The organism is Mucilaginibacter sp. RCC_168, from assembly GCF_041355315.1.
In the GTDB taxonomy this organism is placed as follows: domain Bacteria; phylum Bacteroidota; class Bacteroidia; order Sphingobacteriales; family Sphingobacteriaceae; genus Mucilaginibacter.
Genome location: NZ_JBFUPN010000014.1, coordinates 57672 through 115342, shown reverse-complemented (window position 1 = coordinate 115342; position 57671 = coordinate 57672). Strand labels below are relative to the sequence as shown.

Below are 57671 nucleotides of genomic sequence, written 5' to 3'. Positions count from 1 at the left end.
TCCCTGTAGCTGGATATCTTGCAATAAGGGGTCTTTGACACCGTTCAGGATCATGATGGGTAACACATCGTTATGACTTGCGTTTACCTTTTCAAGAGTCAGCTTATCTACATCATCAAAAATAAAGGGCGTGCGAAAGTCCTTGCCTGCATAAGTGATACTAATATTTTTCATTTTTATACCAGCAGCATGCCTTACGTAAAATCCGGAGGCAGGTAATTCGCCAAACATGGAGAACTCAGGATAGTTAGCTATTTTTTCAGGGACTTTGGTTAAAGAATCTGTGTTAAAATAAGCAACCTGTTTTTTGGCGATACCATGATAATTGATAGCGATATTTTCAAGCGTAATGTTATTGGGTGCAAAACCCGGTATACCTGTAATAGATGATGGGAAAACATTATGAGCAAACTGCTCGGGCGGGCCTTCCATATGGTAACCCGCATCTGGTTTGCCAGCCGGTACCTCACATTTAACATTACCGATGTAAACGTTATTAATTGATCCCGGCGAGCTCTTTTTATTTCGTTTCCCTAAGTGGATAAAGATGGCATTTCCGGTGTTTTTTGCAACAATATCCCTAATATCAATGTCGCTTATTACGGCGCCATCTACCGATTCAATGGCGATAGCTGAACGATAAGTATCGTACACATAAATATTACGAACTGTTATTTTTTTAAACCCGCCATGGGAAGCCGTCCCCATTTTAAAGGCACTGGCGCTTGAACGCACCCGGCAGTTAGCGATATATATATTTTCGCAGGCCCCTTGTGGATCAGATGATTTCAGACAGATACCGTCATCGGCCACGTTAAAAAAACTATTGGTCAGCTTCACATTTTTACAATCAACCAGGTCAATCCCATCATTGTTTAAAAATGTATTACTGGTCACTTTGATGCTGTCAATAACCATATTGGTACAGCTTCTGTAATCCTGTATCCAGCATAACCCATTTTTAATGGTGATATTTTTAAGCTTAACCTGATCGCATTTTTCAAAAACAATAAGCTTAGGCCTGTTATCTTCTTCGGGGCGTAATTGATGCCAGTCGTTATAGGTTTTCCATTCCGTATCTTTTAGCGTCCCATCTTTTAGCATCCGGTAAATATCTTTTAACAAAGCTTCACCCCGCCCGTTGATAGTCCCTTTTCCCGTGATGGAAATATTTTGCTGTCCTTCCGCCCTGATCAACGGGGATGCTTTTCCAGAACCATAGGTAATACGCTTTACAGATGCACATAACTCAGAGCCTGCAGCAAGGTGTAATTCCACATTTGATCGTAAATGAATTACGCTGGTCACAAATTTACCAGCGGGAAACCAAACTGTCCCCCCTCCTGCTTCAAAGGCCTGGTCAATGGCCTTTTGGATAATGAGGGTATTATCGGTTTTGCCATCAGCTATCGCTCCAAGAGTTTTGATATTATATACCTTTCGCTGCGCAAATGCCGTATTGAGGAAGACTAATGAAAATATGAATAATAGGGTTGATCTCATACTATTTTAAATGATTTAAAACCATTATTTGGTTTTAATCTATCTGCTTATGATCAAAATTATAACAATCGGTTTTATTGAAGAAAGATAGAAATAAATCCCCGGTCATAAATGGCCGGGGATTTAAATAAGAACTATCAATAACCCGGATTTTGGGTTAGTTTAGGGTTTAACTGCATTTCTGGTCTTGGAATAGGGAAAATACGTTTATTGGGATTAGCATCAGTTTTTATGCCCCATGGTTTTTCAAATTGCCCAAACCTGATCATGTCGTTTCTTCTCCAGCATTCCATGGCCAACTCTCTTCCCCGTTCGTCCAATATATCCTGCAATGCTACAGAAGCAAGGCCGGTAGCTTTGGCGCGTGTACGCACCTGGTTAACCAATGATAATGCAGTTTGGCCGTTGGTAGCAGGTGCTCCCCTTAATATGGCTTCGGCTTTTTCTAATAAAACATCGGCATACCTAAACATAGGCACATCGTTGCTTTGATTACGGGTGGAACTCAGGCTATCCGGATAAAATTTATTATTTCTGTAGCCTTCTTCATTAGCAAGCTCATCATTGCCAATATCAAAAGTCGCGTTGTTTTTCCATACAATATCCGGGGTAAACTCCAATTGATGTACAACAACTCCGTTAGGGTTAGGGCCGCTGTAACTGGCATCAAGGCCTATATTAGTTGTGGTAATGTTAATAGGTGTTCCGTCGTTATTATATTGTTTGCCGGCAAGATATTGTTTTTTGCGAACGTCGTTAGCATCATTAAACAGGGCGTAATATTGTTTATAGGTATATACAGGCCCATCGGGAGTGTAAGGCATTTTATACTTAGCAGCTAAATTGGGATTGATTGTCCACCGAGCGTAATACATGCCTTGCGCCAGTAAAGCGTCATAGGGTATGGCAAAAATAAAATCTTTTACCGAAGGTCCATTACTTGGTTTAAACATGCCTAAATAATCACTATCCAAACTATATTGACCTCCCTGTATAATGTTATCGCACATGGTAACCGCATCCTGGTATCTTGGCGTTCCGATATAGTATTCTGCATTCAGATACATTTTAGCCAAAATGGCATACGCCAGGTATTTTGTGGGCCTGCCATAAGTGGAGACACCTACGGTTGCACTCAAATTTGGTATCTGCGCCAATAATTCACTTTCAATAAAAGCAAAAACCTGTGCCCTTGGTTGTGTGCCTAAATTGGTGGTATCGCCAAAAGTTTTAGATATAGGCACATTACCAAACAAATCCATCATATAAAAGTATGACATGGCCCGCATGGTTTTTACTTCGGCAATGGTTTGTTGTTTGGCTGCACTTTCGGGTGCTGAAGTAAATAACGACAATACCTTATTACAGTTACTGATGGTGGTGTAACCCCATGTCCAGCAACTTTCAATCATGCCATTATCAGGAGTAGTCGTGTGCAGGTTTACGGTGGAGTAGGTGCCGCCATCTAACCAGTTACCGCCACGGGCCACCAATACGCTTTCGTCTGTACTAAGATTTTGTAACAGCCAGTACTCGCGGCCAGGTGAGGTGCGGAATGAAGTATAAATAGGACCTGTTGCTGCCACAAATTGTGCAGCTGTTGTTGGGAAATTGCTTGGTGTAAGCGCAGACTTCGCTGCGACATCCAATTTTGTACAGCTCGACAGGTAAACTGCTGCTCCAGCAAGCAAAGCTACGATGCTGAGTTTCTTATATATATTATTCATGTGGTTCATGTCAATTAAGTTTTAGGTATTATAAATCTACTTGTACACCAGCCAGGAAGCTCCGTGTTTTAGGATAAAAGTTATTACTATCTACTCCTATAAACTGGCCGCTGGCCTGATTATTCAGGCTCAGGTTCAACTCTGGGTCAACACCCTTATACTTTGTTATGATAAACAGGTTGGTACCGGTAACATAAAAACGTAACCCATGTATGTAGTTACCCTGGATCTTGGTTTTGTATGACAAGGTTGCGTTACTTAACCGCACAAAAGTGCCGCTTTCAAGGTAACGGGTTGAGTATAAATTCGCATTTACATCATTAGCCGGTTCGCTCAATGTTAGCACAGGTACGCCATGTGCCGAGGCTTGTGTAGGCTGATTAAAGCTTGCCAGTGATGCATTCATGATTTTATTACCGCCCTGACCCCGGAAAAAGAAATTCAGGGTGAATTTTTTATAAGTAAAATCGTTACCCCAGCCAAATGTATAGGTTGGCTGCGCATTGCCGGCATAAGTTTGATCGGCACTTGTTGGCGTAGTTGTAGGTTGGCCATTGGCACCCAGATAGGTAGATACGCCATTAGTACGCCCAAGATATTTCAAAGTATAAAACTCACCAAGCGGGTACCCGGCTTCAATAATGGAAACGTTGATACCGCTCTGTCCGGGACCTTCCGGATCACCTACATAGATTTTTGAAAGATTGGCCGCCGTTGAGGTGATCTTATTTTTATTAAAAGCAATATTTCCATAACTGCTCCAGGTAAAATCCCTTGTTTTTACAGGGCTTCCGTTCAATGCTAATTCAACCCCTTTGTTACTCATGCTACCCACATTTGATGTAGTAATACCCACAAAATTGTTGATCTTAGAAACAGGAACATCAAATATCATGTTGGTTGTTTTTTTATCGTAAACATCAACAGACCCGCTTAATCGTCCTTTAAGTATGGAAAAATCAATACCGCCGTTTAAGGTAGCAGTAGTCTCCCACTTTAAATTTGGATTCGGGTTTTGAGTTATACCAACAGCATTGGTAAAAGATCCGTTATAATAAAAATAACCTGTTGAGTTATATAATGTTTGCGGGGTATATGGATCGAACCCTATTGAATTACCGGTTTGTCCGTAACCTACGCGAAGCTTCAGATCATCAAACAAGGTTTGTGATTTCATGAATGACTCGTCACTAATCCTCCATGCAGCTGAAGCAGCCGGGAAATACCCCCAGCGGTTATTGGTACCAAAGGCATTTGAACCATCGCGACGTATAGAAGCCTGGAAAATATACTTACCTAAGTAACTGTAATTTACACGTGAGTAAAATGATATTAAGCGTAGTGTTAAAAGCTTCACATTGCCAAAATCAGAAGTAAGACCAGTCTGGCTACCTAAACCCAGGTTATAATAGCTGGTTGCATCAGATGGAAAACCCTGCCCTGCTGACTGAAAACCATTACCTGTTGTAGTTTCATCAAACGAGTAACCAAACAAAGCCTTAAAATCATGCTTATCGCCCCAGTTATGGGCATAGGACAAATAGTTCTCAAATACCTTTTTAGTATCCTCATAGGTTGAGCGTGTAGCTTTTCCACCCAGATTTGGCGCCAATTCCGAAGCCGAATCATAATAGGTATTATTATTGGTGGTCCTGCTCTGATAGGCTAAGTTTAAATTATACAATAACCCAAATGGCAATTGCAGCTCGGCCTTGGTATTAGCCAATAAAAGATTGATTTTTTGTTGATAGGTATCATTGGTGATCAGGCCTACCGGGTTATAACCCAATTTTAAGGTGGGATCATTATACAATGTACCATCGGCATTATAAATGGTACGGGTTGGCAAATATTGCACTATTGATTTAAACAAGCCCGGGCTTTGACCATTTGCTGTGTATAGCGGAATATCGTTCACCAGCAAACCTGAATTGGTTACCGAATTACTGACAGAAAAGTCAAGTTTCAGTTTATCATTCAATGTTTTTTGGGATACGTTAAGCCTGCCGATAACACGCTTTAAACTGCTGGTTTTCACAATACCCTGGTTATCCAGGTAATTTAAACTTCCGCCATAAATTGTTTTATCTGTACCTCCGCCAAATGAAAGGTTATGATTCTGAGAAAAACCGCTGCTGCGTTCTACCGCTTTTTGCCAGTCGGTATTACCACCGTTATCATTAGCCGGTGTAAAGCTTTGTCCGTTGGCTTTTACATAAGCCCTTAACTGATCGGCACTGGCTACTTTAAACGAGTTGGATATCTTATCCATTGATGCATAAGCATCATATGACATCCTTAACTGCCCTGGCTTGGCTTTTTTGGTGGTAACAATAATTACCCCATTAGTGGCCCTGGTACCATAAATAGCAGCGGCGGAGGCATCCTTCAATACATCAATTGAGGCAATATCTGTTGGTGCAACTAATTTAAAGTCGGCATCAGGCACGCCGTCAATTACATAAAAGGCTGATGAACCTGCAGGACGTACGGTTGAGGGACCGCGGAGTGTAACTGTTGCGTTTCCGTTAGGGTTACCATCATTGGTAATATTTAAACCGGCTACCTTACCTTCTAACAGATCGGCAGGTGTTGATACCACACCCGCATTAAATTGCTCAGCCTTAACAGTCGAAATGGCGCTGGTTAGCTGCCTTTTAGTACTGGTACCATAACCAACTACCACTACTTCATTCAACCCTTTTTGATCCTCATTTAATGTAACGGCAAGTGTTGTTTGATTTTCGATCACCACCTCCTTCATTTCAAAACCAATAAAGCGAAATTGAATAACACTTCCTTTTTCGGCATTGATGGTAAATGTTCCATCGGCTGAAGTTGAAGTAACTATGGAAGTCCCTTTGACCTGTACGGTTACCCCAGGGATGGATACACCCATTTTATCCACTACCTTACCGGTAATGCGGATGGGTACCCGCTTTTCATTTTGATCATTACCTGATGACTGGATTGGCTCTTTGATGATGATGGTATTGTCATCAAGCTCATAGGTTAATGGCTGATCTTTAAATATTTTTATCAGCACTTCGCTAAGCTCCGTATTAGTTACGTGTATAGATACAGGCCGGGCTTTTTTGATAACCTGATTATTATACATAAACAAGTACCCTGTTTGCTTTCGCAACTCTTTTAAAACCGATCTCAGGTCACCGTTTTCCTTAGAAAGGTTAACTTTTTGCGCCATGGTTGATGCGCTCAGGTGCATGGTCAGTACAAATAAAAGGACGCCCGTTAGTTTCATTATCCGTAATACCTGTTTAAAATAGCTACCGCGTAGGTTTGTGTTTTTAAACTCCTCGCCATAAGGCATAGGAGCTTTAGAATGTAGAAGTAGTTTCATACATTTGAATGTTTGGGTTAAGTTTAAATCAATGGGTTACAATTGTAATTTGGGTTGATCCAATCATTTAGCCTCCCTGGCCGGAATCCGGGGGGGCTTTGCTTTGGGAAACCCTTTTTGGGGAGGTTATGTCTTTCGTTTTCTCATTTTATAGGAGTTTATTGGTTTTTAATTAATTGGCTAATATTCTTCTGTATTTATTTTTTTTCAACCGTTACCATGTTTCCGTTAATCGTAAACTTTGCTCCGCCGGTTGATTCGAGGATCTTAAATACCCTGGATAAATTATTGTCTTTTCTGATTTCTCCCGTAAAATTCAGGGTTGGCTTAGGTCCTTTGTAAATTACCTCTATGTTGTACCACCTTGCTAACTGAAGCATTACATTATCGATCTCGGTATTGTCAAACAGGAACAAACCATTTTTCCAGGCCAGAATATCATCTGTATCCACCGTTTTCACATTAAACTTGTGGCTGTCTGGCTCATAAATGGCTTGTTGACCTGGTACTAATAATTGATTTTCGCCAGCTTTTGAAATTTTTACCGAGCCTTCTATAAGCGTTGTTTTAAAGGCAGGCTGATCTTTATAAGCGCAAATATTGAAATGGGTACCTAATACCTCAACCGTTTGATCACCGAAATGTACCCGAAAAGGCATTTTTTTATTCTTGGTAACTTCAAAATAAACTTCGCCTGATATCGTAACGACACGTTCATTACCTGTAAATGCTATAGGGTAAGTAATAGATGATTCTGCATTAAGCATCACCAGAGTGCCATCAGGCAACTGCAGCCTATATTGCCCGCCGCGCGGCGTCGACATCGTGTTGTAAACAGGTGCTTCGTTAGTAGAGCCGGCTTGTTTATAGGCCAGTTCACCGTTAGCCAGCTTTACAACAGAGGCATTCCCCTGCTGTGCCAGCGTTCCGTCCTTTGCATCATTCAATACGATCTTCGCTCCGTTTGAAAGCGTCAGGATGGCTTTATTTCCACCAGGCTTTACATCATTCCGGGATTTGGTTGCAGCAAGCTTTTCCTGAAAATCATGATCAATATACACGTATAAACCAAAGGATACACCTAAAAACAGAGCAATGGCAGCAGCATATCTCATCCATAAAAACCTCTTCGGGGTTATTGGCACCACGTTATCGCTAAAATTATCTGCTAAATTTTCACTTAAAACAGCACCCAATATTTTTTCGCGTGTACCTTCGGCAAATGGATCATGCGTTGTCTGGCTACCAGATAAATACATTTCCTCCATCAGCGAAGTAACTATCGCCTCAGAATCGGGGTCGTTAATGAGACGCATAAGCTCATCCCGTTCCTGCCCGGTTGCTGTTTTATCAAAATATCGACGAAATAAATAGGTTAATCTCTCAGACATGCTTTCAGTCTTATAACCCTAAAGACCCAAAAGCAATAAAAAAGGGGTAATGCCCGAAAAAATATTTTTTATTTAAATAGCAACGGGGTCAATAAGATCAGGATGATCACATTATTATTTTCCAGGCTGATGCTGTTTTTGATAGAACGCAACGCCAATTTCATATGCTTTTTTACGGTTTCGGCAGAGATATTTAAAACCGCAGCTATCTCTTCATATTTTAACCTTTCGTTTCGGCTCAGGAGATAAACCTTTTGCTGCTGCGGAGGTAATTTGCTTACGGCTTTGTCAATCTGGATACGACAAGCCTCCTCTATACTTACCTGATCTAATTCATAGATCTCCTCCTCAAATTGTTTTTCCCAAGCTAATTGACGCACCCGTTCACTTGCTTTTTTCCGAAGAAAATTATAGGTCTGGTTTCTACTGATAATGAACAGGTAATAACTAAAATTATCTATTTCGGTCAGGCATTCTCTTTTAGTCCAGATCTTTATAAAAACATCTTGTACAATTTCTTCGGCCAATTCTACAGATTCCGTTAGTCTTACCACATAATCACCCAGCTGCCTGTAATAAGCATCAAAAAGTTTTGTAAAAGCACGCTCATTGCCACAGGCTACCTGTTTTATCAACTCACTTTCATTGGGTAGGGGTTTTATGGCCAACTTTTGCTTCTGTTAATTCCGTTTTAAATTTATGTAAAATTCGCTCTGGTTAAGCCAATTCAACACAAAATTCTACAGATATAATTAAGCAGTGCTTTTGAAATGACCTGGGGAGTTACCTAAATGTTTATTATGTGTGTATTTGAGCAAATAACTAAGATTTATAAATGTGCTTTACTCAACTATCCTGATTAGGTTTTTAAAATGCAGTTAGCTATTACCCCAACAATTGCGGCTGATGAAAAACTGATCAAAGTACCTACCAAAATATATTCCGTCTTCTTTTGCTCCCGGTCATCTTTATCACCAAAACGAAGTATGGATTTAGCTGCCATTAAAAAACCTAATGCGGTATATTGATTACTGATAATAAATGTTAATATCAAAACACGTTCGCATCGTCCAATCCACATACCGGCTTTACTTAAGCCCCCGGTATCCATGGCCGCCTCTTTTTGCCACTTTTCTGTTGCTTTGCCAATAGCTATACCTAAGGGACCAATTACCAAATAATAAGACAATATTAATACCCAGAAATGAGGCGAACTTAAGTATTTAACCGCCCATGCTGTTATCAAATGGTAGTTAAAATAAACAGCTATCCAAATCAGGAGAATAACAGCAAGATGCAATAACTGATCAAACAAAAAATAAAGGAAGTTATTGGGACGGTGGCTTTTCCAGATATCTATTGCCAAATGACTCACCATTACAATCATCGGGATATACCATTTATCCCAGTCCCACAAAAACACGTAGGTTAATACGGTTACCACTAATACGTGGTAATACATTTGAGGTGCTTTCTCTTTTTTTCTTTCCTTAGCCTTTACCCAACTCAGGGGCTGTAGCAGAAAATCACCCAGCAGATGCGCCATTAATAACCTTAATAAAATACCCAATTCCATTATGCAAAATATTGTTTATTCAGATCCGCGTTTATATAACTAATACCTTTTTCAACCTCTTTCCACTTTGCGGCTCTTAAGCTTTTGGCTACAGCCGGCTGGCTCATTTTCAGCTCCTTTGCTATTTTTTCCTGTGTACTATCCTCTATACTTAATAGCTGATAAATGGTTTCTGCCTGATTTATCGTCCATCCTTTTATAATCATATTAATATACATCAGTATTACCTGGTAGGTATTAGTTTTAGCCTCATCAAAGATAGTGAGCCTGATGATCTCCTCTTTATCCATTTTATCAAAATTTCTTCCCGAAAAATGGAACGCTTCTCCATCTGAATCTAAAACATTTTTACCAAGATACGCTATTTCACCAATTCCGATTGAAAGCCGGGTACCCAAACGGGTAACACTATGTTTATCAGAATTCATTTTAAACCAGCATATCAACCGTATACATTTATTTAAAATATCATTTATGTTATCGGTTATAAACTGATAGCTATCACCTCTAAATATGGCAGCATCCATAGGTTGCCGGACCATCGATCTTAGTAACTGTTCAGTATCGCTTACTAACTTACCACGCTTTTGATCTGATAGCCTGGTGAAATTTTTAATATCTCCCGTAACAACTCCATATATCTTCATAACATCCGCATTTACACATACTAAATTATAACTAATTTTATTTATATCAAAATAAAATAACCAATTTAAGTTATATTAATATTATATAATCATTTTTAGTTATTATTATCAATTATAACCTTTTTTCAAAAGAAATCAATTACATAACAACCATCAACAACCGAACTTGATTGCTTTGTGCATATTAATAACTTTGTAGCATGTCAACCTCTCAGAACATTAAAGTAGCCGTTGACGCGGTTGTATTTGGACAGCCGGCTCTCCGGCAGCACAAGATGATATTATCGATCTTAACTGGTTTAAATTATCAGATTTGCCGCAAATGTTAACCGACGGTTTCATCAGCGATGAACACCATGAATTATTTGATTTATCATTAATAAATACCTAAAAAAATAAAGCCATGAAACGCGAAAATCTGATTCTGTTGGCTGACGCATATAAATACGCCCACCATAAATTTTACTATCCCGGCACTACTCAAATATACAGCTACCTGGAAAGCCGCGGCGGCTGGTTTGACGAAACCATATTTTTTGGGTTACAATACTTTTTAAAGGAATACGTTCAAGGACAAGCATTTACACAACAAGACATTAACGAAGCCGAAGGCTTTTTGCAACAGGTATTTGGCAGGAATGATGTATTCAACCGTGCAAAATTCCAATATATCCTGGATAAATATAACGGCCAGTTGCCCATTAAAATAAAGGCAGTTGCCGAAGGTACCGCCGTGCCAACCGGCAACGTACTGATGACCATTGAAAACACCGATCCGGAATGTTACTGGCTTACCAACTTTTTAGAAACCCTGCTGATGCAGGTATGGTACCCATGTACCGTGGCTACGCTAAGTAACCAGATCAGGAAGGTGATAACACAGTACTACCGGGAAACCGCCACTGACGGTGCCGAGGCCGGGATTGATTTTGTACTGAACGATTTTGGTTTCCGTGGTGTAAGCAGCGTGGAAAGCGCCAAATTGGGCGGGGCCGCTCACCTTATTAACTTCAGCGGCAGCGATAACCTGGCCGGCAGCAGCATGGCTATTAATTATTACGATGCTCAGAAAGTTTATGGCCTAAGCATCCCTGCAACAGAGCACAGCATTTGCACCCTACTGGGTAAAGAGGGGGAGCTAGAAGTTTTCAGGCACGTATTAAAAAGCTTTCCTACCGGCACCATCGCTTGTGTGTCTGACAGCTACAATATCTTCAGAGCATGCGAAGAGTATTGGGGCACCGAACTACGGGATGAGATCCTGAACCGCCAGGGTACATTGGTTATCCGCCCGGACAGCGGCGACCCGATCAGGACCCTACTGGAGATATTTGAGATCCTTTTCAGCAAATTTGGATACACCATTAACGCCAAAGGATACAAAGTGTTACCGCCACAACTAAGGGTGATACAGGGCGATGGTGTTAATTATACCGAGATCAAAAACATCTACAAAAAACTAAAAGAAAATGGTATCAGCGCCGAAAACATGGTACTGGGCATGGGCGGGGCTTTACTCCAAAAAGTTGATCGCGATACTCAAAAATTTGCGCTTAAATGCAGCAGCGCCGTGATCAATAGCAAAGAAGTGGCCGTTGAAAAAAGCCCAACCGAAATGGATGCCCAAGGCAACATTACCGAAAGTTTCAAAAAAAGCAAAGGCGGTCGTTTGAAACTGGTAAAAATAAACGGCATCTTTAAAACTGTCAAAGAACAAGAGCATCGCGAATTAAGTGATTATTTGCAAACCGTGTTTGAGAATGGAGAGCTGGTAAATACTATCAGTTTTGAACAGGTAAGGGCAAACGCCAAATAATATCAACATGAAGAAGTTACTATTTAATATAACCGACTATGAGTACCTGGCCGAAAGAGTATTAGCCTCCGGCCTGTTTGAAAAAGGCGAACTGGAAGTAAGCCATTTTACGGATGGCGAACGCTATCAGCGCATTATCTGTAATGTAGAAGATCGTGATGTGATACTGCTCGGCGGTACTGTTTCCGACCAGGCCACACTGGAATTGTATGATCTGGCTTCATCGCTGGTGAGCTATGGTGCTAACTCACTCACGTTGGTTATACCTTATTTTGGCTACTCCACTATGGAACGCGCTGTGTTAAGCGGTGAAATTGTGACGGCCAAAACAAGAGCAAGACTTTTATCCTGTATTCCCCGTTCCAACCGCGGCAACAAGGTTTTACTGTTCGACCTTCACTCCGAAGGCATACAATACTATTTTGAACACGGCCTATACCCCGTGCATGTTTATTGCAAAGACATCGTTATAGCCGCCGCCCGTGAATACGGGGGCAATAATTTTGTAATGGCCAGCACTGATGCAGGCAGGGCCAAATGGGTAGAATCGCTCGCTAATGATATGGGCGTAAACGCGGCCTTTATTCTCAAACGCCGTCTTAAAGGCGACCATACCGAAGTAAGCGCTATTAACGCCGATGTAGCCGGCAAAACAGTAATTATTTACGACGATATGATCCGCTCTGGAGGCAGTATTATTAACGCCGCGCAAACCTATAAAAATGCCGGTGCTGGCGATATCTATGTGATCACCACACACGGACTTTTTGTAAACGATGGCATCAATAAATTAAAGAACTCCGGATTGATCAAAAAGCTCATCTGCACCGACTCGCATGTCAATACCCAATATATAGCGGATGATTTTACCGAAATACGAAGTTTGGCCGGACTCATCAGTCAAAACATCGGCTAAGCAAAAACTATCAATAACCAATTTCAACCGTGGTTTTGATGATTGCTGGATTATTGACATTATGTATGATAAAATGCGCTACATCTGCACGGGATATTTTGAGACAATCCTTCAGCCAATCATTAATGGCTATACGGTAATGCCCGGTTACTGGCTGATCGGTGAGTTGAGGCGGCCTGATAATCGTCCACCGGGCATCGCTTTGTTTGATGATAAGCTCCATCTTGCGCAAATCGGCATACATGTGTTTTAAAAGCTTCTGGATAACATATTTAGCTATCAATCTGACAAAAAAAGATATCACCGGGCTTATTTCAATAGCCGAGGCCGATATAAAGAAGCACCGTTTAACCCCTGCATTTTCCATGGCCTGCAAAAGATTTGCATTACCATCCGAATACAAAGTGGTTGGTTTATCGCCAAACATCCCCCCTTTAACACCAATGGCCGAAATAACAACATCTTTACCAACCAGATATTTTTCAACTGTGCCGGATTGCAGTAAATCCCCCTGCACCACTTCCAGGTTTTGGTGCATTAATGGCAGATTAGCCGGATTGCGAACCAAGGCGGTAACTCTATGCCCGGCATCCAGGGCAAGCTCAACACACTGCCTGCCAATGCCGCCATTAGCCCCTATGATCAATAATTTATAGGATTGATTTTCCATTCGGATTATGGGTTGTTGTTTTAATGATCAGTTGAATTTAAATACACTCAGAAAAACGATGAGCAGAAAAAGGCATAACTGCAGCAGAAAAAAACGATTGAGCCGTCCCCTCAAAACAAAAGCCTCGGCAAGCAGTTTGGCTCCTGAATTGGCCACAACGTTTCTTAGTTTGGTACCCTGCCGTCTGCCACTCAATATTCCGTTGAGTATCAAAACAACCACCAGGCCAAATTTTATCCTGAACCATAGCTGTTCACCAAAAACACCATGGGTTATAGCCATCATCCCTATACCGGTTAGTACAAGCAAAGCCGCCCCTATACCAATAAGCCGGGCCGAGTTTGAGGTTGCTTCCATTAGCCCGGCGGGATTTGGTTCGCCACGGTCAATTTGTTTCCAAAAGGTTTTAAATACAGCATAATCAACAACAGTAGTACCGGCCATAATCACCAGCCCGGAAAGATGCAGAACAAGCAAAGTTTGAAGAAGGGTTTGTAAGTTCATAAAAATGAGTTAAGCTTTAATAATTCAGTTAACAAACAAATGCGATCAGTTGAATAGCAGTCAATTTAAAATACTTCCATTTGGTTATATTATTAAATCAAATATATACCTTTTGGTTATAATAAAGGTCATATATTATGCCATTTTTATGTAAATTTGCTACCAAAAGGAAGTAATTACATTGAACAAAACGGTAGAACTGGTTAAGCTATGGGGTGCCTACGAGGAGCAAAACCCCGATGCTACGTTGGATAATTTTTTCAGATATCAACTATCCCTGATCTCAAAAACACCTCAAAAAACCGACCAGCAGGAAAAACTGATACCGGACATCAATGGCCGTCTGATGATCCTGTTACGACGGATTGCCAAATACCATATCACTTACTCCAACAAGGCCCTGGAGGGCACGGGGTTTGATCAGATAGAAGAATTTGGCTTGCTGGTCACTATTTTTAACGAAGTAAACCCTATCAAATCCGAAGCAATTTATAACAACATTATTGAGCTCTCAAGTGGTACCAATATGCTTAACCGGCTCAAAAAAAGAGGGCTGGTAAGCGAATATGCCGATACTGAAGATAAGCGTGTAAAAAGGCTACAGGTAACCCCTAAAGGCAGGGAGGCATTGATGATAGCCAAAGACAAGGTACAGAAAGTGGCCAAAATGATGTCATACGGCTTACCTGATGAAGACAAACAAATGTGCATCCAACTGCTTACCCCGGTTAACGATCGCTTTAACGGCATGTTCCAGAAACAAAAGAACAAGTCATTTGATGAAATCTTCAGGGAGATGACCTCCTGATATTTCCGGTGCAGCACCGTGGTTTAATCCGTATTGTTATTTTATTTAACTTTAGGGCAGCACCACTTAAACCTGAACACCTATGCCCGCCACCACTATTAATGAGGTCATTGATGCCCTGCAAACCATTATTACCGAAAGCATTGCCACCAACAACCGTATAGGGTATTTTGCTGCCCTGTATTATAAAGTTACCGCCGCCGTTCGCGATGGTATTGTTAAAGGCCAGTTTGAAAATGGCCCCCGGATGGAAAAGTTCGATGTTATTTTTGCCAACCGGTACCTGGATGCATTAACCGCCTGGAAAAACAAGCAAGCCCTGAGTGACTCCTGGCGCGTCGCCTTTGAAACCGCCGAAAGATCATCACCATTGGTATTACAACAATTACTATTAGGGATGAATGCTCATATCAATCTCGATTTGGGTATTGCTGCAGTTGAAGTATCCAATGGAAATATGGATGGCGTACAAAAAGACTTTGATGCCATTAACACCATCATTTCGGCATTAACTTATGAAGTGATCAGTGAGATCAACCGGATATCGCCGCTGCTTTCCCTACTGGGACTGCACTCCTCCAATTACTCTATTATCATCCAGTTTAGTATTGGCAATGCCCGCGATGGCGCATGGTGTTTTGCAGAAGACCTATTGACCAAGCAAGATTCTGCCTATACCAATTGCATCAGCACCCGTGATAAAACCATTGCCCAACTGGCCGGCGGACTTGCCCATGCCACCGGCCTGATGCGTATTACCCTTTGGCTTATTCATGTTTTTGAATGGAAAAGCCCTTCAAAGATCATCAGGGAGTTGCATGACTACCAAAAGGAAAAAATCACCATCAACCCTGTTGCAACAGCTCCTGCCGTGTAAAACATCTGTTTTCATTGCAGCAATTCTGCAATTTCATTTATCCAATTATAGTATTATTTAGATTAGTACACTGCTTTGTCGCAAAGCGCCCCTTTAATTGTCGGATACGGCCATTTGGCAATTTAGCTGACGGCTGTACATTTGAATATAAAATTTACAACCATGAAAAACGCTATCAATAATAAGCTCACCCACATCCCATTAATGATTATGGCTATGATGACAGCCAGCAGCGCGACACAGGCCCAAACAACAGAACAAGGCAAATATGCCAACGTAAACGGTATAAAAATGTATTATGAGATACATGGTACCGGCAAACCCCTGGTATTGATCCATGGCGGTGGCTCAACCCTTAGCACTTCTTTCGGCCGTATCATACCTATCCTATCTAAAACCCACCAGGTAATTGCCGTTGAACTACAGGCCCATGGCCATACCGGCGACCGCGATGCTCCTGAAACTTTTACCCAGGATGCAGATGATGTAGCCGAACTGTTACGCCAGCTTAACATCACTAAAACCGACGTACTGGGTTTTAGCAATGGCGGTCAAACTTCCCTCGAAATAGCCCTGAGGCATCCCAAACTGGTCGACAGGCTTATCATAGCATCGGCATTTTATAGCCGCGATGCCGTACCCGCAGGTTTCTGGGAAGGTTTCAAAAATCCCAAATACAGCGATATGCCGCAGATTTACAAAGACGAATATCTAAAAATAGGTACACAGGCAGGGCTCGCCAATATGTTCAACAAAGACGTACAGCGCATGAGCGTATTCAAAGGATGGACCAAAGACCAGATCGCTTCTATACAAGCTCCCGCCCTGGTAGTGATTGGTGATCATGACCTGACTCCTCCGGAACATGCTGCCGAAATGTCCCGTTTATTGCCCCACGGTCAACTGGCTATACTGCCTGGCGCCCATGGCGAATATTTTGGCGAGGCCTTTTTCCCGAATGCCAGCAGCAGGAAAGTTGAAAGTTTCAGCCTGCTTGTGGAGGATTTCCTGGCAAGCCCAATCAATTAGTAATCACCATTATAAAATCATAAGCACATGTCATTCCAAGCATACCTTACCACCATCAAAGCCAAAACCGGTAAAGACGCAGCCGATTTCAGAAAACTGGCCGAAGAAAAGGGTTATACCCAAAACGGCGAACTCACCGCAAAAGCCGGCGATATTGTAAACTGGCTTAAAACCGATTTTGAGCTCGGTCACGGCCATGCTATGGCTATTTACGCTTTACTCAAAGGCATCAAGAATGAAAGCAGCCAATAAATGGCTATCATTATATTCCAACCTTATCACCCCATGCCCGCGATTTTTCGCGGGCATTTTTTATCGTAAAACTTTTTAAACCTTAAATTTTAACACTTTTCGGACGAAAAACGGGGTAAAAACGAGTCAAAAATTATTCAAAACCATCGATTTTAACACTTTTTAACAAATTCAAACGCGATTTTGAGTGGTTTTTAAAACTTTAAAAGTATTAATTTACCGATTATCAAATAACTGCATACAAAACAGTTGGTTTTTTGGGTTCTTTTTCCCTTAACCAAACAGCCCGGTTTTCTCTTTTTTGAGGAGAAAAAACCGGGCTGTGAATGTATATAAAGATACCGAAAATTGGGAAGAATAACAAGGGGTTTCTGCCTGACTCTTCTCTCCACACGTCATTGCGAGGTACGAAGACAACCGACCGGCTCATTAATACCGACAGAAAACAATCAAAAGATTAATAATCCCCGATAGGCAGGTCCGCTCTGTAAGTAGGGGATTGCCACGTCGTTCCTCCTTGCAATTGACGTGATTTGATATTCTTTTCCCCGTCAGCAGAACAGCTTCGGGCGAAAGCAGGCAGAACAATGATGGGCTGTGCAGCTGTAAGGGCATTGCAAGTTTTGCAGAAGAGGTGGAATTGTGGTTGCGAAGCAGGGCAAATAATTGCAGCCCGTGGTTCTGTCTGATTTGCGGGGCAAAGGCCATGTGCGGCAAGAAGCATTTTCTGCTGACAAGTCTTTTGGTTACTTTGTGGCTACAAAGTAACTGGCTTCCCGCGGCCAAGAGCGGGTATACGCCATGCAAAGTGGCTCTGTACAGCATAGAGATTGCTTCGTGCCTCGCAATGACGTTTTTTTTAAAAAAGCTCCCTCTTTCCGCCGAAGGCGAAGAGAGGGTGGTCGAGCGAAGCGATGACCGGTGAGTCGACCCTTCCTCCCCCCTTTTTTCCACATTCATTGCACCAACCGCCCGGTTTATCTAACTTTCGCCCCTCAAATTAATTTTGAGCGCCATCCTGTACATGAAAGTTATCATTGCCGAAAAACCATCCGTAGCCCGAGAAATTGCCAAAGTATTTGGCGCTACCACTAAAAAGGATGGCTATATGGAAGGCAAAGGATATACGTTTACCTGGGCCTTTGGTCACCTTTTGCAATTGGCACCTCCGCAGGAGTATGGCTTTTATGGCTGGAGCGTTCAGAATCTGCCTATGCTGCCGCCTAAGTTCAAGCTCAGCATCCGCAAGGTGAAAACCAAGGATGGTATGGTGGATGATCCCTCGGTAAAAAAACAACTGGATACCATTAAGGCACTGTTTGATGAAGCTACCGAGATTATTGTAGCAACGGATGCCGGGCGCGAGGGTGAGCTCATCTTCCGCTATATTTATTATTACCTCAAATGCAAAAAGCCCTTTAAAAGACTCTGGATCTCGTCGCAAACGGATGAGGCCATCAAAGAAGGCTTCCGCAACCTGAAACCCGGCACCGATTATGATACGCTTTTCAATTCGGCGCATTGCCGCTCCCAGTCGGATTGGCTGGTGGGCATGAATGCCACACAGGCCCTCAGCATTTCGGCAGGAACCCGGTCGGTGCTATCGCTGGGCAGAGTACAAACCCCTACCCTCGCCATGATCTGCTCGCGCTACCTCGAAAACAAGAACTTTGTGCCGCAGCTGTATTACCAGGTAAGTATCCAGGTAGATAAGGACGGACAAGTTTTCAGGGCCATCTCCATCGAAAGCTTTAAAACCACCGAAGAGGCACAAGCCATAGTAGATAAGGTAGAGGATGTACCTTCGGGCTTTCCGAATGGCGGGCATATTTTGAGTGTGGAGGCTAAACCCCGCAAGGAGCCACCTCCGCTGCTGCATGATTTGAGCAGCTTGCAGCAGGAAGCTAATAAGCGCAAAAGTTTTACGGCCGACCAAACCCTTGGCCTGCTGCAAACGCTGTATGAGGGCAAACTGGTTACCTATCCGCGTACCGGCAGCCGCTATATTGGCGACGATGTATTTGCTACCGTACCTGCATTGATAGAAAAATTTAACGAGCACCCCGAATTTGGTAAACAGGCCGCTTTTTTGGCTACGGTAAAGCTCAATAAACGCAGTGTGAACGCCAAAAAAGTAACGGATCACCACGCCATACTACCTACCGGCGAAAAACCCTATCAGCTTTCGGGCGATCTGCAGGCTATTTACGACCTGGTAGCCGCGCGGATGCTGGAGGCTTTTCACCAGGAATGTATTAAGGAGATCACCAAGATCACTGTACAATCGGGTTCGTTATTTACGGCCAGCGGAACGGTGATCAGTTCGGCCGGATGGCGTTCGGTGTTAAACGACCCCGACGAGGAAAAGAAGGATGAAGAAAACGCGAGTCTGCCTAAAGTTCTGCAAGACGAGCGCCTGCCTGTCCCCGAAAAAGCCCTGCTCGAAAAACAAACCAAGCCAAAACCGCTATACAACGAAGCTTCGCTGTTAAAAGCGCTGGAAACCGCAGGTAAAGAAATTGAGGACGAAGAGCTGCGCTACGCCATGAAGGATAGTGGACTGGGTACACCGGCCACCCGTGCATCCATCATTGAAACGTTGATTAAACGGGATTATATCATCCGCGAAAAAAAGAACCTGGTGCCAACCGCTACCGGGCTCAGCGTATATAATGTAGTAAAAGATCAGAAAATAGCCCAGGCTGAACTGACCGGCAACTGGGAAAAACGCCTCGAAGAGATCCGCTCGGGTGCTTCGGTTGATGATTTTCAGCAGGAGATCAAAACCTATACCCGCAACATCACCCAGGAACTACTGCAAGCCGGCAAAAGCCTGATGGCTCAACGCAAGGAGGCAGCTGCAGCCCAGCCCGCTCCAAAGGAGAGGGAGTAGGGAAATTACCTTCTCAGTTATCATCCTGAGCGCAGCGAAGGATCTATTGTTGAACAGGCAAGTAGCAGAACAGATGCTTCACTCCATTCAGCATGACAAAAGTTGTTTTAAACAAGATTTCCAGTTCCCTCCCCACGGGCTACTGTGTGGACACATCTTTTCAATGCACTAATAGTTAAAAAAAGCTGCTCCAGAGGAGCAAAATGTCGGTAGCAATAATAAAAGTTAACCTCTTTTAGTGCCATAGGTACTACACTAACCGACTTAGGGTCTATTAATGCATTATTATTTGCCCCACGAAGTTAAAAAGTGACGTACCTACGGCACGTAAAAATTTCTTTTGATCCTTCTTCTACCGACATTCAGCCCCTACAGGGCACATTAAAAGATGTGTCCACACAGTAGCCCCACGGGAGGGGTGCGGTTGTCAGGGAGGTAGCAGGGAGGGGTTTATACAAGCGACTGAATTGTCTGGGGATGAAACCCCTTCCTTCCCCGAGGGAAGGAATCGCACACACCCTTGCTTTAAAAATTGTTCAAGCGTCCATCGTTGTCATCCTAAACGAGGTAAGACCATCTTACTTCATTTTTACAACAACCTTTCCTTTAGCCCTGCCGCTTTCAACATAAGCCATTGCTTCTTTGATCGATTCAAACGGAAAAACTTTATCTACAACCGGTATTATAGTACCAGAATTTATAAGATCTGTAATTTCCTTTAACTGCTGTCCGTTTGCTTTCATAAATAAAAAGGAAAAGCCTACTTTAAGCTGTTTTGCTTTTTTCCTTACTCCCGAGCTCAGCAAGCGCATAATTAATTTAATGTACCACGGGGCTCCTATTTCTGCTGCAAAATCCGGATCGGGCGGGCCCGAGATCGAGATGACTCTTCCACCTGGTTTTAACACGCGCAGTGATTTTTCGAGCGATTTTTCGTCCTGGCTATTCAGAACCAGGTCGTAACCATGCAGAACTTTCTCAAAATCATCTTTTTTGTAATCGATAACCACATCGGCGCCCAGGCTTTTTACTAATTTGGCGTTAGCTGCGCTTGTAGTTGTAGCCACCGTAGCACCCAAATGCTTTGCCAACTGGATGGCAAATGTACCTACGCCACCGGAGCCTGCCTGAATGAACACTTTCTGTCCTTTCTTAAGCTGTCCTTTTTCAATCAATGCCTGCCAGGCGGTGAGGCCTACCAGCGGGATGGATGCAGCTTCTTCCACGCTTAACTTTTTTGGCTTAAGCGCTACATCAGTTTCCTTAACAGCAATAAATTCCGCAAATGTTCCGATGCGATGATCTGCCGGTCGTGCGTAAACCTCGTCTCCAACTTTAAATTGTTGCACCCGGGTTCCAACTTTAGTTATAACACCTGCCACGTCATGGCCTAAAACAAATGGTGTTTTATACGGCAAAATAAGTTTGAACTCTCCGTTTCTGATTTTGGAATCCAGCAGGTTTATACCGGCAGCATGTACTTCCACCAATACTTCATCTGCTTTTAATTCGGGAACGGGTATTTGCCCTATCCTACCGCCATCCTTACTTTTATATTTATCTATAATAAATGCTTTCATTTTTTATGGTTATAGTGGTTTTTAAGAGGCTATTACCTGGTAACTTTTCTTAGGGTTAGCCAAATTAAAAATCAATTTCGGAAAAATCCGGTTGAGGATATAAGCTGTTTTGGTATCACCTATACGGATAGTAAGCTGATCTTTTTGAAGGCCGGCAATAAACGCTTTCACCATATCTGCCGAGGTCATTTTTTTGCCGTTCATGTCAGTTGTCATTTCTGTGGCAACAAGCGGAGGTAAAAGTTCAAAAACCTTTACGCTGCTGTTCAAAATTTGCAGGTGCTTTCTAAGCGCTTTGGTGTAAAACTGCAACGCTACTTTGGATGCCGCGTAAGTAGCTTCCAGCAACGATGGAACATAGCTCAATAACGAAGTGGTGTTGATGATCGCGCTTTCTTTTCTTGATTTCAGCATATCTATAAACAGGTTGTTAAGCCGGATCACACCCAGGTAGTTGACGTTCATTTCGTACGCCGCGTCATCAAAATGCCGACCGTTTGCCGTTCCGAGGTTAATCGGATCAGTCAGCACTCCTGCGTTATTGTATAAAATATCTATACCGCCCAGTTGCTGTACCTGGTTGAAAAGCTTTTGCGCATCATCTGCATCTGATACATCACTTTTAATGGCTGTAATTGCCGGATATAGTTTTTTTGCTTCATCTAATTTTCCCTGGTTTCTGCCGGTGATGATCACATTGGCGCCATTGATTAAAAATTGTTTTGCTGATTCCAGCCCGATACCTGATGCACCTCCTGTGATCAATACCGTTTTTCCTTTTAATTGCATTGTTTTATTTCTTGATTGTTAATTCTATTTTGAAGCATAAACCGATTTCAGAATGGATCTCTCGAAAATCTTATATGCGAAATGTTGGAGCAGGAGTATGATCGATGATCCTTTTCCGACAGGGTAACTAAACTTTGGATTTTTTTCCTTCACTGTTTGCAGTAAAGCTGTGATAACCGGAGTAGGTTCGGGTGCCTGATCAAATGTAGTTTTGGTATACGCGGTGACCTTTTGCCTGAACTGATCATAATCTGTGATGGTTCCTGTCGCTACGGTTCCGCTTTCGCCGATACTGGTTTTAAAACTCATCGGCTCAACCATAACTACTTTGATGTTAAACTGGTTCAATTCAAACCGAAGCGACTTAAAATAACCTTCGAGTGCATGTTTGGAAGCCGCGTAATAAGATACATATGGAAGGCCCACTAAACCCAGCAGGGAACCCAATGTGATTATTTTCCCATGTTTCTGTTTTCTGAAATAAGGCAGCAACTCATTAGTTAATTTGATGGTTCCCCAAAAGTTGGTTTCAAATTGCTGCTTGCCTAATGCAATAGGGGTTTCCTCGGCAAGTCCGTTTACTAAGGAACCCGCATTGTTGATCAGCACATCTAAAGTATTGATCTCACTGAACAGCAGTTTGCCAAACGATGCTATGGAATGGTCATCATTCAGATCCAATGGCAGTACCTTAAATGGTAATTTTTCCTGGTGTTTTTCCGGATTGCGGCTTGTGCCGATTACCTGGTAGCCATTTTCGTGGAGCTTGCTGGCAACAAGCAGTCCGATACCCGATGAGGCACCTGTGACTAATACCGTTTTTCTTTTTAATTGCATGATTTTAATTTCTTTTATTAATTCTATTTGGTTTTTATACTTTTTAGTATATTTTACTATAATCCTATTGTTGTCTATTTTACTAACATTTATAAAAAACAATGCTTTATTTTTATTTCTATTTAATATATAATAGACTTTTTAGTATATTATGTATTAAAAAAATTATATTGCATAGCTTTCCAATTCAGCTTTAAGGCTTTTAAGTAAAGCCGCCATTGGCTTTGCTGTATTCATTGCTCGGCACATCACAACCGCCCCTTCAACAGCGGCAACGGCTTTAAATGCATAAACAGCCGAATCAAGCTGATCAGAAAATTCACCGTCCTGAATTCCTTGATTTAAAATATTGACAAATAATTCCTGGCCCTGACGAATGACTCCCGCAATCTTTTCTTTAATAGCCGGAAAGTTATCATCTGATTCTACTGCGATATTAAATATGGGGCATCCGCCTTTAAGGTAAGTATTTAAAGGATCTTTATAAAAATCGAGAAAAGCGAACACCTTGGCCTTTGCGGTTTTACCCTTGCTAATGGTGAGCAGCATTTTTTCACCGTTAGTGTTCAACATGAAATCAACAACCTGCAAGGCCAAATCCTCCCTGTTTTCAAAATGCCCGTACAGACATCCTTTAGTCAGTTTGGCGGCGGCAAGTACATCGTCTATGTTGGCGCCGGATAACCCTTTTTGATTAAAAATAGGGGCCGCTGTTTCCAGAATAAATTGTTTTGTTCTTTCGGCTTTAGTAAGCATGTTCTTTAAATTAACGATACAAAAATATACTAAAAAGTTTATTTTATAGAAAAAATATAGTCTTTCTATTGTTTATGACCCGGAGATGATATTTAATTTACCCGTAATTTTGATTTTCTTTGTTTAAATAATGTAGATAAAGCAAGCCTTATGATGCACGATTATAAACCCATCCGAATTGCTGTTATACTGCTTTTGCTGCTAGCCGGCAGCAAAACCGTGTTCGGTCAAACCGACAGTGTTACGGTGAATAACGATAAAACCCTGGCATTAACCTCTAAAGCGTTAGGAGAAAAACGAACCATCTGGATACATCTGCCAGCCGATTATAATACTACCTCCACTACTTACCCGGTACTGTATCTGTTGGATGGTGACAGTCATTTTAAATATGTTTCGGAGGCAGTTGAATATTTATCGGATTACGACCGGAACAGGATGCCGCAAATGATTGTGGTGGCTATTTTAAATGTAGACCGTACCCGTGATTTTACGCCTCTCCACTCGCTCATTTTCGATGGAAAAGTGGATACCACACGAATGGGAAAAACAGGCGGCGGCGCTAAATTCTTGCAGTTTATTAAAAATGAACTGGTACCTTATGTCGACAATAATTACCGTGTTGAACCGTATCGCATTCTTTTGTCACACTCGTTGGGCGGCTTATTCGCGCTTTATGCCAAGGAAACTGCTCCCGATTTGTTTCAGGCCAATATTATGATGAGCCCGGCAATTTACGGCGACTATACAAAAATTCTGACTGATTTTGCACCGTTCTTGCAAAACCATCCACAATTGAGGGGAAAAAACTTTATCTCGATAGGAAATGAGAACACGCAAAAGGTCGACTCGTTAACACTGGTTTTAAAGAGCAGGGCAAACCCGCTCTTTACCTGGAAATTTGAACAATACCCGGAAGAGAATCATTTCTCCGTTACCTATAAAAGCGTTTATGACGGCTTGCGATTCATTTATAGCCATTGGTTTATTGACTATTATAGTCAGGTTAAAATGTCTATTACGGATATAAACACTCACTTCGGCAAACTATCCGATGAGTTTGGATATACGATGAGCCCAAGCGAAAATCTTTTGAACAATTGCGGTTATCAGCAATTGAATTTAAAAAATATGGAGGAGGCTATCGGAATATTTAAAGAAAACGTACAAAGACACCCTACCTCATCAAATGCTTATGATAGTTTGGGCGAAGCCTATATGAAAAACGGGAACAAAGCATTAGCCATCAAAAATTATAAAAGATCAATTGAGCTAAACCCCGGCAACACTGGTGGGAAAGAGATTTTAAAGCAGTTGGAAAGTAAATAAAACGTTTTTAACTCTGGAAGACTTTCAGTAATAGTTCATGAAATGGCAAAGGTATTACCCATAATTTTGATTTTATTTGTTTAAAGCAAATGCAGGTTATTCAATAATCAAAAATGGGAGCAACTAAACCAATTACCGTTAATGGCCTGTTCAAAAATAAAAGCCTGGCAAGTATTACCTTTTTTACTATAGTTATCCTTTTGCTTTTGCCCAATCTTTTTACTCCCTTAAGGTTAAACACCGATGGCATCCGGTACCTCAAAATCATGGAATATCTTATCGGCAACCTCAATCAAAACAGCGACGCTGCACATGATTTTTTCCCGCATGGTTATCCTTGGTTTTTATTGGCACTCAACAGGCTTCATCTATTAAGTCCCTTATCTATTACTTTTATCAATATAGTATCGATATTGCTGGCTTCATACCTTCTGGCAATACTTTTAAAAATAGAAAACAGCCTGGTTTTTATCGCGCTAATCATGATCTCGGCCATCAATGTAAAACAATTTACACTACCTATAGCCGATGAACTTTTTACACTGCTCTTTTTAACCAGCATTTATCTGTGGACAAGCTTTTTCAAAAAGCACTGGTTCTATATCGTTCCCGCTTTGGCGGCAACCCTGGTTAGTTTATATGTACGCACGGCAGGCATAGCATTGGTTATAGGGATATTATTGTATTGGGTTTATTTAAGCAAGAACAGACTATTCGGGCGAAAAAAATTACTGTTGGTATGGCTGGGCTGCTTTATCATCGCCTTCGCGGCTTTTGTATCTCAACTTCCGCTGATTGAAAAAAGAGTAGCTTATATCAATCAGCTAAACCTGGGGATGATGATGCATCATCCGGCATCAATATTTGAACGCTTAGCCATACATTTTAAAGAGCTTGGCGAAATCATGATCAACATACCGTACAGTAAGCTATCAACGGTGATTAACCCTGCTATGAGTAACTATTTATTGATAGCGACAGGCTTGCTCATGTGTTTTATCCTTTACAAAGTAGTTATAAAGCGACAATTAGTGAATACCCCGGCATTTTGGGTATTTACAATTTACTTGTTGATGATTTTTATTTGGCCTTTTTATGACGCGCGTTTCTTAACCCCGTTGGTATCCTTACTGATTTACTCTGTATTTTATTATTTCGGCACCTTGCTTAAATCGGTATATATCAAATACTGTTATGCTTTCATTTTTACGTTGTTCGGCTTTTTAGGCATTGCTTATTCCGATGCCTTATCATTAAGTAACACGTTTTTTTTAAAACATTATGGCACCGACGCGACATTAACAGATAAGTACAGAATACATTTTAACAACCAGTTGAAAAACACGCCTAATCCGCCGCGTTACAATATTTATACAGATGAGGTTCTGTTTTTATTAGAAAAGTATGATGGCAAACCATTGATACCCAAGGTCAGTATCAATTAAAACCCCAAAACATCATCTTAAAACCGGACGTTCACTGTATCAGAAGCGAACGTTTTTGCCGGGCATCAAAATCACAATATCCACATTATCAATTGTTTAAAAACATGGTATTTATTTGGCTATCAAAAACCCACAATACTATGGTGCTATCTTAATTCATTAAGCTATGCTAAAAAACTACATTAAAACAGCCCTCCGGAACCTTGCCAGACATAAAAGCAACGCGATCATTAACATTGCAGGCCTTACAGTTGGCTTTGCCGCTTTTCTTTTAATATTTCTGGTAGTTCAGTACGAACAGAGTTTCGACAGCTTTCATACTAAAAAAGACAGGATCTACCGGGTAGTGCGGATAGGAAGAGCTTCTGTTAACCCCGAGTATCGCACAGGTGTACCTGTACCGGTAACCTCAACTATACGTACAGAGTTACCGGAAGTTGCTAACGCAGCCGCCATTGTTAACACCGGCGGTCTGCAAGTGATTGTAACACCCAGGGATGGATCTGCACTGAAAAAATTCAAAGAGGCAAGCGGGTTCTTTTTCGCGGAGCCACAGTTTTTCCAAATATTTGATTTCCCCTTAGCCGAAGGTGATATAAAAACGGCGCTTGCAGAACCCAACACAATACTCCTTACCAAGGCCAGCGCTTTAAAGTACTTTGGCAACTGGCAGGGAATTATAGGCAAAACCCTGAAAATGGATGGCGAATTTGTAAAAGTGACAGGCGTTCTCGAGAATCCGCCTGCCAATACCGATTTCCCTATTAAAGGCGTATTATCCTATATTACCTTGTTTAAAGCCGACAATAAAAACTGGGGAGGTATTAATGATGGTAATTATTGCTTTGTGGAACTTGCCAAAAACCACACCGTAAACCAGCTTAGCCGGGCGCTTAGTGGTTTTACCGATAGGCATATCAAACCCATAAACATGGGCTACAATCTTTCGCCCCAGGCGCTGAATGAGCTGCATTATGATGAACGGTATGGAAATTTTACCGGCCGCACTTTTAGCAAGGACCTGATACTGGCGCTCAGCCTTATTGGCTTATTCCTGCTTATTGTAGCCTGCGTAAACTTTATAAACCTTACCGTGGCCCAAGCTGTTAACCGTGCACGCGAAGTAGGCGTAAGAAAAGTTTTGGGCGGCAGCCGTACGCAATTGATATCACAATTTTTAGGCGAAACTTGTATCACCAGCCTGCTGGCCATGCTCATTTCGCTCATTATTGCTGTTGTCACTATCCCTGCTGTTAATAATCTGCTCGAAATTAATCTTAGCGCATCAACCTTATATAGTCCTCACCTGGTCGTATTCCTGTTTGGAGCTTTATTATTGGTGTCATTTCTTTCCGGCTTTTATCCGGCGCTGGTGCTTTCGGGCTTTAAACCGGCAAGTGTTTTAAAGGGCGCCTCGGGTGCCGATCAAAAACAGGGCGTTATGTTCAGGCGGGGGCTGGTTGTTTTTCAGTTTGCGATTGCGCAAACCCTCATCATTGGTACGTTGGTGGTGGCCTCGCAAATGGATTATTTCCGCACGGCAAACATGGGCTTCAGAAAAGATGCTGTTATTTACGCGAGTTTCCCAGGCGATAGTCTCAGCCGCACCAAGGTCGATTATCTTCGCGATCAGTTAGCCAGGATACCCGGTGTTGAAAAAGTTGGATTCAGCATGTTTTCGCCGGTATCAGACGGAGGCGGCTGGGCTACCGACCTCAATAAAGAAGGCCATAAAGGTGTTAATCCGGATTTAATTGTGAACATGAAAATGGCCGATCCCGGTTTCTTCGGCGTGTATAATTTACAACTTGTTGCGGGCCGGATATACTTCGCAGCGGATACCATGCGCGAGTTTGTGGTAAATGAAACCGTAGTCAGAAAATTAGGTATCCAGAATCCCAAGGATGCTATTGGCATGCCTATCAATGTAAACGGAAAAACTTTACCAATAGTGGGTGTAGTGAAGGATTTTCATGCCAATTCGCTTCGCGATCCTATTGATCCGATAGTGATGAGCAGCCTTAAAAACGGGTATGGACTGGCCAACCTTCGGATTGATCTGAGCAAAACAAAATCGATCACCGCTGCAATGGAAAGTTTATGGAACAAGAACTTTCCGGAGTTTACGCTCGAGTACAAATTTATGGATCAAACCATTGCTAATTTTTACAAACAGGAAAATCAGCTTTCGCAGCTTTATACTATATTTTCGGGTATTGCTATTTTCATTTCCTGCCTGGGATTGTACGGGTTGATATCGTTTATGGCTATCCAGCGTAAAAAAGAAATAGGTATCCGCAAGGTGCTTGGCGCCCCGGTAAGGGATATCGTGATCCTGTTATCCAAAGAGTTTACCCTTCTGGTGATCATTGCATTTTTAATTGCCGCGCCTCTGGCCTGGTATTTTATGCACCAATGGCTGCAGGCTTATACTTATCACATTATGATCGGCATATGGTTTTTCGCCGCTACTATTTTGGCATCGGTATGTATCGCCTGGTTAACTGTAGGGTATACAGCCATAAAAGCCGCGTTAGCCAATCCGGTAAATAGTTTGAAGAATGAATAAAAATTCAGGGACTTCCGACCCTACTAAACCGTTATAGTTAGTAATTTTTTTATTAAAAAGATAATTATGGCCTATTGTACTATAAAATTTTTTTATATACTTGCGCCATCTATAAGGTAAGCATCCTGCTTACTTATTGTGATAAGGTTTAGGTTGAAAGTCCCCGGCGGCGAGCGCTTTGGGGACTTTCGTTTTTAAACAGTGTTTCAAAGGTATCTTATACCCATTTTACCCGTATTATCTCAATATTAAGTTTTAAGTTATTTTAACAACAAACCAAGGCTTAATAATGGCTTAAAGTACCTACATTTGAAATAAGCATCTTATATATTTACTGTTATACTAAACCTGCAATACCTATGACGCCGGTCCTAAAAACGTATTTTTTTTGCCTTCTTTTATTATTCATCCTGTTATTTAGCATTCCCTCACAGGCACAATCGGGCCTTCAGCAACTGGACGATCGTATCATGATCGATCTGCAAAATCACCGCACACCAGAACAAACAGGCGTGTTTATGTTTCTGTCGCGTACGCATTTATATGGCGATATTGGTGTTCCGGTAGGTTTGCTGGCAGCAGGCGTGATCAGTAATGACAAACAAATGCGGCAAAATTCCTTATACGTGGCCAGCAGTACGCTGCTATCAAGCGGGCTTACATTTTTGATCAAACATATAGTTAAGCGCCCGCGACCATTTATACAAAATATTAATATTGTGCCGGTTTACCGGGCTGGTAGTACCTCTTTCCCATCGGGTCATACTTCCAGCAGTTTTGCTACCGCTACCGCCTTATCCAGGGCATATCCTAAATGGTATGTGATAGCGCCTGCGTTTTTGTGGGCAGGCTCGGTAAGTTATTCGCGCATGTACCTGGGTGTACACTACCCTACCGACGTTGCCGCAGGCGCTGCGCTGGGTGTGGGATCAACTTTTATATTGCAGTCATTAAAAAAATAGCCGCTGGTTTATAAATTGTTTTACCCATAAAGAAAACAACCGTATGGCGAGCTGCGTAGAAATACGGTATAAAAATTTCAGGTACTTATACGCTTAGCTACTCCATTGCCATCCTATACATTTGCTATATAAAACTAAACACTACCATGGAAGACATCCAAACCCTAAAATTTTACTGGTTAAAATACGAGATCAGCGCTATCCAGACTTTAATCAACAACTCGCCTGGCATCGACTGTTTTGTATTTTCATACTTTTTTGCCAACACTACCGACGAAAGCACACCATTGCAATTGATATCATACGCACACATATCACCGGCTAACCAATACAGCAGCTATTACGATACTTTAGCAATTTATGACTATAGCGCACTGGATTTGGCCGGTCCGCTAATCATGAGCAATAATGTGATATCACTTGCTGATATGTTATTGCTCATCAACACCCCTGATCCTGATGGAGACAAGCCTGACTATCTGGTATTTAAGCCAGATACCAATGATAGCCGCAACGTTTATTACAATGTTGATCGCTACAAAAGGACCGGCACTGGTGATGTACACCAGCCGGATCCCACTGCCCCGATCAATACTAACCCATCACCACCAGCAACCATTAATTAAACCATCTGACCATATTCCCGAATGTTTAAAGTATTTCAGCTCGTTATTGATTGGTCAGAAGTTTGGGCGTTATTAATACCTATATCCTTATTACTATTGAAGAAACAGCCGGCTGTACTTAAGCCGGTTGTTTTTTACGTTTGGATAGCGCTTTTTATTAACCTGGCTATAGATCTGACCTGGAAGATCCGGACTATTTTACCTGCTGAGTACAACTCCAATAACTATCTGTACAATCTGCATTCGATCATACGTTTTTTTTTATTCAGCTTGTTTTTTATAAAACTGAATCAAGCATTTTTAACAACCGTAAAAAAAGTTATCCCGGTTTGCTTTTTGGTCTTTGTGATCATCAATTTTACTTTCTACGAAAATTTTTTTGATTACTGGAAGTTGAGCAGCCGCTTATTATCAGTTGAGGCTATTCTGCTGTTGTTTTACACACTACAATATTATTTATTTAAAATAAACGACCATGTAGGTGTTAACATTTTTAACTCCGACTTTTGGATAGTAACCGGTTTGGGTATTTATGTTACTATTAATTTCTTTATATTTCTTTTATACAATGAGTTAACTATACGTATGCAACATTTTGCAATTACTTTGTGGAATGCCCACAACATCTCTTACATTATATTTAACTTGTTTATAGCCAAGGGTTTTTATGAATCAAGGAAGCAATGATATTCGTTTGTTACTGGTAGTTGGGATTGCCGCCATGTTAATGCTTTTTATAAGCCTTTTACTAATTTTTATATTTACGCAACGCAAAAAGCTGCAGTATCAAAATGAGCTGCAAGCCATGCAAAACGCACAGAAAAACCAGCTGATAGAAGCCGCAGTACGGAGCGAGGAAATTGAACGCCACCGCATTGCAGAAGAGCTGCATGATGAGGTGGGAGCTATACTGGGCGCATCAAGCCTGCATTTTAACAGTGTCAGGATAGAAGAACCCGATGAAAGCAATCAAAGCCTTTATCAAAAAGGCAAAGATCTGCTTGATGAGGGGATCAATAAAATCAGGGGCTTATCGCACAGCCTGCATTCCAGTATATTGCAGGAGTTTGGCTTAAATGAGGCCATCAGCCACTTTTGCAGCAAAATATCGCACGAATCTATCATCGAGATCAGCGTAACATTGGATAACAGCTACCCTACCCAGGTAGGGCAAAACGACATCAGTATTTATCGTATTGTGCAGGAGTTTATTCATAATATAACCAAACACGCCAAGGCTACAAAAATATTTGTACGGTCTATTTATTTGAATAAAACATTAATGATAACCATTACGCATAATGGTAAGGGTCTTACCCAGCCCCATTTTGAGGAACTGAGGTTTAAAAAAGACGGCCTGGGTTTAAAGAACATACAAAACCGGATAATTTTACTCAAAGCCGATCTTAAATTTTCGCACCATGCCGGCGGATACGCCATCGATATCTCCGTACCGATTGATTAGGAAATAAACTTTACGATAAATAGTATTTTTTTTTAATCACCGTATAAAAAAGCATTCATGCTATTCATTTTTTAATTAAACAGCCTAAACTATAGTATATACATGGCATATATAGCTTTTGGGAATATTTATTATTTTTTTCATGAAACTTTAATTATTTTTATGGTTTCAACCTAAAATAATAAATGCAAAAAATAAAAGTAGCCATAGCCGATGATTATGCCATATTCAGAGATGGGCTAAAAGTAGGGCTTAACCGGGATAAAAACCTGGAGGTGGTGCTTGAAGCAGATAATGGCGAGGAATTATTGCAGCAGATTGAACTCATACAACCTGATGTTATTTTAATGGACCTGAAAATGCCCATTATGGATGGAATGGAAGCTACCAAAAACATCCGCAAAAAATATGATAACATTAAAATATTGATAGTGACCATGTATGATGAAGCTAAATTCATTATACACTTAATGGAGAATGGAGCTAATGGCTATCTGCTTAAAAATGCCGATCCCAAAGAGATCCGCAAGGCCATTTACTCGGTTCATGAGGATGGCTATTACTTTAATGATATTGTAAATAAAGCCCTGCTCAAAAAGCTGGTTATTAAGGGCAATGTTAAACCCTCATTTAACCAGGACGTTGAATTTTCTGAACGGGAGCTGGATGTTTTGAAAATGATATGTAACGAAAAAACCGCTTCCGAAATAGGCTCCGAGTTGTTTTTAAGTCCTCGTTCTGTTGAGGGCATCAGGCAGCGCATTATTGAAAAGGTTGGCGTACGTAACACCGCCGGTTTGGTAATGTTCGCGGTTAAAAACGGCGTGATATAAACACCTCTTATTATTCCATAATTTTCATCGTAAAATACATTTAGGTGGTTATGTCCCTTTAGCCGCTTTAATTTATCTGCTCTTTTTGTCACATTATCTGCTTGTTATCCCAGTAATTCTATAGTATTTAAGGCCTATTCTCATTTAAAATAAGCTCATAAATTAAAATTTTGCAACTACCTGCAAAACAAGCCATTGCGTACAATTCCTGATACTGCGTGAAAATACCCCATATCACGATTAAGTATTTATACTGTGGCAAAACGTATCGGCTCTCCCGTACTTTATGTTGTGCAATGAAGCTTCAAACAAGGCACATAAATCAAATTTATTTACATCTAATTTAAAAAAACAAGAAAATGGCAAAGTTAAGTTTAACCCATGCAGAATTAGCTGCATTAGACGCGCTGATCGCTGAATTAAAAGGCGATAACAAAACTGTAGAAGCAGAAGTTGGTTCGGCTTTATTTATCGCTGCTATAGCTAAAACAGCTATTGCGGTTACTAAAGTAGCTATTAAAGCAACCCCGGTTGTTGCTGATGTTACTGAAGTAGCTGCCGCCGCTCTTTTAGGCAAAGAAGCCCATGACGAAACCAGCAAAGCACTCCGCACGCATGCAAAAGAAGGCGTGTCGCTGGAGCAGCTGATCGAGCTTCGTAAAAAATTCAATTAATTAAAAACCTATCAGGGAGAGCATCGGCCAATGCTCTCCTTGCTTTAATAACCAAAAAATTAAAATTATGATGGCAAAATTAGATGCAACTGTTGTTTATGAGATCATAGTAACAGTTTTCCTGGCCTTTTGGTTTTTGATAACCATCATTTGCCAGTTTAGAAATAACACTTTATCAAACTTTTTTAAACATAAGGTTGATGTGTTTGGCCTTATCCCGTTGTGGACATTTTTTGCGCCTCATCCCGGTAAAAGAGATTATCACCTTTTGTACCGCGATAAAATAACCGAAGACGATTACAGCGAATGGCAGGAGATGGATATTACTGAGGAGCGCACCTTCTGGTCGTGGTTATGGAACCCCGAAAAGCGCGACAAAAAGATATTATCAGATGTAGTGCAGAGCCTGGTAACTATGATACCTGCTTACCGCAAGGAAGAATTAAGCCTCAACCTGCTCATGTTCTCGATGCCATACATTATTGTACTGCATGCGGTTAGCCAACGCAAAAAACAATCAGAAGATGTTTACCGCCAATTTATGCTGGCCGAAACATCAGGTTATCGAAAAGAAACCGATCCTTCATTGGTATTACTATCCACCTTTCATCAAATATAAACAGCCATGATATCATTTAACAATACCACACAGCTTATACTCCTTATCCTGAGCGTCGGCGTTTTTATATCGGCCATGGAGTATATCAAAAAGATCGAGGTTTTTTCATCCAACGGCCTGTTATCCTGGAACGTGATGCAGCTCAGGTGGAACAAACACGATCAAAAACCATTATTAAAACCGCTTTCTAAATTATTTAATGAGCGCGGACTAGCCACCTTATTTCTTATCCGTTGCTGTCTTCTCATTTCGCTATTGTTTTTCCCAATGCAATCAACCCTGGGCTGGGTATTGTTAAGCTTATTAGGTTTGAGCCTGCTAACCAGTTCGCTGGTTACCTATTACGGCAGCGACGGATCTGACCAGATGACCATGCTCATTATCATCACCCTGGTGATATGTAATCTGCCGGGCTTATCCAGCCCCAGGCTAACCGAGATCGGACTGTGGTTTATTGGCCTGCAAGCTTGTCTGTCATATACCGTAGCAGGTATTGCAAAACTGGTATCATCTGAGTGGCGCGGGGCTACTGCTATTAAAGATGTATTTTCTACAAAAACATACGGATCAAGAAAGGCAACCCTATTTCTTCAAAAATATCCTGCAGCCAATGGCTTCCTTTGCTGGAATGTGATGATCATGGAAACCCTGTTCCCCTTATGCTTATTTTTACCCTGGCCTTATGCCATGGTCTTCCTGATCTGGGGCTTTACATTTCATTTTTTTACCGCCCTTATCATGGGCCTGAACTCCTTTTTCTGGGCGTTTATGGCTACCTATCCTGCGCTTTATTTCATCAACCATCAAATGCCATGGCACCTGTTTTAGATCACAGCAAAGATATTATCCTGTTTGATGGTGTATGCAATTTCTGCAATAGTTACATCAATTATGTAATAGCCCATGATAAGGCAAATAAGTTTGCATTTGCCCCGCTGCAAAGCCGTACAGCTACACGCATGGCAGCCAGGTTTCAGACAGATTTTAAAGCGCTGAACAGCGTGGTGGTTATCCATGGCGATGTAGTATACACCCATTCGGCCGCGGTAATTCATATCATAAAAAATCTGTCTACTATCTGGCTGCCAATGGCTTATTTAGCCTACCTGGTACCGCCTTTTATCAGAAACAGGATCTACACCGCTTTTGCCAATAAACGGTATGTGTTGTTTGGCCAATCAGAAACCTGCATGATACCATCGATACAAGTCAAAAACAAATTTTTAAACTAAAACCACCATCTAAAAAATCTATCAAAACACTTTTAACCATGAAAAATCAAAAATTTGGTGTTATGCCCCCATCCGCACTGGATTATGGGTATTTTGTAAAAGCAGCTTACGACGTTTACAATGTGTTACCCGATGTACTGAGCCCGACACAAGATCAGTACCCGGAGTTTCCAAGCGGTTACCGTTTGCTATTCAACATCCAGATGAGCAATTTCTTTGGGCCGATCTTAAAACCGGTTTATTTCGGATTTGCAGCTATAGACCTATCAAACCCTTCCAGCATTGTTATTGCTATCCGCGGGACCGTAGGCTGGATGGAATGGTGGGACAACCTGCATGCTTATCCTGTGCCATGCCCGTTCGCGCCTAACTCAGGTAATGTTGTGGCCGGATTTTTAGATCTGTATAACAGCTTGCAGGTTCTGGTGCCCGGCGCTTCATCATCAGACAAGGCCATTGCCTTGAGCGAAACCGTGGTTCCGGGTTTGAAAAGCGTATTTAACCTGGATAATTATACCCAGGTAACTGTAGCCGGGCATAGCTTGGGAGCAAGCCTGGCAACTTTATATGGTTTGCACATGGCGGCCACTAACAGCAAACGGTCGGTTGTTATTTATACCTACGCTTCACCATGTACCGGCAATCAGGACTTTGTAAATTATTACAATACCGTTATTTCTGAAAGCTACCGCATCTATAACGAACCCGATGTGGTGCCTAAAATTTTGTTGTGGCTGGGATATAGTGCAGTACCTGTGGGTTTCGAGCTTAATTCTTTGCTTGACCCTAACGTAAAACAATCCATAGGGTGTTACCATTACCTGACCACCTATCTGTATCTGTTAGGTGCACCGGCCAGCATTTTGGGCACCTGCGCAACAACCTAAGCCCTTAATTTCTATTATATATACCTACCCGTGAAAAGCAAAAGCCCGTAATTGGAAACATTTATGGGCTTTGTTATTAACACATAATTCATGATGGCTTAAACATGAGTTTGCAGTATAATGCTATTATTAAAACAAAAAGATGCGCATCTCTTTTCCTAAAAAAATGTTTCAGCATTTTTATACCTGTCCGCTTGATCAGTTAGAGGAAGAGCTATCCCGTGCCTCTATCCGGATGAGGTTGCAGGACAGTCCCAAAACCGATGAAGACCGCACATTGTATCAAAATGAGCTCGACCGTGTGAGCGTGCTCAAATACATCAATCAATTACGCAAAGGGAAACTAACCCGTGAGGATTTTGGCCAGAAGGTAGAATTAGCCGATACCCCGGCATAAAAAATCTAAAACACTTCCGTTTTGTACAATTCCGAAAGCTTTATTCTTTATTTATTTGTGCTGTCTATTTTAAGTTAACTGAATGTAATAAGACATGTATTTAACAGTCAAACAGTTATTTTGCTTAACTTTATAAATAGATTGTTTGGAACAGGTAAATTATTCTTAGGGATACGTTTTAATAGAACAATAGATGATATTTAAAGAATTTGCACCGGGTGAGCGGCTTAAGCCCTATATCAAATGCTTGTATTTTTACGAGTCGGGCTCGGCTGTAAACTATGATGACATTGTATTCCCCAGCGGCAACACAGAAATAATTTTTAACCTGGGACAAGGTCATTGGCAAGCTAAAAAGGATGGCGCTTTTTATACCACCCCTCCGATTGAGCTTTGGGGACAGATCACCAAACCGCTATCCATCAAATCAATAGGCGAAAATACGATGATGGGCGTACGGTTCTACCCACATTCGGCTGCTTATTTTTTTAATGAAAGCGTGGCCGAATTTAACAACGAGGTTGTTGATGCCGCCGATCTGATGGGCGCATCATTAAAAACCCTGCATACCCGCCTGTTGGACTCCAATGACCTGGATAAAAGAATAGCCTTGATTGAAGAATATTTATGGAGCAGGCTGGTGCTGTTTGAAAAGAACCACCGCAAGATCAACTTCATTGGCCAGATTGTGCATAGCCTGTATAGTAACAACTCAGGCAACGAAAAAGTAGAAGCTATCTCGGTTCGTAACAATATATCGACACGCTACCTCAATATGTTGTTTTCGCAATATACCGGGCTCCCTCCCAAATTGTTTTGTAAAATAAACCGCTTTCAGCACAGCCTGAACCTGGTGAATACCAACGGGCAAAACCTAACCAACATTGCCTATGAATCTGGTTATTTTGACCAATCGCATTTTATCAGGGAGTTTAAGTCATTTACCGGGATAACACCCAATTCTTTTACTACCCAGGCATCTCCCATTAACCAGGTACTGGCTGGTAATTAATATTCCTTTGCTATTTGACAGTCGAGCTTCCCGCCCAACAGGAGAAAGCTATTGATATGGGTGTGAAAGCAAACAAGTGTGTAAACCTCTTCCTCAACTCTTTCCTCGAGTAATATTCTATCCGATGACGTGGGCTGTCACCCTGAGCCCCGTCGAAGGGTCGAGCGTAGAGGCCTGCCCGCCATCTCTCGACGGAGTGCCATGACACCCCTTTTTGGATAGCTGCCTCTTCAAGTATTATTCTAAAAAATCAATCAATCACTGCCGATTTGTACAATTTTCCGAGATCAAGGCGGTATAATTTTGTATCAACAAATAAAATCAACGAAAATGAAATCAGCAAAAACACCAGAAGAGGTACACGCCACATTAGCAAACGCCTTTAACACCGGAGATGTAAACACCGTATTGAGTATGTATGATGTTACCGGCATTATTGTTCCTGAACCAGGTAAACCTGTTTCCGGAAAAGAAAACTTTGAAGAAGCCATCAAAGGCATATTATCCATCAAAGGAAAAATGGATATTAAAACCGTTTACTGCATTCAAACCGGTGATATGGCTTTGGGCCGGTCTGAATGGAGCATTACGGATAATGACGAGGTTAAAATAAGCGCCAAAGGAATTGAGGTAATGAAACAACAGAGTGATGGCAGCTGGAAAGTTTTGTTCGACCACGCTTTTGGCGCAGAAACAAATCTTGTCGCCTAATACCAGGAAAACAACAGAAAGGGCTGGCAAATCTGCCGGCCCTTTCTGTTTTAATAAGCCAACACTTCCGTTTTGTACAATTTCCGGATAGCTAACTACACTAATTTTGTATCAACAATAATAAATAAGATCATGAACAATAAATTTGAAGAGTTTTTTGCCTTACACCAGCAAGCAGAACCTTTATTAATAGGCAATGCCTGGAATGTGCAAAGCGCCAAAGTATTCGAGCAGAAAAGTTTTAAAGCTATAGCCACATCCAGCCTTTCGGTAGCAGAAACCTTGGGTTATGAGGACGGGCAGGATATGAATCTGGAGGACTACCTGTTTGTAGTTAAACGTGTAGCCGCTTCGGTATCCATACCGTTTTCTGTCGACCTTGAAGGCGGTTATGGTGATACACCTGAACAGATAGCCGGTAACATTATCCGGTTATACAATTTGGGTGTATCAGGTATCAACATAGAGGATTCAGTTGTAGCTAATGGACAAAGAAGTATTGAAAACGCCGGGATCTTTGCAGAAAAACTCAGGCGTATATGTCAACTCTTAGATGCAGAAAGTATAAAGATATTTATCAATGTGCGCTCCGATTCATTTCTGTTGGGTTTACCCAATGCTTTGGAAGACGCGCTTACCCGGATAAACCTATATCAAAATACGGGCGTACATGGCTTATTTTTCCCTTGCGTAAGCCAGATACCCGATATGCAAAAGCTTACCCAAAGCTCAAAACTTCCTATCAATGTAATGTGCGTACCCGGTTTGCCCAATTTTAAGGAGTTACAAGATGCTGGCATAAAAAGAATTAGCATAGGGCCCTTTTTGAACAAAGCGATATACCAAAAAATGGGAACCACAATTGATCAAATGGTTGAAGAGGGCAGTTTTGATAGTCTTTTTTAAATTACAACATCCTTATCATACTGTCAGGTGATCTTCGGCATGCGTACGAAGATCACCAAATACAGTAATTAAACCATACTTGATAAAAGTGGGTTATATGGTTTACAAAAATATGGCAAATTTATATAAACTCGACTTATCCGCTCATTTAAGCGTCAAAGCGTGCTGTTATTGACGCCTAATTCATATAATATATCGACAGGCACAAGAGCATAAAATAACCCACATCCGATTGTGCAAACTGCCCTTTCAGATTTTTAAGGGCGGCAACCAGGTGGTTTTTTACCGTATTCCGGGATAGCTGCAGGCGTTCTGCAATCTGTTCATAGGAAAGTCCCTCTTCCCTGCTCATCCTAAAAACCAATTGCTGCTGCGGAGGCAGATTATTTAATGCCGATGCCGCAAATTCCTGTAAACTGTTTAAAATGATCTGTTCCTCAGCTTCATTATGTAACTCGGTTATGGATGCCCACAAACGTTCCAGCCCTTCTTTGGAAGCAGCTGTTTTTTTCATGGAATTAAGCGTTAACCGCCTGCCAATGGTGAACAGATAGGGTCCTATCGGGTATTCTTCTTTTAGTTTTTCGCGATTGATCCAAAGATTTAAAAACGACTCCTGTACCATCTCTTCACTCTGTTCCTTATTCTTTAAAAACCGGTAAGTAAAATTATAAAGCCGTTTACCATAGATATCATACAATTCGCGAAAAGCTGCCTGATCTGAGTTCTTCAGACGGCTTACATAGTTCGCGGCAGGGGTCTCTAATAGCTTCACAAAATCGGGTTGATGGGTCAACGATAAATCAAATCTAAAAAATATTAGCAATAAACAATATATAATAAAAATGCCTTTTTTACCTAATGTAAAACGTTTTTCCTTTACGCTATGAATTTAGGTATAGCCACCATAAATAAAAAAATATTTTTTTGAAACTGCACTAGCCCTAAAACAAATTCAGGTTGTATTACACCATATATTACTCTCAGACATTAGCCAATACCATGAACACGGAAAGCATTAATAATCTGCTTAAACAATACATCAATAACACCATCACTAAAAGTGACCTGGAACGGCTGATGCATTATATTTCTCAGGCTTCGGCCGATGAGGAGCTTTCCCGTTTAATGAAAGAGCAATGGGAATTGGATGCAAATAGTTATCCATTTGACCATCTGCAAAACGAGCTGCTCTATCAAAAAATAATAACTGACCCAAGATTTGGCGGCAGCGAAACTGCGGGCTCTAAATCTGTTTTCCCGTTCAGGCGGTTTATCTCTGTTGCTGCCGGTTTATTGCTTTTTTTAGGGATGGGTTTTATCGCCTATCAGTATTTAAAAACACCCGCCCCGCAACCAGAGATCGCTTACGAAGAAAAAATAGTGCCCTTTGGTCAAAAGATACAGATGCAACTGACTGATGGTACCGTTGTTTGGATCAACTCAGGCAGTAAGTTAAAGTTTCCGGAAAAATTTACCGGGACAAAAAGAGAACTGTACCTGCAAGGTGAAGCCTATTTTGATGTAGCTCATGACGCTTCAAGGCCCTTTATTATTCATACAGGTAAAGTGGCCACACAAGTACTGGGGACCGCGTTTAACATTAAAGCTTATGGATCAAATGAATTTGATGTAACGGTGGCCCGTGGTAAAGTAAGCGTTGGGCTTATAGATCAGCAATTGGGCATACTCACAGCCGAGCAGGGCTTGAGTTATAACAGCATCAGCAAGCTATCAAAAAGATACCCGGTAACGCTTGCCAAATTAAGATGGATGTATGGCGATCTCATTTTTGACAATATGAAGATGGCAGACGCAGCAGAAACCCTGGAAAGATGGTATGACATTAAAATAACACTGACCGATCCGCAGATCCGGTCGCGCAGGTTCAGTGCCTCATTCTTAAAGCATGAACATATTGGCCAGGTACTCAATGTACTAAGTGAAATAGCGCATTTTAGCTATAAGCAACAGGGCAAAAATTTTATTATCCAAAAGCAACAATGATCAATAATTAAATAATACCCATTAACCTAAATAGCAGAAAAGCATGAAAAAAACCTAACTCCCATCAAGTCATCTTCCATCGATGGCACATCTTTATTTAAAAAAACCGCTGTGGCGCCAACCACAACGGCTTTTAGTTGATAGCAGAGCTGATATCTCTGCTTATCTGATTGAGTTTAAACAAGTTTGTGAACCGCTTAAATCAAAGTAAAATTATGAAATTTTTACTGTTAAAATTTTTTTCTCCTCCCCAAAGGGATTCTTTATCAATTTCAATTCTCTTAAGTGTCATGAGGTATACCACCGTAACCTTAACCGTTTTGACTTTTTGCTGCAGCACACTGCTGGCCGGCGAAATAAAAGGACAAACCATCAGAGATGTTAACATTAGCCTGGGCGTTAACAATAACAACCTGGAGTATGCGGTAAAGCAAATTGAAAAACAAACAGATTTTCGGTTTGCCTTTAAGCGCAGCGAAATGAAGGACTATAAGCACATCATACTACCCAAAGCCACTCGTACGGTAGAAGAAACGCTTTTGCTATTACTTAGCCGTACCGGCCTGATGTACAAACAATGGAATAACTATATCTTATTGGTACCTAAACCGGCACCGGTCAGTAAACTACCAGGAGCCAAGGCTCCGGTAGTGGCCGATGATATTACCGTAAAAGGTAAAGTGACCGACAAGACCACCGGCGAACCATTGATTGGTGTATCCATACGCGTAAAAGGCAGCACTTTGGGCATTGTGACCGACGTGAGCGGCTCCTATAGCATTTTGGCACCCGATAACGGTATATTGATAATATCATACATCGGCTATCAAACTACGGAGGTTCATGTCAATAAAAACCGCCAGCTCAATATAGCGTTGCAACCCGCAGCCAATAACCTGAATGAGGTGGTAGTAGTAGGCTACGGCTCGCAAAAGAAAGGTGAGATCACATCGGCCACCGGCCATGCCGATAGTGCCGATTTCAGACAAAGCGGCTCACGCAATGCGCTCGACCTGATACAGGGTAAAATTGCCGGCTTACAGATCACCCGTACCGGCGGCTCAAACCCTAACTCAGGTGTAGCCATACAGCTGCGGGGTGTGATAACTGTATCTGGTGATTCGGGTCCGCTGATCGTAATTGACGGGATACCTGGCGGCAACCTTGATCTTTTGCAACAGGATGATATAGAATCTATCGACGTATTGAAAGACGGATCGGGCGCAGCCATTTACGGCACCAGCGCTAATGCCGGTGTAATTTTGGTAACCACTAAAAAAGGTAAGGCAGGGCCGCCGCAGTACGCTTATTCAAATTATTTCCGAAGAGAGTACCTCTCTAAACGGCCCGACTTTTTAACCGCGGCCGAGTTTAGGGATAAGATCAAATCGGGCCAGTTGGATGCTACTGACTATGGTCATACTTCCGACTTTTTTAATGATCTGGTACATAAAGACAACCTGTCGCAAAACCATAACTTTTCATTAATGGGCGGAACCGACAAAACCAGCTACCGTGCCAGTATCAATTACCGTAACCTGGAGGGCTTTGCCAAGCAAAACGACCGTCGTGAGTACACCCTTCGTCTAAACGTTAATCAAAAAGGATTAAAAGATCGTTTAACCACACAAATAAACCTGGTTACCAACTTTAACAATGCCAATTTATTAGGCGGCGGCGGTTGGGAAGATCAGCTCAGCAAAAACCCTACACTATCTAACTACAACCCCGATGGCAGCTTTTATTTTGAAAACACCAGTACCAACCAGCTTGCCCGCTTAATGCAGGAAACCAATAAACGTAAACAGCAAACTACAGCGGCCGATGCCAAGATGGATCTGCAAATTATTGAGGGCCTAAAAGCGTCAATTTTTGGCTCGGTACAGCGCGACAGTTACATTGACGGCATTTACCGCGATCTGAAAAGCGAGTTTTCCATTGAAAACGATGTTTATAAAAACGGAGGTTACGCGGAAAGATCAACTGCTTTAAGTCAGAATTTTGCCGTTGAGCCAACCATCCAGTATAACCGTACGTTTGCACAGAAGCATACCGTTACCGCGATATTCGGTTATAGCTACCGCTACAATGTTTACGAAGGATTTAATGCCAATAACTATGGTTTTGTGAACGATATTTTTGAAGAAAATAATCTTGGCGCAGGCAATCAGCTATCTGCAGGTAAAGCAGGAATGGGAAGCTATAAGAACGACGATAAACTGATTGCCTTTTTTGGCAGGGTAAACTACTCTTTTGATGATAAATACCTGGCCCAGTTTATATTGCGTAAAGAAGGTTCATCCAGGTTTGGGGCCAACCATAAATGGGGCTACTTTCCGGCGGCTTCAGCGGGCTGGGCAGTTACCCGCGAGGATTTCATGAAGAATGTAAACTTCATTAATTACCTTAAATTAAGAGTGGGCTACGGTATTACAGGTAATTCGGGCTTTAGTAATTACGCCTCGCTGGTTACACTTGGTACAGGTGGTATCTACCGTTTCCCGGATGGCGAATATCGACAAACTTATGGCCCTGACCGTAATCCTAACCCCGATTTGCGTTATGAGAAAAAGAAAGAGCTGAACATCGGTGCCGACTTTACCATTTTCAATAATCGTATTACAGGTGCCATTGATGTATATAATCGTAAAACACAGGATCTATTAGACTATTATGTTACTCCTCAGCCACCTTTTATCCGCGATAGAATTTACGCTAATGTTGGTACCATCTCAGCTAAAGGTATTGAGCTTTCAGTAAGTTTTGCGGCTATAAAAAACAAAAACTTTAAATGGAACATGGATGTGACCGGTAGTACTACCAAAAATACGCTGGATACCTACTCTAATTCCATTTACAAACAGGAGTATAAAACCTTTGGTGATATAGGCGGGTTCGGTGCTTTGGGCGATGCCATCCGCACTTATGAAGGTAGTCCTGTGGGCGAATTTTGGGGTAAGCGTTTTGCAGGCTTTGATGCCGATGGTAAATGGTTGTTTTACAAACGCGATGGCTCAAAGGTTCATAACGACCAGATCAATAACTCTTTTGACCGCAATGTTACCGATTATGCACCTATTGGTAATGCCATACCGAAGTATTATGCCTCATGGACAAATACTTTTAACTACAAGGGCTTTGACTTGCGGGTGTTTTTAAGAGGCAAGTTTGATTACGACATCCTCAACACCACGGCTATCTCATACGGCAATAAAGTAGCCACCACTAATCTATTAAGAACAGCGTTTAACAAATATGCGCAGATCGATGATACCTATATGTATTCTGATTACTACCTGGAAAGCGGATCATTTGTAAAACTTGATGAAGTAACGTTTGGCTATACCTTTAAGTTAAAAACCAATTATATACGTAATCTGAGGGTGTATGTATCCGGGCAAAACCTGGCCACCATGACTAAATATACCGGTAACGACCCCGATTTTATTTCCGATACTGGCTTAGGGCCCGGTATTGATGGCCGCGGCCCATACCCAAGCACCCGTACTTTTTTACTTGGATTAAATGTTGGTTTCTAATCTGTTGAACATGAAAAAATTAAATCATCTGATAAAATACAGTTTGTTGATCACTGTATTAATATGCGGGAATGCTTGTACCAAGCTTGATGAAAAAGCTTATGACACCCTGCTCACAAATAATTTCTATAACAATAGAAACGAGGTACTTTCGGCTGTTTTGCGCCCGTATACACATGCCAACGCCTGGGTTACACCATCCGGGCAGGATGGCTGGTGGCGACCAAGCGAACTTTCGGCCGATCAGCTGGCCTGGCCTACCAAAGGCCGCCACGGCGAAGATGGCGGCAAATGGAAAAGGCTGCATTATCATACCTGGACCAATGATGAAGGCGGCATCAACAATGCCTGGTCACTCATGTATTGGGGCATGGGTTTATGTAATGATCCTATCGAAAACATCACTAAACTTGACCTGAACCGAATGGGGATCACCCAAACAGAAAAGGACGCTTATATTGCTGAGTTGAAACTGTTGCGGGCCTTCCATTACTTAAAACTGATGGACCTGTTTGGCAACATACCTATTGTAACACAGGTAGGGATACCTGCAAAGCCCCCTACCGTGGCGCGTAAAGATGTTTTTGCCTTTATAGAAAAAGAGATCAAAGATAATATTGATAAAGCTCCTAAACTCTCTCGTGATATGCTTGGCAGGATGACACAGGCGGGCGGGTACGCTATGCTGGTGGAGTTATACCTCAATGCCGAAAAATGGTCGGGTACTCCCAGGTGGGATGATTGTATAGCTGCAGCCAACAAATTGATCAATGGCGAAGCCGGTGGACAGAACGGAGCCATGGCGCTTGACCTGAATATCAACGATCAGTTTAAACCCACTAACGATCTGTCAAAAGAGGTGATATTCTCTATTAGCTATGAGTTTCAGAAAGCAAACTTTCAACCATCATGGACAGGGGAGTTCTATCATTTCCAGCAACAGTTTATCTACGGTGGCAGCCGCAACGGTAACGATGGGGTAGTTTTGATACCAGGTGTATATACCACATTTGATGATAAGGACCTTCGGAAAACAGGCTGGTTACTACAAGGCCCTATGATCCGTTTTGACAATCATCAACCGGTAATAGCCACAGGCGGTAACGAATATGATGGGCAGCAATTAGTATTTGTTGATAATATCCGCAAAAACAAAGTTGCCGCACAAAACGGTACTGACCCTAATGCTCTGCCTTCTACCATGAGCGAAGGCGAGGAAAACAGCGGTGTACGTTTTAACAAATATAAGCTGGGTAACCAGGTGGCGGGTTTTGGCGGCATAGCGCCTGATCCTAACTATAATAATACCGACTGGAACATTTACCGCCTAACCTGGATATATTTTGCCAAAGCCGAAGCTATTATGCGTAAAAATGGGGGTACAGCCACAGCCGAGGCGGTACAACTCATCAATGATTGTAAAAAAAGGGCTTATAGCGATGCCGACTGGGCAGCTGTAGCTTATACCCCTGCAACCTTAACCCTGAATGAACTGCTGGCTGAAAGAGGCCGGGAGTTTATTTTTGAAGGTTTCCGCAGGGATGACCTGATCCGTTTCGGCAAGTTCAGCTCTGCAAGCTGGTGGGATCATCAGCCCAGCAATGCAAATAAAGAACTGTTCCCTATACCACAACAACAAAGGGCGCTTAATTCAGCTCTGACACAAAACCCGGGTTATTAATAGTTCCCCAATAAAAAAAGCGCGATCGGTAATTGATCGCGCTTTTTTTATTAAAACACTTTTTCCTTAAAACTTATAAGCAAAGCTCAAAGCAAAACTTCTTTGCGCTTGCGGGCTTATTGACCAATAGCCTATATAATACTGTTTATTAGTTAGGTTATTGAGGTTAAACGTGATCCTGTAATTATCAGCTACATAAAACAGGCTGGAGTTAATCAATACATAACCAGGCAGGTAAAGTATACCCGTTGCACTATTATCTATTGATTTTTGTTCACTCGCATAATTACCGCCAAGCCCAAAACCAAAATTCTTTAAATTACCCCTGGTAAACTTGTAGGTTGCCCATAAATTTGCCAGGTCTGGTGCACCTTGCCCTCCTGGGGTTCTCCCCGGTTCGTTATAAAAATCATCAGCATCGCCTTTTAATATTTTGATAGAATTATGGCTGTAACCAGCGAGAAGGTTTAAACCGGGTGCCGGGTTGGCGTTCATATCTAACTCAAAACCTGTACTTCTTACCGTACCGCCCTGCAGATAAGCATTCTGATTATTCGGATCGATGTATACCCTATCAGAGACCCTGATATTGTAGTATGACGCGGTAATATTTAACTTATCTGAAAGCAAATTAGTTTTCACACCAGCTTCCCATTGGTTAGCATGCTCTGGCTTAAATGATTCTATGCCAGGGATATTCCCGTCTTTATCATAAACAGAACGCGGATCTACATTAATAAAAGCGTTCATATAGTTGGCGAATATCGAAACCTTGTCCATAACCGGCTGGTAAACCAATCCAAATTTTGGCGAAAAGAATGTTTGGTTATAGTTAGTAGTCTTATCGCCGCCAGCGCTATTGGATACATAATGATCAACCCTTAAACTCGCCATAGCAGCCAAGGCCGGCGTAAAGTTAATTACATCAGAAATATAGGCGCTATAGGCGCTATTGGTAACGTTATTTCTATTCCCTCTTTTAGTTGCCAAAACATTATCAACTAAAGCTTGAGACAAGTATACCGGCGGTATAGTATCGTGAGTTCCCGGAACCGGGTATGCAATTTCACCGCTTTGTGGAGTTACGTGCCTTATAACAGCATACCCAGTCCCGTTATTAATGGCATTACGGCTAAAATAATCTAAGCCGATCAATAAACGGTTTCGCATATTCCCGATCTTGAAATCGCCGTTAAAATTTTGCTGCACATCGGTTGTACTGGTTGTTTGCTGATCTCTGTGAATCGTTTGCCCAAAATACTGATCCGTTGGGACTCCATCCTCATAAATATAACTATAGTAACCGTTTGATTTTACCGTTGAGCGCGAAAGTACCGTTTGTGATGTCCATTGGTTGGATATTTTATACAGCATTTGCGCCTGTAAATTAAACCGGGGGTTCTTCATGGTCAGATCATTGCTTATGAATGATTCATTGTAATTCAGGTTCAGGTCCTTCACAGTTTTAAAGGGCAGGGGGTTATACCTGTCCGATGGATAGAACAATGGAGCCACCGCTCTTTCTTCCTGCATTATCTCTGTTAAGATGTGAAACGAAAGCTTATCATTCACCTCATAAGTTAAAGCAGGCGCTATAAAAAAAGATTTCTGAAAGCCTGCGTTCTGAAAGCTGTTCTGATCGGTGTATGCGGCGTTTACCCTCAATGCTACTTTTTCGGTTTTGCTTAGGGGCGTGTTAACATCAGCCGTAACCCGGTTTAACCCAAAACTCCCTACGTTATAGGTTATCTCTCCACCTGTTTTAAAATAGGGTTTTTTAGTGATGGTATTGATCATACCGCCATAACTTAGGTAAGCCCCACCAAACAAAGTACCAGACGGGCCTTTGAGCACCTGTATTTCTTCCACATCAGCCAGATCAACAGTGCCGGTAGCTAAACCAGGTAACCCGTTAACAAGTAATGGCTGGGCTTCAAAACCGCGGATCGCGAAATAAGTACCCCCATCTCCGCCCCTGCCGGTTGATGACCATGTTTTGGTAACTCCGGGTATATTACGCAGCGCATCATCATATGCTGTAATGCCTTGTTGTTTGATAATTTCTGACGAAACTGAATTATAAACCTGTGGGTTCTCCAGGTTTTTCAAGGGCATTTTTGCTACAATTGAGTTTACCTTATTTGATTTTTTTGTCGAAATTATAACCTCTTGTAATTGGGTAGAATTTTCTTTAAGTATAAAGTTAACAACCAGAGACTCACCTGACCGTGTCTCTATGGTTTGTTCCCTTTTCTCGAGTCCGATAAAAGACGCTACCAGCGTGTGCGGTCCCGGTGTTACCCGTTTAAGCTGGTAATGCCCGTTTTCATCGGTTAAAGTGACCTTGTTAGTGCCTTTGATGGCAATACTCACCAGACCGGCGGGTTTTCCGTCGGCTGTTTTTACAGAGCCGGCGATGGTTGCTGTTTGTGCTAATAAGGGGATGGATGGTAGCAGGAACAGAAGTAAGCAATAAGTAATTTTTTTTATCATAGTTGGTGTTTTGATATGTCGCAAAAGTATCGTTTAAATTGCTCTCAAACAACATTGTTTAAACCCGTTCTAAACAAGATTTTTCATTCATTTTGAGGGAGATGCACATCTGATTCACCAATCTACAGCGATTGATATTTTTAATAAATTAAACAAGTATTGATGGTTAGTTTGTAATTTAGGATTATGAAAAACTCACCAGTTATAAGCTACAAGGGCATTTCCCGTTTTATCCGGGTACAAGTTATTTTGTCATTGCTTCTTTTTTCAGTAATCAGGGTGTCGGCGCTTTCCTTTGAAAAAGCTGCTGATGCAGCTGTCATCGGGCGATGGGACATCACGATAGACAAGGCAGGAAAAAGCCTACCGTCATGGTTGGAGGTGCAAAAATCGGGCACCCACATCCTCATTGGCCGTTTTACGTATGCTTTTGGAAGCGCAAGGCCTATTTCGGAAATTAAACTACATGATGGTAAATACAGCTTTTCTATTCCTCCCCAATGGGAAGAGGGCAACCGGAATATGGACTTTGAGTTTGAGCTTAAAGGTGAAGAATTAGTGGGCACCATGGTATATACTGATGGGGTAACCTATCATTTCACCGGAGTACGGGCGCCATCGCTGATAAGAGCCAAAGACCCTGTTTGGGGCACCCCAGTTAAATTGTTCAACGGAAAAGATACTAAAGGCTGGCATGCCGATGGCAAAAATCAGTGGACTGTAGAGTCGGGCATTTTGAGGAGCCTGCATTCTGGGGCTAACCTGATCACCGATAAAACTTTTACCGATTTTAAATTACATATTGAATTCAGGTATCAAAAAGGAAGCAACAGCGGGATTTACCTGAGGGGCAGATACGAAGTGCAGATCATGGATGTGAAAAGCGGTGAACCGGAACCCATCAATAACCAGTTCAGCGCTATTTATGGCTTTCTGCCTCCCAACAAAATGATGGCGAAGGATGCAGGACAGTGGCAATCATACGATATTACACTGGTAGGCCGTTTGGTTACTATAGTAGCCAATGGCACTATGGTGATATGCCGACAGGAGATACCTGGAATTACAGGCGGGGCTTTCAACAGTAAAGAAGGCGAACCTGGACCTATTTTAATTCAGGGGGATCACGGGCCTATCGATTATAGAAACATTGTGATCACACCTGCTAAATAAAGTATTTAACAACCAAAAACAAAAAATGCCTGAGCACCAACTCAGGCATTTTTGTTTAAAAGTGATATTCGCCTTGAGCAGAGTTATTAATTCATGGCGTAGTTAGCCGGTTTAAAGTATGTGGCAGGATATACTTTCCGGAACATGGTATAAGTTACCGTTACCATAATAAACGCGATAATGGCATCAACGGTACTTGCCAGCCCCAGCACACTTACCTTAGAGGCAAAGGCGAAGATGATATCAAAGTAAACACCCGCGAACACCCACTCTTTTAAGCGGAGTAGTTTACCGGGTATTAAAAGAACCGCTATGCCCAATAGCTTGGCAACACCCAGCACATAAATAAAATGCGGCGGGTAACCCAATTTCAAAGTTATATCCCAAACGAATTTGTTTACGGTAATTTCGCAAAATCCGCTTGCACCAAACCATAAAGAGGTAAGCGCGGTTCCTATCCAATAGATTGTTTTTGTTGTTTTCGGTGTCATGATTTGTTGTTTTTAATTCTTTTGTTGCTTCAAAAATGGGCTTTACATACTGAATAACAGAGTAGGTTTAAAGTGAACCAGACAAAACGCACAACGAAAAAGACATTTCGATTATTAAATAGTTATTCAACTAACAACAAAACCCTGTACCAATAGCAGGTACAGGGTTTTGTTGTTTATAGAAGTAGACTAAGTAGCTTATTTGATAAACCCCGTAAGGGTAATAACTGAACGCGACGGGATAGTTATTTTTGAACCATCTATTTTCCCTGCCTTAAGTTCGTTCGTTTGTGAGGTTAAATAGGAATTGGCAAACTGAACTTTAGCTTTACCAGTATTGAACCTGGCAACCACATTGTTGGTATTAGGATTGATGATGACCAGGACTGTATTTTTTCCATCTTTAAAGGCCGAAACAAGCAGAGGTTTACTCGCGGTGGATGAAACTGTTGTGTTAACTCTTACCGCACCTTGCCTAATAAACCTGCTATAGTTACCCATGGCCCAAAGCATTTTGCTGGTATAAAAGTTGCCGTCGACTTTATTTTTATCTATGTAAATAAGGCCATCCTTATAATCATAGGCCGAAATGGCTGTCCACCATTGCCATGCCGAAGCATTTGCTACGGTAAGATCGGTATGGATCACTGAAGCTAAATACAGGGCCGCATCTATACCAAGGTCGCGTTTGTTACCATCCATCTCTCCCGCATTATCGCCCAAAATGCAATACTCGGATTGCCAGTAGTTAAGACCTTTAATGGCCGCTACATTATTAGCCAGTACCTCACGTGCTTTTACAGCTGCGGCCATGGGCGAGGTGGTAAAATAACTATGCGCGGCTATAGTTTTACTTACCTCTTGCAAATCGCCAATATAATTTGCTGATGCAGGTTTAAAAAAATCATTTATTTGATTACCCTTTCCCGGCTTATCACCTGGGGTAAATAAGTAATTGATACTCCCGGCTTCGCCTACAAGAATCTTTGAACCGACCTTTTTAGCGCCAAACGCTTTACTAATGGATCTTATTACACCTACAATTTCCGTATTATTATAAGGGCATCCCTCCTGCCCGCCATCACTCCAATCCCATTGTGGTTCGTTGATAGGACTTATATAATCAAATTTAACTTTGCTCACCTGCTCCACCCCTTTCACAACTTTTGCCAGGTATGTGGCAAAGGCGTCATATTTATCGGCCGCGATATTTACTTTACCACCGCTGGCGTATGCCTTTTTGTTTATGGTAAACTGCACAGGCGGACTATTAGTAAAACCTAAAAACTGTTTTACGCCACGTTTTTTTGCTGCTTTTAAAAACCAAACCTGTCCGGCCTGATTTTGCCAATTGTAAGTACCATCTGTGTTTAAAAATGATTCGGCACGGCGCCACTCGTCTTTAATCCCACTTTGATCTGCTTGTTGAGCGCTGCCAGCCCCTATATTAAACCGCCATAATGATAAACCTATTCCTTTGGGCGAACCATCGGTATAAGTATCAGCGCTAAAAAGCAGATCGGCAATTTTATTTCGCTTATCATCGGGCCAGTTGCCCACAAACTGGCATGACCATGCATCAGACGCGCCAAAATTGCTGACGGTTTGGTATGTTTTCGAAAAATCAATATAGATAGTCGCTTCCTTACTTTGACCAATGGCTAAAGAGATATTAAATGCTAAGGCAATACCTGCCAGGAAGATCTTTTTTGTTGTAGATATCAGTATCATTATTATTCAGATCAACAATAAAGCAGGACCGTCCGATCCTGCTTTATTGTAATTTATTGTTGTACGATTTGCCATTGCTGGTTGTTACCCCCGCCCCATGACCATTGGATAATGCCCGCGCCATTAGCGGTTGAGGCACCATTAACATCAAGCGCTAAACCACTATTACGGTTGATGGCTTTGTATATACCATCGCTGGTTGCGGTAAGCTGCCATTGTTGGTTATTACCACCATTCCAGGGCCATTGTATAATACCGGCGCCATTAGCTGTTGAACTCATATTCACGTCGAGCGCCTGACCGCTGTTGCGATTGGTTATTTTATAATAGCCACCGCCGTTATCAGCAATTTGCCATTGCTGATTGTTACCGCCATTTTGCGGCCATTGTATAATACCGGCGCCATTTGCCGTTGAACCGCCGTTAACATCAAGTGCCTGTCCGCTGTTGAGGTTCAGGAGCCTATAGTAGGCCCCGCTATAAAAAGTATCGGTACCACCGGCACCAACACCCCACGCGTATTTTAACCGGCTTAGGCCTGATGCATTGGTGGTAGTAACGGTTGGGCTGGCGGAGTTGCCACCCAATTGTTGTATTGCATAACCATCTCCGGTACGTATTCCTGGCCAGTAAACAGCGCCCAAACCTAATGCTCTCATCACGTTAGTTAGCCCTTGTATGTAAGCTATATCTGCACTACCGCCAATGGCGCCGGTGTAATTTATGCCGCTGTTCATGGTATTGCCAAACTCCGTAAATACAGCACGATTTGCATAGCTCCCGATATTGCCTTTCACCCTATTTTCCCATTGTGCCGCTGTTGTAAGCCCCCCGCTGCTAAAAAAGGTGTAATCGTGGATAGATAAGAGGCAGTTAGTAAAGCGGCTGTCGGCACCTACACCTGTGAGGTCCTGTGCGTATGATGTTCCATCGATAAGTATTTGCCCTTGTGGTACCGATGGATAATTACTTAACCATTGTGCGCAAATGGTAGTCCAGTCAGACAGAGAATAGCCATGCGGTTCGTTAAATATCTCGAAGTATACATGTGAGTTGCTGCCATATTTGGTAACAATAGTTTGCCACATAGACCAAAACTCTGTGGTGTTATCAATCTTACCATCTTCGGATGATTTGCCTTCCCAGTAACCCAGTATCACATTCATTCCTTTGCTTAGCGCCTTATCAATAACGCCGGTATAAGAGCTCCACCAGGCTTGTGAAACGGTGGAGTAATTTACGGGCAAGCGAACAGTATTTGCCCCAGTATTGGTTTGGATGCCACTTAATACGGCATCAGCCTTGGCTGATACGGTGGTATAGCTATCAGTGGAGTTTAAACCACTCAATACCAGTATACTATCGCTGAAATTATCACCATCGGCGGCCCAGTTAACACCTTTGAGTGCACTTGCCGGTGTAGAGGCCACTTTGATAGTTTTTGTTTTCACTTCGTCGGGGGCTCCTGATTGCTTGGTTGCGATAACATCCTTTTTACACCCTGCCATCAAACAACATCCCGCTAATAATAAAATGCTTAGGTTTTTCATAATTTGGTATAGGTTAGAATTGGTTAAAAAAAAGGGGAAGCAAACATGTTCCTTCCCCTTATAGCATTACAATCAACAGTCGTGTTTCGTTGTAAACAACCAACGAAAGCACAAGGCTTACTATTAATTAGTAATACCTACTGTAAGGTTGTTCTGTGCGTTTATAGTATAAACGGCCCCGTGGCCATTAGCGTTGTTGATGAATGTTGGGGTGCTTCCGCCACCATCTAAACGATAATTGTATGTGCCAGGGCCGGTAGTATAAATACCCACGGTATATTGGCCTGGAGTTATTGGACCATAGCTGCCACTGGTACCGGCAGCTACAGTAATAGTATGGGTAGTAGGACCGCTCAATTCTATAGTACACGTGTATGCTGTAGTATTATAGTAATTGACCCCAATAGTGAACGGACGGCCAGCGACATGCTTTTCAATTGTCATAGACTGAGAAAAGAAAAACGAAGAAAAACACAGAAAGAGAACGAACATTTTTGTTTTCATAATTGTATGGTTTTAAATTGGTTTAACATGCGGTTTAAAATGAGGCTCCACACTAAGGAGCCCCCTCTATTAATACGGTATTGGGATTGCTAATTTGTATAGCCCGGATTTTGCTTTAACTGTCCGTTTGATGCCTGTATCTCGGCTAAAGGTATTGGCAGCCAATAATGCTGCGAATGAAAAGCACGGCCTGTTAGCGCTATTTTTTGTGCATAACTATAGCCGGAAGGGCTGGCGGCATTGATACCTACCGCAATACCATAAGCCGGTACATTTTCGGTTTGGTCTGCAATTTTCCATCTGCGCACATCGTAAAAACGGTGTTCTTCAAAAGCAAGCTCAATCCTTCTTTCATTTCTAATGGCGATACGCATATCATCTTGAGATAACCCTGACAGTATTGGCATGTTTACAGATGCACGCTGCCTGATGGTATTAATAGCCTGGTAAACGCTCGCATCAGGCCCTGCTACTTCATTTTGAGCCTCCGCATAGTTAAGCAGAATTTCTGCATACCTGAAATAGATCCACGGCTGTGCACCGGTCTGGTTTGAACCAGTAACCGGGTAATTATCATCCGCAAACTTTCTTAAATAATAACCTGTTTTACTCGCGTTTTGAGGGTTAGGCCCCTGGTTACTATCTTTACCACCGGGCAAAAAGACATCGACAGTGCTGTTTCTGTATGGTGCACGATTATAAAGAATAGTTGCATAGAACCGTGGATCACGGTTGACGTATGGGTTTTGTGAATCGTAGCCCGACGCTGGATCAGTGATGGCTTTACCATTACTCATTTGATAGGCATCCACTATATTTTGCAGCGGTACATTCCCGCCATAGCCACCATAACTGTTAGGTCCATTATCTGTCTCTATAGGTAGGTGGGCAGCGGTAACCGGATAAAATAATCTTTCAAATATAATTTCGTTATTATTTTCAGGTGTCACAAACAATTGTCTATAACCGCCCTGGAATAAACTGTATTTGCCAAGATCCATCACTGCTTTGGCAGCCGCGGCGGCTGCCTGCCAGGTTCCGGCGTTATACAAAGGGCTCGCGGCATATAGTAGCAATCTTGATTTTAATGCCAGCGCAGCTCCTTTTGTTGCCCTGCCTAAAGCCCATGTTGAGCCATTATCCACCGGAAGCTTTGAGGCAGCGTCATCCAATTGAGAACTGGCATAAGCAATAGACTCAGTGATACTAGCACGATTGAAAAGGCTTGGGTCCTGCAAGTTATCTGTTAGTTCAGTCACCTTATCGCCCATTAATACGATGCCTCCATAGTTACGAATGAGATCCTGATACCTGAACGCCCTGATAAATTCAATCTCACCAATTAACCGGTTTTTATGCCCAGCGCTTAAAGGTAAGCTATTGATTACGCTTAAGGCATAATTGCACTCACGGATACCACGGTAACTGCGCCCCCAAAGAGTCCCTGCATCACCGAGATTGTTTGGGGCTAAATGCCCTTGCTGGATCACCCAGGTATTGTCATCGTTGTTGTATATAGATTCGTCTGTTAATGAACTCCAGAATGCCCATTGAAACCCTCTGCCAAAACCCGTATTGTCATCTTCTTTATCCTGTAATTTAACACCGATATACCTGTTGATAACATAAGCTTCAAAAAGTGTGGTATCGGATAAAATAGTGGCGTTACTTATTTTGTCGGTAGACGTTAACGATAGGAAATCTTTTTTACAGGATGTCATGAATATAACGCAAAGCGCCAGGCAGCCTGTTATATATTTTATACTTTTCATAATGCTGGATATTAAAATTTAATGTTTGCGCCCAGGTTAATTATCTTCTGTTGCGGGTAGAACTGGCCGCTACCATATTGGGCGCCACCGAATTGGCCACTGCCATTGGTTCCCTCAGGATCGTAATCCTTCACTTTGGTAAACGTAAGCAGGTTGAAGCCACTTACAAAAACTCTAAGTCCTTTAATATGAAGCTTTGACAACGCTTGCTGCGATAGTGAGTAACCCAGCTGAACATTTTTCAGTCTCACAAATGAAGCATTGTTAAGCCAGAAGGTATTGTTATACTGACCACCGCTTACCGCGTTCGAAGCCCTGTCTGATACTCTGGGGTATGATCCGTTTGGATTGCTTGGGCTCGTGGCATTATCTGCCCATGAACTGTAAAAATTACCGATAACTCCAGATTCAGGCAATACATACTGGCTTACCTCGGCCTGACCGGCAAATAAAACCGACAAGTCGAAATCTTTGTAACCGGCATTAAGGCTTAAACCATAAGTTATTTGCGGGATATTGCCATATTTTGACCGTTGCTGATCGGCTGCTGTTATTTGTCCGTCCTTGTTAACATCAGCATAGATAAGGTCGCCAACCTGGGCACCGGACACATGTGGCGTATTATCCAATTGCGCCTGGTTCCGGAAAATACCGATAGATTGATATAATAAATAGGTATTTAAAGGATTACCTGTTTGACGTTGGTAGGATAATACACCGGGAGCCTCGTCAATATAAATGATTTTACTTTTGGCATAAGTAAAGTTGCCTGATACCCCCCAGGAGAATGTACCGGGATGGTTATAACCCAATGTTGTTTCGAAACCGGCGCTGTTAACCTTGCCAATATTTTCTGCAGGCACTAAGGGTTTAGTAGGATCCAATGGATTCACTATCCCTGAAGAGCCGGGAATAGAAGTACGATATGCCAGGATATTTGACCGTACCTGGCGGAAATAGATAGCTTCAAATGTGAAGTTTTTCAAGAATACTGCGTTAATACCAATATCCGTCTTTTTAGCCGTTTCCCAGGTAATATTGGGGTTGGCAAGCTTGGTTAGATCAATACCTGTCTGAGGCGTGGCACCTGAACCATTATCCAGTACTACTGAATTATTAAACGTATAGTTG

Annotated in this window: 49 protein-coding genes (2 of these 49 cut by a window edge); 28 read left to right on the top strand and 21 right to left on the bottom strand. The window is 42.0% G+C overall.

Annotated elements, in window-relative coordinates; translation table 11 throughout:
- The 7 genes from AB6735_RS14950 to AB6735_RS14920 all read right to left on the bottom strand — a co-directional run.
- On the bottom strand, window positions 1-1503 hold the 5' portion of the coding sequence (locus AB6735_RS14950) for a glycoside hydrolase family 28 protein (RefSeq protein WP_370996651.1). It extends 30 nt beyond the left edge of the window; only the first 1503 of its 1533 coding nucleotides appear in the window; its start codon is at window positions 1501-1503; its stop codon lies beyond the left edge, outside the window.
- Between the two features lie 137 nt (window positions 1504-1640).
- Window positions 1641-3230, bottom strand: a complete 1590-nt coding sequence (locus AB6735_RS14945) for a RagB/SusD family nutrient uptake outer membrane protein (protein WP_370996650.1) — start codon at window positions 3228-3230, stop codon at window positions 1641-1643.
- A gap of 28 nt (window positions 3231-3258) precedes the next feature.
- Window positions 3259-6591, bottom strand: coding sequence for a TonB-dependent receptor (locus AB6735_RS14940; RefSeq protein ID WP_370996649.1), 3333 nt, complete (start codon window positions 6589-6591; stop codon window positions 3259-3261).
- Window positions 6592-6788: 197 nt separating this feature from the next.
- Complete coding sequence (locus AB6735_RS14935) at window positions 6789-7982, bottom strand: FecR family protein (RefSeq protein ID WP_370996648.1); 1194 nt, start codon at window positions 7980-7982, stop codon at window positions 6789-6791.
- Window positions 7983-8050: 68 nt separating this feature from the next.
- A complete protein-coding gene (locus tag AB6735_RS14930; RefSeq protein ID WP_370996647.1) occupies window positions 8051-8650 on the bottom strand; it encodes an RNA polymerase sigma factor in 600 nt (199 codons plus the stop codon).
- A 191-nt stretch (window positions 8651-8841) separates the two neighbouring features.
- Complete coding sequence (locus tag AB6735_RS14925; RefSeq protein ID WP_370996646.1) at window positions 8842-9558, bottom strand: DUF3307 domain-containing protein; 717 nt, start codon at window positions 9556-9558, stop codon at window positions 8842-8844.
- Window positions 9558-10205 (bottom strand): hypothetical protein, encoded by a 648-nt coding sequence (locus AB6735_RS14920; RefSeq protein WP_370996645.1) that lies wholly within the window; start codon window positions 10203-10205, stop codon window positions 9558-9560. The genes AB6735_RS14925 and AB6735_RS14920 overlap by 1 nt, the downstream gene beginning before the upstream one ends.
- 403 nt (window positions 10206-10608) lie before the next feature.
- Here AB6735_RS14920 and AB6735_RS14915 point away from each other — a divergent pair, with 403 nt between their 5' ends.
- Window positions 10609-12021: a nicotinate phosphoribosyltransferase gene (locus AB6735_RS14915; RefSeq protein ID WP_370996644.1), complete on the top strand. Its 1413-nt coding sequence runs from the start codon at window positions 10609-10611 to the stop codon at window positions 12019-12021.
- A 7-nt stretch (window positions 12022-12028) separates the two neighbouring features.
- Entirely contained in the window at window positions 12029-12937 is a 909-nt protein-coding gene (locus tag AB6735_RS14910) for a ribose-phosphate diphosphokinase (RefSeq protein WP_370996643.1), read from the top strand.
- 10 nt (window positions 12938-12947) lie between these two features.
- Here AB6735_RS14910 and AB6735_RS14905 read toward each other — a convergent pair whose 3' ends face one another.
- Window positions 12948-13607 carry an NAD(P)-dependent oxidoreductase gene (locus AB6735_RS14905; protein WP_370996642.1) on the bottom strand — a complete coding sequence of 220 codons (660 nt, stop codon included), beginning with the start codon at window positions 13605-13607 and terminating at the stop codon, window positions 12948-12950.
- Window positions 13608-13634: 27 nt separating this feature from the next.
- On the bottom strand, window positions 13635-14111 hold the full coding sequence (locus AB6735_RS14900) for a hypothetical protein (RefSeq protein WP_370996641.1): 477 nt from the start codon (window positions 14109-14111) through the stop codon (window positions 13635-13637).
- A gap of 181 nt (window positions 14112-14292) precedes the next feature.
- Here AB6735_RS14900 and AB6735_RS14895 point away from each other — a divergent pair, with 181 nt between their 5' ends.
- The 5 genes from AB6735_RS14895 to topB all read left to right on the top strand — a co-directional run bounded on the left by AB6735_RS14895 (window position 14293) and on the right by topB (window position 19970).
- Window positions 14293-14919 carry a MarR family winged helix-turn-helix transcriptional regulator gene (locus AB6735_RS14895; protein ID WP_370996640.1) on the top strand — a complete coding sequence of 209 codons (627 nt, stop codon included), beginning with the start codon at window positions 14293-14295 and terminating at the stop codon, window positions 14917-14919.
- Window positions 14920-15001: 82 nt separating this feature from the next.
- A complete protein-coding gene (locus AB6735_RS14890; protein ID WP_370996639.1) occupies window positions 15002-15796 on the top strand; it encodes a DUF5995 family protein in 795 nt (264 codons plus the stop codon).
- Window positions 15797-15958: 162 nt separating this feature from the next.
- Window positions 15959-16825 (top strand): alpha/beta fold hydrolase, encoded by an 867-nt coding sequence (locus AB6735_RS14885; RefSeq protein WP_370996638.1) that lies wholly within the window; start codon window positions 15959-15961, stop codon window positions 16823-16825.
- A 27-nt stretch (window positions 16826-16852) separates the two neighbouring features.
- Complete coding sequence (locus AB6735_RS14880) at window positions 16853-17077, top strand: DUF4287 domain-containing protein (protein ID WP_370996637.1); 225 nt, start codon at window positions 16853-16855, stop codon at window positions 17075-17077.
- A gap of 1024 nt (window positions 17078-18101) precedes the next feature.
- Window positions 18102-19970 (top strand): DNA topoisomerase III, encoded by a 1869-nt coding sequence (gene topB, locus AB6735_RS14875; protein ID WP_370996636.1) that lies wholly within the window; start codon window positions 18102-18104, stop codon window positions 19968-19970.
- 578 nt (window positions 19971-20548) lie between these two features.
- Here the strand turns inward: topB and AB6735_RS14870 are convergent.
- From AB6735_RS14870 to AB6735_RS14855, 4 genes are all read right to left on the bottom strand, one after another.
- Window positions 20549-21550 carry an NADP-dependent oxidoreductase gene (locus tag AB6735_RS14870; RefSeq protein ID WP_370996635.1) on the bottom strand — a complete coding sequence of 334 codons (1002 nt, stop codon included), beginning with the start codon at window positions 21548-21550 and terminating at the stop codon, window positions 20549-20551.
- Between the two features lie 21 nt (window positions 21551-21571).
- A complete protein-coding gene (locus tag AB6735_RS14865) occupies window positions 21572-22339 on the bottom strand; it encodes an SDR family oxidoreductase (protein ID WP_370996634.1) in 768 nt (255 codons plus the stop codon).
- A 24-nt stretch (window positions 22340-22363) separates the two neighbouring features.
- On the bottom strand, window positions 22364-23176 hold the full coding sequence (locus tag AB6735_RS14860) for an SDR family NAD(P)-dependent oxidoreductase (protein WP_370996633.1): 813 nt from the start codon (window positions 23174-23176) through the stop codon (window positions 22364-22366).
- A 165-nt stretch (window positions 23177-23341) separates the two neighbouring features.
- A complete protein-coding gene (locus tag AB6735_RS14855) occupies window positions 23342-23932 on the bottom strand; it encodes a TetR family transcriptional regulator C-terminal domain-containing protein (RefSeq protein ID WP_370996632.1) in 591 nt (196 codons plus the stop codon).
- A gap of 150 nt (window positions 23933-24082) precedes the next feature.
- Here AB6735_RS14855 and AB6735_RS14850 point away from each other — a divergent pair, with 150 nt between their 5' ends.
- The 17 genes from AB6735_RS14850 to AB6735_RS14770 all read left to right on the top strand — a co-directional run bounded on the left by AB6735_RS14850 (window position 24083) and on the right by AB6735_RS14770 (window position 39599).
- Window positions 24083-25261: an alpha/beta hydrolase-fold protein gene (locus AB6735_RS14850; RefSeq protein WP_370996631.1), complete on the top strand. Its 1179-nt coding sequence runs from the start codon at window positions 24083-24085 to the stop codon at window positions 25259-25261.
- Window positions 25262-25374: 113 nt separating this feature from the next.
- A complete protein-coding gene (locus AB6735_RS14845) occupies window positions 25375-26706 on the top strand; it encodes a hypothetical protein (protein ID WP_370996630.1) in 1332 nt (443 codons plus the stop codon).
- 166 nt (window positions 26707-26872) lie between these two features.
- Window positions 26873-29275 (top strand): ABC transporter permease, encoded by a 2403-nt coding sequence (locus AB6735_RS14840; RefSeq protein WP_370996629.1) that lies wholly within the window; start codon window positions 26873-26875, stop codon window positions 29273-29275.
- A gap of 359 nt (window positions 29276-29634) precedes the next feature.
- On the top strand, window positions 29635-30237 hold the full coding sequence (locus tag AB6735_RS14835; RefSeq protein ID WP_370996628.1) for a phosphatase PAP2 family protein: 603 nt from the start codon (window positions 29635-29637) through the stop codon (window positions 30235-30237).
- Between the two features lie 146 nt (window positions 30238-30383).
- The gene (locus AB6735_RS14830; protein WP_370996627.1) at window positions 30384-30863 is read left to right on the top strand and encodes a hypothetical protein; all 480 of its coding nucleotides are present in this window, start codon (window positions 30384-30386) and stop codon (window positions 30861-30863) included.
- A gap of 21 nt (window positions 30864-30884) precedes the next feature.
- Window positions 30885-31550: a hypothetical protein gene (locus tag AB6735_RS14825; RefSeq protein WP_370996626.1), complete on the top strand. Its 666-nt coding sequence runs from the start codon at window positions 30885-30887 to the stop codon at window positions 31548-31550.
- Complete coding sequence (locus tag AB6735_RS14820; RefSeq protein WP_370996625.1) at window positions 31531-32328, top strand: sensor histidine kinase; 798 nt, start codon at window positions 31531-31533, stop codon at window positions 32326-32328. The genes AB6735_RS14825 and AB6735_RS14820 overlap by 20 nt, the downstream gene beginning before the upstream one ends.
- Window positions 32329-32513: 185 nt before the next feature.
- On the top strand, window positions 32514-33161 hold the full coding sequence (locus AB6735_RS14815; RefSeq protein WP_370996624.1) for a response regulator: 648 nt from the start codon (window positions 32514-32516) through the stop codon (window positions 33159-33161).
- 359 nt (window positions 33162-33520) lie between these two features.
- Complete coding sequence (locus AB6735_RS14810; RefSeq protein ID WP_370996623.1) at window positions 33521-33835, top strand: hypothetical protein; 315 nt, start codon at window positions 33521-33523, stop codon at window positions 33833-33835.
- A gap of 67 nt (window positions 33836-33902) precedes the next feature.
- Window positions 33903-34454 (top strand): hypothetical protein, encoded by a 552-nt coding sequence (locus AB6735_RS14805; RefSeq protein ID WP_370996622.1) that lies wholly within the window; start codon window positions 33903-33905, stop codon window positions 34452-34454.
- A 6-nt stretch (window positions 34455-34460) separates the two neighbouring features.
- Complete coding sequence (locus AB6735_RS14800; protein WP_370996621.1) at window positions 34461-35282, top strand: hypothetical protein; 822 nt, start codon at window positions 34461-34463, stop codon at window positions 35280-35282.
- The gene (locus AB6735_RS14795; protein WP_370996620.1) at window positions 35267-35686 is read left to right on the top strand and encodes a thiol-disulfide oxidoreductase DCC family protein; all 420 of its coding nucleotides are present in this window, start codon (window positions 35267-35269) and stop codon (window positions 35684-35686) included. Before AB6735_RS14800 ends, AB6735_RS14795 begins: the two co-directional genes overlap by 16 nt.
- Window positions 35687-35724: 38 nt before the next feature.
- A complete protein-coding gene (locus AB6735_RS14790) occupies window positions 35725-36573 on the top strand; it encodes a hypothetical protein (protein ID WP_370996619.1) in 849 nt (282 codons plus the stop codon).
- 142 nt (window positions 36574-36715) lie between these two features.
- Window positions 36716-36970 (top strand): hypothetical protein, encoded by a 255-nt coding sequence (locus AB6735_RS14785; protein ID WP_370996618.1) that lies wholly within the window; start codon window positions 36716-36718, stop codon window positions 36968-36970.
- A gap of 193 nt (window positions 36971-37163) precedes the next feature.
- Entirely contained in the window at window positions 37164-37982 is an 819-nt protein-coding gene (locus AB6735_RS14780; RefSeq protein ID WP_370996617.1) for a DUF6597 domain-containing transcriptional factor, read from the top strand.
- A gap of 330 nt (window positions 37983-38312) precedes the next feature.
- A complete protein-coding gene (locus tag AB6735_RS14775) occupies window positions 38313-38693 on the top strand; it encodes a DUF4440 domain-containing protein (RefSeq protein ID WP_370996616.1) in 381 nt (126 codons plus the stop codon).
- A gap of 132 nt (window positions 38694-38825) precedes the next feature.
- The gene (locus AB6735_RS14770) at window positions 38826-39599 is read left to right on the top strand and encodes an isocitrate lyase/phosphoenolpyruvate mutase family protein (RefSeq protein ID WP_370996615.1); all 774 of its coding nucleotides are present in this window, start codon (window positions 38826-38828) and stop codon (window positions 39597-39599) included.
- A 178-nt stretch (window positions 39600-39777) separates the two neighbouring features.
- Here AB6735_RS14770 and AB6735_RS14765 read toward each other — a convergent pair whose 3' ends face one another.
- The gene (locus AB6735_RS14765; RefSeq protein WP_370996614.1) at window positions 39778-40374 is read right to left on the bottom strand and encodes an RNA polymerase sigma factor; all 597 of its coding nucleotides are present in this window, start codon (window positions 40372-40374) and stop codon (window positions 39778-39780) included.
- A gap of 227 nt (window positions 40375-40601) precedes the next feature.
- Here AB6735_RS14765 and AB6735_RS14760 point away from each other — a divergent pair, with 227 nt between their 5' ends.
- From AB6735_RS14760 to AB6735_RS14750, 3 genes are all read left to right on the top strand, one after another.
- Window positions 40602-41606 (top strand): FecR family protein, encoded by a 1005-nt coding sequence (locus AB6735_RS14760; RefSeq protein ID WP_370996613.1) that lies wholly within the window; start codon window positions 40602-40604, stop codon window positions 41604-41606.
- A gap of 290 nt (window positions 41607-41896) precedes the next feature.
- Entirely contained in the window at window positions 41897-45145 is a 3249-nt protein-coding gene (locus AB6735_RS14755; protein ID WP_370996612.1) for a SusC/RagA family TonB-linked outer membrane protein, read from the top strand.
- A 10-nt stretch (window positions 45146-45155) separates the two neighbouring features.
- A complete protein-coding gene (locus AB6735_RS14750) occupies window positions 45156-46826 on the top strand; it encodes a RagB/SusD family nutrient uptake outer membrane protein (RefSeq protein WP_370996611.1) in 1671 nt (556 codons plus the stop codon).
- A gap of 66 nt (window positions 46827-46892) precedes the next feature.
- Here AB6735_RS14750 and AB6735_RS14745 read toward each other — a convergent pair whose 3' ends face one another.
- Window positions 46893-49319: a TonB-dependent siderophore receptor gene (locus AB6735_RS14745; protein ID WP_370996610.1), complete on the bottom strand. Its 2427-nt coding sequence runs from the start codon at window positions 49317-49319 to the stop codon at window positions 46893-46895.
- A gap of 186 nt (window positions 49320-49505) precedes the next feature.
- On the opposite strand from AB6735_RS14745, the gene AB6735_RS14740 reads away from it, so the two are divergent.
- Window positions 49506-50492, top strand: a complete 987-nt coding sequence (locus AB6735_RS14740; protein ID WP_370996609.1) for a DUF1080 domain-containing protein — start codon at window positions 49506-49508, stop codon at window positions 50490-50492.
- A gap of 86 nt (window positions 50493-50578) precedes the next feature.
- Here AB6735_RS14740 and AB6735_RS14735 read toward each other — a convergent pair whose 3' ends face one another.
- The 6 genes from AB6735_RS14735 to AB6735_RS14710 all read right to left on the bottom strand — a co-directional run.
- A complete protein-coding gene (locus AB6735_RS14735; RefSeq protein WP_370996608.1) occupies window positions 50579-50983 on the bottom strand; it encodes a DoxX family protein in 405 nt (134 codons plus the stop codon).
- Between the two features lie 198 nt (window positions 50984-51181).
- Complete coding sequence (locus AB6735_RS14730; RefSeq protein WP_370996607.1) at window positions 51182-52714, bottom strand: glycoside hydrolase; 1533 nt, start codon at window positions 52712-52714, stop codon at window positions 51182-51184.
- A 53-nt stretch (window positions 52715-52767) separates the two neighbouring features.
- Window positions 52768-54264 carry an RICIN domain-containing protein gene (locus AB6735_RS14725; protein ID WP_370996606.1) on the bottom strand — a complete coding sequence of 499 codons (1497 nt, stop codon included), beginning with the start codon at window positions 54262-54264 and terminating at the stop codon, window positions 52768-52770.
- 123 nt (window positions 54265-54387) lie between these two features.
- On the bottom strand, window positions 54388-54768 hold the full coding sequence (locus AB6735_RS14720; RefSeq protein WP_370996605.1) for a hypothetical protein: 381 nt from the start codon (window positions 54766-54768) through the stop codon (window positions 54388-54390).
- A gap of 89 nt (window positions 54769-54857) precedes the next feature.
- A complete protein-coding gene (locus AB6735_RS14715) occupies window positions 54858-56540 on the bottom strand; it encodes a RagB/SusD family nutrient uptake outer membrane protein (protein ID WP_370996604.1) in 1683 nt (560 codons plus the stop codon).
- A gap of 11 nt (window positions 56541-56551) precedes the next feature.
- Window positions 56552-57671, bottom strand: the end of a protein-coding gene (locus AB6735_RS14710; RefSeq protein WP_370996603.1) for a SusC/RagA family TonB-linked outer membrane protein. It continues 2099 nt past the right edge of the window; 1120 of the gene's 3219 nt are visible here — the last part of the coding sequence; its start codon lies beyond the right edge, outside the window; the stop codon is at window positions 56552-56554.

Coding starts and splice junctions, on each gene's coding strand:
- AB6735_RS14900 (WP_370996641.1), bottom strand. CDS start 14,111: ATGAACTTACAAACCCTTCTTCAAACTTTGCTTGTTCTGCATCTTTCC.
- AB6735_RS14730 (WP_370996607.1), bottom strand. CDS start 52,714: ATGATACTGATATCTACAACAAAAAAGATCTTCCTGGCAGGTATTGCC.
- AB6735_RS14870 (WP_370996635.1), bottom strand. CDS start 21,550: ATGAAAGCATTTATTATAGATAAATATAAAAGTAAGGATGGCGGTAGG.
- AB6735_RS14750 (WP_370996611.1), top strand. CDS start 45,156: ATGAAAAAATTAAATCATCTGATAAAATACAGTTTGTTGATCACTGTA.
- AB6735_RS14945 (WP_370996650.1), bottom strand. CDS start 3,230: ATGAATAATATATATAAGAAACTCAGCATCGTAGCTTTGCTTGCTGGA.
- AB6735_RS14805 (WP_370996622.1), top strand. CDS start 33,903: ATGATGGCAAAATTAGATGCAACTGTTGTTTATGAGATCATAGTAACA.
- AB6735_RS14800 (WP_370996621.1), top strand. CDS start 34,461: ATGATATCATTTAACAATACCACACAGCTTATACTCCTTATCCTGAGC.
- AB6735_RS14850 (WP_370996631.1), top strand. CDS start 24,083: ATGATGCACGATTATAAACCCATCCGAATTGCTGTTATACTGCTTTTG.
- AB6735_RS14845 (WP_370996630.1), top strand. CDS start 25,375: ATGGGAGCAACTAAACCAATTACCGTTAATGGCCTGTTCAAAAATAAA.
- AB6735_RS14720 (WP_370996605.1), bottom strand. CDS start 54,768: ATGAAAACAAAAATGTTCGTTCTCTTTCTGTGTTTTTCTTCGTTTTTC.
- AB6735_RS14830 (WP_370996627.1), top strand. CDS start 30,384: ATGGAAGACATCCAAACCCTAAAATTTTACTGGTTAAAATACGAGATC.
- AB6735_RS14775 (WP_370996616.1), top strand. CDS start 38,313: ATGAAATCAGCAAAAACACCAGAAGAGGTACACGCCACATTAGCAAAC.
- AB6735_RS14760 (WP_370996613.1), top strand. CDS start 40,602: ATGAACACGGAAAGCATTAATAATCTGCTTAAACAATACATCAATAAC.
- AB6735_RS14940 (WP_370996649.1), bottom strand. CDS start 6,591: ATGAAACTACTTCTACATTCTAAAGCTCCTATGCCTTATGGCGAGGAG.
- AB6735_RS14735 (WP_370996608.1), bottom strand. CDS start 50,983: ATGACACCGAAAACAACAAAAACAATCTATTGGATAGGAACCGCGCTT.
- AB6735_RS14835 (WP_370996628.1), top strand. CDS start 29,635: ATGACGCCGGTCCTAAAAACGTATTTTTTTTGCCTTCTTTTATTATTC.
- AB6735_RS14795 (WP_370996620.1), top strand. CDS start 35,267: ATGGCACCTGTTTTAGATCACAGCAAAGATATTATCCTGTTTGATGGT.
- AB6735_RS14785 (WP_370996618.1), top strand. CDS start 36,716: ATGCGCATCTCTTTTCCTAAAAAAATGTTTCAGCATTTTTATACCTGT.
- AB6735_RS14910 (WP_370996643.1), top strand. CDS start 12,029: ATGAAGAAGTTACTATTTAATATAACCGACTATGAGTACCTGGCCGAA.
- AB6735_RS14770 (WP_370996615.1), top strand. CDS start 38,826: ATGAACAATAAATTTGAAGAGTTTTTTGCCTTACACCAGCAAGCAGAA.
- AB6735_RS14790 (WP_370996619.1), top strand. CDS start 35,725: ATGAAAAATCAAAAATTTGGTGTTATGCCCCCATCCGCACTGGATTAT.
- AB6735_RS14755 (WP_370996612.1), top strand. CDS start 41,897: ATGAGGTATACCACCGTAACCTTAACCGTTTTGACTTTTTGCTGCAGC.
- AB6735_RS14935 (WP_370996648.1), bottom strand. CDS start 7,982: ATGTCTGAGAGATTAACCTATTTATTTCGTCGATATTTTGATAAAACA.
- AB6735_RS14780 (WP_370996617.1), top strand. CDS start 37,164: ATGATATTTAAAGAATTTGCACCGGGTGAGCGGCTTAAGCCCTATATC.
- AB6735_RS14885 (WP_370996638.1), top strand. CDS start 15,959: ATGAAAAACGCTATCAATAATAAGCTCACCCACATCCCATTAATGATT.
- AB6735_RS14715 (WP_370996604.1), bottom strand. CDS start 56,540: ATGAAAAGTATAAAATATATAACAGGCTGCCTGGCGCTTTGCGTTATA.
- AB6735_RS14920 (WP_370996645.1), bottom strand. CDS start 10,205: ATGAAGATATATGGAGTTGTTACGGGAGATATTAAAAATTTCACCAGG.
- AB6735_RS14810 (WP_370996623.1), top strand. CDS start 33,521: ATGGCAAAGTTAAGTTTAACCCATGCAGAATTAGCTGCATTAGACGCG.
- AB6735_RS14825 (WP_370996626.1), top strand. CDS start 30,885: ATGTTTAAAGTATTTCAGCTCGTTATTGATTGGTCAGAAGTTTGGGCG.
- AB6735_RS14820 (WP_370996625.1), top strand. CDS start 31,531: ATGAATCAAGGAAGCAATGATATTCGTTTGTTACTGGTAGTTGGGATT.
- AB6735_RS14890 (WP_370996639.1), top strand. CDS start 15,002: ATGCCCGCCACCACTATTAATGAGGTCATTGATGCCCTGCAAACCATT.
- AB6735_RS14925 (WP_370996646.1), bottom strand. CDS start 9,558: ATGGAATTGGGTATTTTATTAAGGTTATTAATGGCGCATCTGCTGGGT.
- AB6735_RS14915 (WP_370996644.1), top strand. CDS start 10,609: ATGAAACGCGAAAATCTGATTCTGTTGGCTGACGCATATAAATACGCC.
- AB6735_RS14745 (WP_370996610.1), bottom strand. CDS start 49,319: ATGATAAAAAAAATTACTTATTGCTTACTTCTGTTCCTGCTACCATCC.
- topB (WP_370996636.1), top strand. CDS start 18,102: ATGAAAGTTATCATTGCCGAAAAACCATCCGTAGCCCGAGAAATTGCC.
- AB6735_RS14815 (WP_370996624.1), top strand. CDS start 32,514: ATGCAAAAAATAAAAGTAGCCATAGCCGATGATTATGCCATATTCAGA.
- AB6735_RS14725 (WP_370996606.1), bottom strand. CDS start 54,264: ATGAAAAACCTAAGCATTTTATTATTAGCGGGATGTTGTTTGATGGCA.
- AB6735_RS14860 (WP_370996633.1), bottom strand. CDS start 23,176: ATGCAATTAAAAAGAAAAACGGTATTAGTCACAGGTGCCTCATCGGGT.
- AB6735_RS14905 (WP_370996642.1), bottom strand. CDS start 13,607: ATGGAAAATCAATCCTATAAATTATTGATCATAGGGGCTAATGGCGGC.
- AB6735_RS14740 (WP_370996609.1), top strand. CDS start 49,506: ATGAAAAACTCACCAGTTATAAGCTACAAGGGCATTTCCCGTTTTATC.
- AB6735_RS14855 (WP_370996632.1), bottom strand. CDS start 23,932: ATGCTTACTAAAGCCGAAAGAACAAAACAATTTATTCTGGAAACAGCG.
- AB6735_RS14840 (WP_370996629.1), top strand. CDS start 26,873: ATGCTAAAAAACTACATTAAAACAGCCCTCCGGAACCTTGCCAGACAT.
- AB6735_RS14880 (WP_370996637.1), top strand. CDS start 16,853: ATGTCATTCCAAGCATACCTTACCACCATCAAAGCCAAAACCGGTAAA.
- AB6735_RS14865 (WP_370996634.1), bottom strand. CDS start 22,339: ATGCAATTAAAAGGAAAAACGGTATTGATCACAGGAGGTGCATCAGGT.